This window comes from Arenimonas sp. (genome assembly GCF_041919775.1).
In the GTDB taxonomy this organism is placed as follows: Bacteria; Pseudomonadota; Gammaproteobacteria; order Xanthomonadales; family Xanthomonadaceae; genus Arenimonas.
Genome location: NZ_JAYRTE010000015.1, coordinates 1 through 54267, shown reverse-complemented (window position 1 = coordinate 54267; position 54267 = coordinate 1). Strand labels below are relative to the sequence as shown.

Below are 54267 nucleotides of genomic sequence, written 5' to 3'. Positions count from 1 at the left end.
AGCTTCAGGCCGCGCGCCACCAGCTCCGGCTTGGCCTGCTTGTGCTCGGGGATGATGACGATGGTCGCCGGGCCGGCCGAGGCGCGCGGGTCCTGGTAGGGCGTGCGCTTGGGCCCACGGGTCACCATTAGGCGCAGGTGCACGCCGTCGTGCATGTCGTTCGCGGCCAGGGTCTCGCGGATGGCGGATTCCAGGCCCCGGCGGTCGAGGCCGATGTCGAGCATGATCGCCCGGGCACCTTCGAACAGCCGGTCCAGGTGCTCGTCCAGGAACACCGGCTGGCCCCCGACCACCCGCAGGCCTTCCCAGACCCCGTCGCCCAGCACGAAGCCGCTGTCTAAGACCGACACCGTGGCCTCGGCCCGCGGCAGCAGCCGCCCGTTGATCCAGATCCGGATGTCGGCGTTGCGGGGATCGTCGTGGAATTCGTGCACGCTCTGGGCCATGCCGGGCTCTCCCTGGGACTGCCCCGAGTCTAGCCCGCCGGAACCGGGCCGAGGGCCCGGATTCATTGACTTGGCGGCCTCCCGGGCCTACCTTTGCCCCCCTGACCGATGGAAAAGGTGGCCCCGGGAAACCGGCGCCGAGCGTGCGACATGGACACTACCCCCGCTCCGTAGAAGACAGGCCAGGCTTCGCATCCGCGAGGGCGCCTGGCGCCCTTTTTTATTGCCCGAGATTCATCCCAAGACCCGCCATGATCAACATCACGCTTCCCGACGGCAGCCGTCGTCCGTTTGAAAACCCCGTCACCGTCGCCGACGTCGCCGCCTCCATCGGCCCCGGCCTGGCCAAGGCCGCCCTGGGCGGCAAGGTCGACGGCAGGCTGGTGGACGCCAGCTTCCGCATCGAGAACGACGCCGCGCTCGAGATCGTCACCGACAAGCACCCCGACGCGCTGGAAGTGCTGCGCCACTCCACGGCCCACCTGCTGGCCCAGGCCGTGCAGCGGCTGTTCCCGGGCGCGCAGGTCACCATCGGCCCGACGATCGACAACGGCTTCTACTACGACTTCGCCTACGAGCGCCCGTTCACGCCCGAAGACCTGCCGGCCATCGAGGCCGAAATGCAGAAGATCGTGAAGGAAGCCCTGCCGGTCACCCGCAGCGTCAAGACGCGCGACGAGGCCGTGGCCTTCTTCAAGGGCCTGGGCGAGCACTACAAGGCCGAGATCATCGAATCGATCCCGGCCAACGAAGACCTGTCGCTGTACTCGCAGGGCGAGTTCACCGACCTGTGCCGCGGCCCGCACGTGCCGGGCACCGACAAGCTGCGCGCGTTCAAGCTGATGAAGGTGGCCGGTGCCTACTGGCGCGGCGACCACAACAACCAGATGCTCAGCCGCATCTACGGCACCGCCTGGCTGAACGACAAGGACCTCAAGGCCTACCTGCACCAGCTGGAAGAGGCCGAGAAGCGCGACCACCGCCGCATCGCCAGGCAGCTGGACCTGTTCCACATCCAGGAAGAGGCCCCCGGCCTGGTGTTCTGGCATCCCAAGGGCTGGCAGCTGTGGCAGGTGGTGGAGCAGTACATGCGCCGCGTCTACCGCGAGTCCGGTTATGCCGAGGTGCGCTGCCCGCAGATCCTGGACGTGTCCCTGTGGAAGAAGTCCGGCCACTGGGACAACTACAAGGAAAACATGTTCTTCACCGAGTCGGAGAAGCGCACGTATGCCCTGAAGCCGATGAACTGCCCGGGCCACGTACAGGTCTTCAACCAGGGCCTGCACAGCTACCGCGACCTGCCGATCCGTTACGGCGAATTCGGCGCCTGCCACCGCAACGAGCCCTCGGGCGCGCTGCACGGCATCCTGCGCGTGCGCGGCTTCACCCAGGACGACGGCCACGTCTTCTGCACCGAGGACCAGGTCGAGGCCGAGGTCACGGCCTTCCACCGCCAGGCCCTGAAGGTCTACGAAGACTTCGGCTTCTCCGACGTGCAGATCAAGATCGCGCTGCGTCCGGACAACCGGCTGGGCGACGACGCCACCTGGGACAAGGCCGAGGCCGCCCTGCGCGCCGCGCTGTCGTCCTGCGGCGTCGCCTGGGAGGAGCTGCCGGGCGAGGGCGCCTTCTACGGCCCGAAGATCGAGTACCACCTCAAGGACGCCATCGGCCGGACCTGGCAGCTGGGCACGATGCAGGTCGATTTCATGATGCCGGCCCGCCTGGGCGCCGAATACGTGGACGAGCACAGCCAGCGCCGGCACCCGGTCATGCTGCACCGTGCCATCGTCGGCTCGATGGAGCGCTTCATCGGCATCCTGGTCGAAAACCACGCCGGCGCCTTCCCGGCCTGGCTGGCCCCGGTTCAGGCCGTGGTGCTCAACATCACCGACGCGCAGGCCGACTGGGTCGAGTCAGTGCGGAAAACCCTTTCGAATCAAGGCGTCAGGGTCCAGGCCGATTTGCGGAACGAGAAGATCGGCTATAAAATCCGCGAGCACACGCTTCAGAAGATCCCCTACCTGCTGGTGGTTGGAGACCGCGAGAAGGAAAATGGGATGATCGCGGTGCGCACGCGTTCGGGGGAAGACCTGGGGACCATGACGGTCGAAGGCTTCCTGGCGCGCCTGCATGAAGAGAGTGGCCCGGTCGCCTGAAGGCGAGCGGTACTGGAACCCAATAGGAATCAAGCGAATAAACACCTCAGCCCACGATAAGCGAAACCGCAAGAACCTCGAGATCCGCGTCCCGCGTGTCCGCGTGATCGGATTGGACGGCGAAATGGTCGGCGTGCTCACGCGCGACGAAGCCATTGCGCTGGCCGAGGAATCCGGCGTCGACCTGGTGGAAATCCAGCCGACAGCCGAACCGCCGGTCTGCCGCATCATGGATTTCGGCAAGTACATGTTCGACCTGCAGAAGAAGGCGAACGCGGCGAAGAAGAAGCAGAAGATCGTCGAGATCAAGGAACTCAAGTTCCGCCCGACCACCGACGACGGCGACTACAACATCAAGCTGCGCAACCTTCGCCGGTTCCTGGAGGAAGGCGACAAGGTCAAGGTCAACATCCGCTTCAAGGGCCGCGAAATGGCCCACCAGGAGCTGGGTCTTGAAATGGCCAAGCGCATCGAGGCCGACCTGGGCGACGACGTGGTCGTCGAGCAGCGCCCGCGCCTCGAGGGCCGCCAGATGATCATGATGGTCGCGCCGAAAAAGAAATAGGGGACTGTAGGAGCGCCTTCAGGCGCGAATCCCTTCTTTGCCGCAGGCAAAGCCAAAAGATTCGCGCCTGAAGGCGCTCCTACACAAACCATTGGATTTGTTGCATAATTCGCGGCTCGCCGGGCTCCCGGCGGGTCCCCGGTGCGGCATCCGGGCCCGGTTCATCGGGCGAAGTCGTCATGGACCTGTCACTGGTTCCTTTTGGAATCAAGGACTTACAAGCCGGCACGGGCAGGACGGAAAGTGTGGCGTCAGCCACCGCCCAGGCCAGTAACTAAACATCCCAAAGGGACTTCCCATGGCCAAGACCAAGATCAAGACCAATCGGGCGGCCGCCAAGCGCTTCCGGAAGACCGCTTCCGGCAAGTTCAAGGCTGGCCACGCCAACCGTAGCCACATCCTCACCAAGAAGGCCACCAAGCGTAAGCGCAACCTCCGCCAGACGAACCACGTCCGGGCCGAGGACGCCGGTCGTCTGATGCGCCAGCTGCCCTACCTCTGAGGAGAATGAACCATGGCACGAGTTAAGCGTGGTGTTACGGCGCGCCGCCGTCACAAGAAAATCATCAAGCTCGCGAAGGGCTACTACAACGCCCGTCGCAAGGTCTTCCGCGTCGCCAAGCAGGCCGTCACCAAGGCCCAGCAGTACGCGTACATCGGCCGCAAGCAGAAGAAGCGCCAGTTCCGCAGCCTGTGGATCGTCCGCATCAATGCGGCGGCCCGCCTGCACGGCCTGAGCTACAGCCGCTTCATGAATGGCCTGCTGAAGGCGAACGTCACCCTGGACCGCAAGGCCCTGGCCGACATCGCCATCCACGACCCGGTCGCGTTTGGCGCGATCGCCGAGCAGGCCAAGCGCGCTCTCGCGGCGTAAGGCCAATGCCTGCGGCGGCGTGCCGCGCGCAGGCAGCACCAAGGTGGGGAAGGGCGAGAGTCCTTCCCCATTTTGTTTTCTGGACCCGGAAGAACTTCGCGCATGCCTGACATCCAAGACCTGACCCGATCGGCCCTGGCCGAAGTCGCCGCCGCCGGCAGCCTCGACGCGCTCGACGCGCTGCGGGTGTCGCTGCTGGGCAAGAGCGGCTCGATCACCGGCCAGCTCAAGCAGCTGGGCGCCCTGGCCCCGGAAGAACGCAAGGCCGCCGGCGAAGCCGTCAACCGCGCCAAGGAAGCCGTGGCCGGCGCCATCGCCGAACGCAAGGCCGTGCTCGAGGAAGCCGTGCTGGCGGCGCGCCTGGCCAGCGAGCGCATCGACGTGACGCTGCCGGGCCGCGGCGCCGCGGTCGGCAACCTGCACCCGGTTTCGCGCACGCTCGAGCGCATCACCGACATCTTCGCGCGGCTTGGCTACCAGCTGGCCGACGGCCCGGAGATCGAGGACGACGAGCACAACTTCGAGGCCCTGAATTTCCCGCCGCACCACCCGGCGCGGGCCATGCACGACACCTTCTATTTCCCGCCCGACGACAAGGGCGAAGCCCGGCTGCTGCGCACGCACACCTCCGGCGTGCAGGTGCGTTTCATGAAGCAGGCCGTGGCCGACGGCAGCGGCCCGCCGCTGCGCATGATCGCCGCCGGCAAGGTCTACCGCAGCGATTCGGACCAGACCCACACGCCGATGTTCCACCAGATCGAAGGCCTGCTGGTCGACGAGACCTCCAGCTTCGCCGACCTCAAGGGCACGCTGGCCGAGTTCGTGCGCGCCTTCTTCGAGCGCGACTTCGAGATGCGCTTCCGGCCCAGCTACTTCCCCTTCACCGAGCCTTCGGCGGAAGTTGACATCGCCTGGCAGCAGCCCGACGGCAGCACCCGCTGGCTGGAAGTGCTGGGCTGCGGCATGGTGCATCCGAACGTGCTGCGCGCCTGCGGCATCGACCCGGAAAAATACACCGGCTTCGCCTTCGGCCTGGGCGTCGAACGTTTCGCCATGCTGCGCTACGGCGTGAACGACCTGCGCAGCTTTTTCGAGAACGACGTGCGCTTCCTGAAGCAATTTGCCTGACACCACCACTCCTGTAGGAGCGCCTTCAGGCGCGAAGCGTTTCTTTGCCAAAGGCAAAGTCAAAAGATTCGCGCCTGAAGGCGCTCCTACGACAAGCAAAGCGAGATCCTGAACATGAAATTCCCGGAAAGCTGGCTCAGGGAGCACGTCGCCACCACCGCCTCGCGCGAGGAGCTGTCGGCGCGCCTGACCGCCATCGGCCTCGAGGTCGAAGAGCTGCAGCCGCTGGGCGAAGGCCTGGACGGCGTGGTCGTGGCGCAAATCCTGTCCTGCGAAAAACACCCCGAAGCCGACCGCCTGCAGGTCTGCCAGGTCGCCACCGGCGCCGGCACCGTGCAGATCGTCTGCGGTGCCCCGAATGCCCGCGCCGGCCTGAAGGCCCCGCTGGCCCAGGTCGGCGCCAGCCTGCCGGGCGGCATCGCGATCAAGGCCGCGAAACTGCGCGGCGTCGAGTCGCAGGGCATGCTGTGTTCGGCGAAGGAGCTGGGCGTTGATGCCGATGCCTCGGGCCTGATGGAACTGCCGGCCGACGCGCCCGTCGGCCAGCCGATCGCCGAGTTCCTCGGCCTGCCCGATGCCAGCTTCGAGCTCAAGCTCACGCCCAACCGCGCCGACTGCTTCAGCGTGCGCGGCATCGCCTTCGACGTCGCCGCTGCGATGGGCGCGCAGGTCACGCCGATGCAGATCCCGGAGGCCGCCATCGGCCACCAGGCCGCGCTCGACGTGGTGCTCGATGCTGGCGCCGACTGCCCACGCTACTGCGGCCGCATCATCGACGGCGTCGACACCGGCGCACGTTCGCCGCTGTGGCTGACCGAACGCCTCAAGCGCGCCGGCCTGCGCCCGATCAGCCCGCTGGTGGACATCACCAACTACGTGATGCTCGAACTCGGCCAGCCGATGCACGCCTTCGATGCCGGCACGCTCTCCGGTCCGGTCGGCGTGCGCCGCGCCCGCAAGGGCGAATCGATGAAGCTGCTCGACGAGCGCGAGGTCGCGCTGGACGACGGCTTCCTGGCGATCACCGACAAGGACCGTCCGGTGGCCCTGGCTGGCGTGATGGGCGGCTGGGACACCCGCGTCACCGACGTCACCACCCGCGTCTTCCTGGAAAGTGCCCACTTCGCGCCTTCGGTCATCATCGGCCGCGCGCGCCGACTGGGCATGCACACCGACGCCTCGCACCGCTTCGAGCGCGGCGTCGATCCGGAGCTGCCGCGCCTGGCGCTCGAGCGTGCCACCGCGCTGGTGCTGCAGATCATGGGCGGCCAGGCCGGCCCGGTCAGCGAAGCCGCGCTGCCCGAGCATCTGCCGCAACCCCAGGCCGTGGCCCTGCGCCGCGACCGCCTGCGCCGCGTGCTGGGCATGTCGGTTCCCGACGCCGACGTCGAACGCATCCTGCGCGCCCTGGGCATGCAGGTCGCGGCCACGGCGGAAGGCTGGTCGGTCACGCCGCCGACGCGCCGCTTCGACATCGCGATCGAAGAAGACCTGGTCGAGGAAGTCGCCCGCATCCACGGCTACGAAAACATCCCGACCAGCACGCCCACCGGCGAAGTGCGCCTGGTCTCGCCCAGCGAAACCCGGGTCACCGACGCCGTGCTGCGCCGCCAGTTGACCGGCCGCGACTTCCTGGAAGCGATCAACTACGCCTTCGTCGACGCCGGCCTGCTGGCCACCTGGCAGCAGCAGGACCGCGCCGTGGCCCTGGCCAATCCGCTCTCGGCCGACCTGGGCGTGATGCGCACCGCGCTGCTGCCCGGCCTGGTCTCGGCCCTGGCCCGCAACCAGTCGCGCCAGCAGTCGCGGGTGCGGCTGTTCGAGCTGGGCAAGGTCTTCCACCAGCCGATGGAAGGCGGCGCCCCGGTTGAGACCCCGCGCATCGCCGCGGTGGCCTGCGGGCCGCAGTCGGCCGAGCAGTGGGCCCAGGACGACCGCGAGGTCGATTTCTTCGACCTCAAGGCCGAGGTCGAGGCCCTGCTGGCCCTGGCCGGCGCCGAGGGCGAGTTCCGCCCCGACGACAGTCCCTGGGGCCATCCGGGCCGCAGCGCCTCGGTCTGGCGCGACGGCCGCCGCATCGGCTGGCTGGGCCACCTGCACCCGCGCCTGGCCCGCGAACTGGACCTGGACGGTGAGGTCGTCGGCTTCGAGCTGGACCTGGCGCCGCTGGCGGCCCGTTCGGTGCCGCGGGCCGGGGAGGTTTCACGCTATCCGTCCGTCCGCCGGGACATCGCGCTCGTCGTCCCGGAGACCACCCCGTTCTCGGCCCTGCGGACCAGCCTGGAGGCCGCGCTGGGAGCGCTGCTGCGCGATGTGGTGCTGTTCGACCGCTACGTCGGCCCGGGCCTAGAGTCGGGCTCAAAGAGTCTGGCTATGGGCTTGATTCTGCAGGACGTTTCACGCACCCTAACTGACCGCGACGCCGACCAGGCCGTGGCCACCGCCCTCGAGGCGCTGGGCAGGGACTGCGGCGCGCGGTTGCGGTCATGATGTTCGCCGGCAACGGCGGGTTACAGGGGATGTTATGGCACTGACCAAGGCCGAGATGGCCGAGCGCCTGTTCGAGGAAGTTGGCTTGAACAAGCGCGAGGCCAAGGAATTCGTGGACTCCTTCTTCGATGCGTTGCGGGAGGCGCTGGAGCGTGGGCAGCAGGTCAAGCTGTCGGGCTTCGGCAACTTCGACCTGCGCCAGAAGAACCAGCGTCCCGGCCGGAACCCCAAGACCGGCGAGGAGATCCCCATCTCCGCGCGCACCGTCGTGACCTTCCGTCCGGGCCAGAAGCTGAAGGAGCGCGTGGAAGCCTATGCTGGATCCAGGCAGTAACCGGGAACTCCCGGCGATCCCCGCCAAGCGCTACTTCACCATCGGTGAGGTCAGCGAGCTGTGCGACGTGAAGCCGCACGTGCTGCGCTACTGGGAAACCGAATTCACCAGCCTCAAGCCGGTGAAGCGCCGCGGCAACCGCCGCTATTACCAGCGCCACGACGTGCTGATGATCCGCCAGATCCGCGGCCTGCTGTACGAAGAGGGCTACACGATCTCCGGCGCCCGCCAGCGCCTGGAAGGCGAAACCGGCCGCATGGAGAACTCCATGACCGCGCAGGTGGTCAAGCAGGTGCGGATGGAGCTCGAGGAAGTCCTCAACCTCCTCAAGCGCTGACGAGCCCCTGTAGGAGCGCCTTCAGGCGCGAATCCCTTCTTTGCCGAAGGCAAAGCCAAAAGATTCGCGCCTGAAGGCGCTCCTACAAGAGCCCGGCATCGCGTATAATCGCCAGCCCGGCCCAGGCCGGGACCACACGAATCGGGGCGTAGCGCAGCCTGGTAGCGCACTAGCATGGGGTGCTAGGGGTCGTGAGTTCGAATCTCACCGTCCCGACCAATTCGTGGCAAGGCCGTCCGAATCCCCGCGGACCGCCGGAAGCAGACCCGCCGAGAGGCGGGTTTTTGCTTTCTGCAGCGCAGGAAAGACGGTGATGCCCGGCGCGTTCAGTCCGCCTTCGGGCCGCAGTCGGACTCACCGCCCGGACCGGTTTCGACCAGGCCCAGCAAGGCCGCCGGCGGTGCGATCGCATACAGCGCCGCCACCGCCGCGCCTCGCAGCAGCAGCGGGCCGCCCTGCGGCCGGATGTCGGGATCGGCCAGCGGGCCGCTGAGCTGCAGCGGCGAGCGCAGGCTGAAGGGGCTGAAATCCTTCGGCCGGGGCCGCAGCACGATGTCCAGGCGCTCTTCGCGCAGGTCCACCTGGCCCTCGCCCAGCACCAGGGTGTCGGAGGTGTCGAAGGCCAGCGCACGCGATGTCATCACGCCGCCTTCGACCGCGAAGTCGGCGTAGCCGCAGTGCACCGGCACTTCCTTGTCCTTGCCCAGCTTGAACTTGATCATCTCGGCGATGTCGAGGCCGACCAGCTCCATCAGGTAGTTGCTGATGCGCCCCGGTCCCATCGCGATGCCGGCTTCACCGCTGGCGGTCGCCATCACGCCCGCGACCGAGCTGCCGCGGCCCTGCAGACGCAACTGGCCGCCCAGCGAGCCCTGGCTCTTCGCCGCCTCGGCATCGGGCAGCATGCGCGGCAGCTGCAGGCCCCGCGCCTTCATGTCGATGTCGGCAAGCATCGGGTCCTGGCGCGCGTCCAGGTGCACGGCCCCGTCGATGTGGCCACCGGCGAAACCGAAGTCCAGCGGATCCAGGCGCAGGTCGCCGTTTTCCAGCACCAGCCGCGCGTCCAGCGATTCGAAGGGCAGCGGCGGGGCACTCAGGCTGTGTGCGACCAGGCTGACCTGCGCGTCCATCGAACGCAGCTTCTCGGTGTCGTAGACGCTGTCGGGGAAGAGGCGGCCGTCGCGCGGGTCCGCGGCCTGCGGTTTGCCGCCGATGAAGCCGGCCAGGTCGTCGAGGTCGAGCTTGCGCGAGACCAGGTCGGCGACCAGTCGCGTGCGTTCGCCACCCGTCTCGACGCTGACGTCGCCGGCGAGGTCGGAGCGGCCGACGGTGCCGGTGACCTCGCGATAGTGCCAGGTGCGGTCGGTGCGCCCCAGCCGGCCGGTGAGGTCGTAGGCGGCGGTTTCCGGAATGGCCAGGCGCAGCAGCGGATACAGTTCGGCCATGTCGGCGCCCGCGATGCTGAAGTCGAGCTCGAAGTCCTGCAGCTGCAGCACCGAGCGCAGGCCACCGGAGGCGCGGGCGCGGGTGGCGCCGGCTTCGGCCGACAGGTCGATCCAGTAGCGCTGGTCGGGGTCCGTATCCACCAGGTGCAGCGGTGAGCCGATGCGGCCTTCGATCACGAAGGGGTTGCCGCGGTAGTCGCCGCCGCCTTCGATCAGCAGCGGCGGCAGGCGGCCGGGGGCCGTCGGCTCGCCGCTCTGCACGTCGACGGACAGGTCGGTGCGGCGTTTTTCCTGAGCTTCGAGCAGGTGCAGGCGGCCCTGCCGGACCCACAGGGTTTCGATTTCTGGGAAGCGTTCGGGCAGCGGGTCCTGCACGGGCTCGTCGCTGAAGCGCCAGTTCGCGCGCAGGTCGGCGTCCCGTTCGAGGCTCAGCACCGGCTGGTCCAACTGCACCGCCGTGATCACGACCTGGCCGAGCAGCAGCCGCCAGGGGATCCATTCGATCTGCACGCGTCCGGCTTCGGCCAGCGTCGGCGCCGTGGCCCAGTCGGCATTGCCGAGGCGTACGTCGCGCCCCTCGACCGTGTGCCGGACCAACCCCGGCGACAGCGACAATTCGCCGATACTGAACTCGCGGCCGGTGGCGGCGCGCACCTGGTGTTCAATCAGTGCCTTGGCGATCGGCGTGCCGGCCACCAGCAGGAACAGCAGCACCAGCGCGGCCAGCAGCAGCCCGCGCGCATGGCGGACTTCGCGGGAGGTGCTGTCGGCAGCGGTGGCAGGCTCGGTCATGGCCGAAGCATAGGCCGGCCAAACCCACCGGAACCCGAACGGCGACGGCGCCGTTCAGGTTCGGCTACGCCGCGCGGCTGTCAGCTGTCGAACAGCGCCTCGTCCAGCGCCAGCAGGTTGCCGGCGCCGCTGCGCATCGCCGCGGCGTGCGCCTGCGTGCGCGGCAGGATGCGGGCGAAATAGAAGCGGGCGGTTTCGCGCTTGGCCTTCTTGAAGCCGTCGCCGTGGCCACCGGCCTCGGCCGCCACCACCGCACGCGCCCACCAGTAGGCCAGCGCGACGTAGCCGGAATAGAACAGGTAGTCGACCGACGCCGCGCCCACTTCGTCGGCGTTGGCCATGGCCTTCTTGCCGACCTCCATCGTCAGCTCGCCCCACTGCTTGGCGATCTCGGCCAGCGGCAGCACGAACTCGGTCAGCGACTCGTCGGCCGCGTGTTCGGTGCAGAAGTCCTGGATCATCTTCATGAACATCTGCAGGCCGGCGCCCTGCAGCTGCATGGTCTTGCGGCCCAGCAGGTCCAGCGCCTGGATGCCGGTGGTGCCTTCGTAGATGGTGGTGATGCGGGCATCGCGCGCCAGCTGCTCCATGCCCCACTCGCGCACGTAGCCGTGGCCGCCAAAACACTGCAGCGCGTGGTTGGTGCATTCGATGCCCCACTCGGTCAGCATGCCCTTGACGATCGGCGTCAGGAAACCGAGCAGCGTGTCGGCCTGCTTGCGTTCTTCGGCATCGGTGGATTGTTCGATGACGTCCACCAGGGTCGCCGCGTGCAGCGCCAGCAGGCGGCCGCCTTCGCCCAGCGCCTTGCAGGTGAGCAGCATGCGGCGGATGTCGGCGTGCACGATCAGCGGGTCGGCGGGCTTGTCGGGGTTCTTGGCGCCCGACAGCGAGCGGCCCTGCAGGCGGTCGCGCGAATACGCCAGCGCGTTCTGGTAGCTGCGGTCGATCATGGCCAGGCCCTGCAGGCCGACGGCCAGGCGCGCGGTGTTCATCATGGTGAACATCGCATTGAGGCCCTTGTTCGGCTGGCCGATCAGGTAACCCTGGGCGCCGTCGAAGTTCATCACGCAGGTGGACGAACCATGGATGCCCATCTTGTGTTCGATCGAGCCGCAGCGCACCGCGTTGCGCTCGCCGACGCTGCCGTCGCGCGCGGTGCGTTGCTTGGGCACGATGAACAGCGAGATGCCCTTGGTGCCCGCCGGGGCGTCCGGCAGGCGCGCCAGCACCAGGTGCACGATGTTGTCGGTGAAGTCGTGCTCGCCGCCGGTGATGAAGATCTTGGTACCGGTGATGGCGTGGCTGCCGTCCTCCTGCGGTTCGGCCTTGGTCTTGAGCAAACCCAGGTCGGAGCCGCAGTGCGGTTCGGTCAGGCACATCGTGCCGGTCCACTCGCCCGAGATGATTGGCTTGAGGAAAACCTCCTGCTGCCATTCTTCGCCGTGGTGCTTCAGGGCCTCGGTGGCGCCGTGCGAAAGCAGCGGGTAGTTGCCCCAGCTCAGGCAGGCGGCGTCGATCATTTCCTTGAGCGCGGCGCCGAAGCTTTCCGGCAGCGCCTGGCCACCGAACTTTTCCGGGGCGGTGAGCGCGGTCCAGCCGCCTTCGACGAACTTGGCGTAGGCCTCCTTGTAACCCGGCGGCGTGGTCACTGAGCCGGTGGCCTTGTCGAACGTGCAGCCGTGTTCGTCGCCGACGGCGTTGAGCGGCGCCAGCACGGTTTCATTGAAACGCGCGGCTTCGTCCATCACTGCGTCGAGCAGGTCGCGCTGGCCGTTTTCGATGCCGAGCCTTGCGTAGAGCTTGTCGGCGCCGATGACGTCGTAGAGGGCGAACTTCATGTCGCGGACGGGAGCGGTGTAACGATTCATTCGTGGGTTCCTCGAAGGTCAGCGGAGCACGCCGTCGAGCCCGGGGACCGGGTCGAGGCGGCTGGGATATTCAATGGCGTCGTCGGTGCCCGGGTCGCTGCTGGCCAGCCGGCCGGCCAGCACGTAGGCCACGCTGCGGCGGTTGCCCAGGGCCTGCTGCACGGCGTCGCGCGCGCCCGCGCCGGGCGTGAACACCTGTTCGACCAGTTCGGCCGAACCGGGCCCGACGGTCACGCCGGGATCGAAATCGAAGCGGGTCGCGTCCTGGCCGCCGACGGTGAGGCTGGCCTGCAGGCGCGAGAAACGCATCGGCACGGTGCTGAAGTTGCGGATGCGCAGCGAAAGCCGCCAGCTGCCGTCTTCGAGCACCCGCAGTTCCTGCACGCTGGCCTGGGGCGGGAACACCCGCTTGGGCGGGCCGCCGGCACAGGCGGCGAGGAGGGCCACGATGATCAGGAGGAGGGCGGCGAGACTCGGTTTGCGCATGGCGGGCGGGCTCCAGGAAACAGCCCCCGGAGCATACCAGCCCGTACGTTTACAGGGCGTGGCATTCAGGTCATCAGGCCGCGGCGCACCGCATAGCGGATGACGTCGGCGGTGTTTCGCGCCTCGAGCTTGGCCAGCACCCGCGCCCGGTGGTTCTCGGCTGTCTTGGTGCTGATGTCGAGCCGACGGGCGATTTCCTTGGTGCTCATGCCTTCGATGACCAGGTGGAAGACCTCGCGTTCGCGCGGCGTCAGGCTGCCGTAGGGGTCGTCCATCGCCTGTTTCGGGCGGTGCAGCTGTTCGGCCAGGATGCGCGTCGCTTCCGGGCTGAAATGGCCGCGGCCCTCGCCGACGTTGCGCACGGCGGCCACCAGTTCGGCGGTCGGGCTGTCCTTGAGCATGAAGCCGGTGGCGCCGGCGCGCACGGCGTGCAGCAGGTATTCCTGGTCCTCGTGCATGGTCAGCACCAGCACGCGCGTGCGCGGTGATTCGACCTGCAGGCGGCGCACGACTTCCAGCCCGCCGAGGTGGGGCATCGAGATGTCGATGATGGCGACGTCGGGATCGTGTTCGGCGGCGAGTGCAATCGCCTGCAGGCCGTTGGATGCCTGGGCGACAACCTCGCAGGCGCCGGCGGTTTCAAGCACGGAGACAAGGCTTTCCCGGACCAGCGTGTGGTCGTCGGCGATCAGGACCCGCAGGCGTCGGCCCGGGAGCGTGCTCATGGCGGCAGTATGCCAGTCTCCCCGGGAATCGGGACCACCGCTTCGAGGCGGGTGCCGTCGTCGCCCGATTCAAGCGAAAGGCGGCCGCCATACAGCGCGACGCGATCTTTCATGCCGCCCAGGCCGGTGCTGTCGCCGCGCCGGGATTTTTCCAGCGCTGCGGTGACATCGAAGCCGGGGCCGTCGTCCCAGACGGTGAGCCGGAGCAGGCCCGCCCGCACGCGCACCGAGACGATGGCCTCGCTGGCGCCGGCGTGGCGCAGCACGTTGGCCAGGGCTTCCTGGGCCAGGCGGAAGACCAGGGTCTGCAGGTCGGGTTCGAGCGGCGGCAGTTCGTGGGCACGGATCGCGATCGCGAGCTTGCCGGGCTGGCCGAGCGTGCGCGCCAGCCAGTCGAGCGCGGCTTCCAGGCCGAGGTCGTCGAGCACCTGTGGGCGCAGCAGGCGCGACAGCTCGCGGGTGTCGGCCAGGCCCTGCACGCACAAGGCCAGGCTGGCGTCGATGTCCGGCTGCAGGTCGGGGCGGCTGTCGCCGAGCTGGTGGGCCAGCAGCGCGAGCCGGTGCTTGAGCGCGGTGAGGTTCTGGCCCAGGCCGTCGTGCAGTTCGCGGGCAAGCCGGCGGCGTTCTTCTTCCTCGACGCGGAACACGGCGCGGCCCAGGCGCTGGAATTCGCGCTGGTTGGCTTCCAGGCGTTCGACCAGGGTCCGGTAGTCGCCGCGCAGGGTATCGAGCGTGGTGGCCAGGTCCTCAGTCTTCGCGGGCATCGGTGGACTCCGTGGGGGCGGGCAGGGCGGTCGCCTGCGCCTGCTGGCTGTCGAGGGCACGTGCGGCCTGTTCGCCGGCGCGTGCCGACGCCGCGGTCTCGCCGGCCTGGGCGAGCGCACGGGCGCCGAGGGCGTGCAGGCGATGCGCCCGCAGGTAGCCCTTGCGCCGGTCCAGTTCGGCTGCGGCCGAACGGTAGGCCCGGGCGGCGCCGGCGGCATCGTCGCGGGCAAGGCGCTCCTGCGCCAGTCGCTCGAGCCACAGCAGGCGCAGCGAGAGGTTGCCGAGCGCGCTGATGTCGGCATCAAGCGCGGCTTCGCCTTCGCTTCCGGCGAAGCCCAGCACGTCGGCTTCCAGCACCAGCGCACGCACGCCGGCTTCGCCGGCCAGTGTCCTGGCGCGCACCCGCGCCGAACCGGCGGCGCGGTCATTGCCGGCATCCTGCTGCAGGCGGGCGTCGACGAGTGCGGCGATGGCCCGCTGCTCCAGCGAACTCTCCAGCAGCGCCGGCCGGATGTTTTCGAGCAGTGCCTGCGCCTGGTCCTTGCGTCCGGCGCCGGCCAGCAGGCGGGCCTGCAGCAGGTCGGCGTCCACCAGTCCGCGCTGGTCGCCGCGTTCGCCGAACAGGCGCCGCGCTTCGTCGAGATGCGTTGACGCCGTGCTGAGCTCGCCCTGCAGCAGCGCCAGCTCGGCGAGGTTGCGCAGGCTCACCGCGGCTTCCTCGAGCATGTGCCGTGCGCGCGCTTCGTCGAGCGATCGGTCGAGGCGGCGTTCCGCGTCGGCCCAGTCGCCGCGGGCGAGGTCGAGCAGGCCCAGGTTCTGGTCGGCGCGCACGATGCCGTTGTGGTCGTCCAGCGCCACGAAGGCTTCGCGGGCCTGCTGCCAGAACACGCGGGCATTGTCGTAGTCGCCGAGCTGGTAATGGGCGAACCCGATGTTGTTGAGGCTTTCGGCGGTGCCCTGCGGATCGCCGGCGGCTTCGCGTCCGCGCAGGGCGCGCTTGTAGGCGGCCAGGGCCTGGGCGTAGTTGCCGCGCTCTTCCGCGAGCAGGCCCAGTTCGTTGTCCACGGCGGCGCGGCCGCCGCGGTCGCCGATCTCGTCGAACAGCGTGCCGGCTTCGGACAGGTTGTCCTGGGCCGCGTCGAAATGCCCGCGCACCATCGCCAGCTGGGCGAGGTTGCGCAGGCTGCTGGCCAGGCCGCGGCGATCGCCGAGGCCGCGGCGGAGCTCGGCGGCCTTGCGGTACTGTTCCTCGGCGTCCTCGACCTGGCCAAGGCGGGCGTAGCCCACGCCCATGGCATTGGTGGTCTCGGCCTCGCCGAAGGCGCTGCGGCCGCGCTTGTACAGCACCAGCGCGCGCACCAGGTGTTCCTCGACGGCTTCGCGCGGATCGCCCTGCAGGATGGCGGCCTTGCCCAGCAGGAACCAGGCCCGCGGGTCCTGCGGGTCGCGCGCAAGCAGCTGGCGCAGCGCCTCGCTGGCGGCGTCGAAGCTGCCGGCGTCGATCTCCAGTTCGGCCAGCTGCAGGCGCGCGTCGAGGTCGTCCGGTCGCGCCGCGACCAGCGCGCGCTGCTTGCCCAGGACCGCGTCGAAGCGGCCCTCGTAGAGGTCGACGATGGCCTGCAGGCGCGGCTGCACCGGCGAAGACAGGCCGGCGCCCCGGCGCGCGGCGTCCTCGGCCAGGGCGTGCTGGCCGGCAGCGCCTGCGGTTTCCGCCAGTCCCAGCCAGGCCGGCGCGAAACCGGGTTCGGTGGCGGCCAGGGATTCGAAGGCCGTCGCCGAGGCTTCCCAGCGGCCGGCGTCGCGCAGCGCCAGGGCCTCGCCGTAGGCGCGAAGGGCTTCCGGCGTCGCCGGCAACAGCCCGGGCGGCAGTTCGCCCAGTGAAAACGCCCGGGCCAGCGCCACCGCGGACTGTTCGCTTCCCTGGCCCGCCGGCGCCTGGAAGCTGAGCGGCGTCGCCTCGCCCGTTTGCTTCAGCGTGGCCTGCAGCCCGGTGCCGGCATCCTGTTCCAGCCGCAGCACGCGCGTCGCCGGCAGCACGGCCAGCAGCGCGTCGTCGTCGGCGCGGCGCCCGCCCAGGCCGGCCTGGGCCAGGGCCAGCTGACTGCGGTCGGCATCGACGAAGGGCGGGTTGGGCGGGCCGGCCAGGCCCAGGCGCAGGGCCTCGGCGATGGCCGTGAGTGCGGCCGGGTCCGGGGCGGAAGGGGCCGAGACCAGCACGATGCGATCGGGCACCGGCAGCTCCACCGGAACCGGCTCCGCGGGCGGCCGCGTCTGCCACCAGGCGAACAGCGCGACGGCGGCTATCAACAGCAGCGCGGAGACGACGACGGCGCGCCCGGGGCGCAGGTCGCGCGCGACGTGCCGCGCCTCGATCGCGGCCACCACGGCGCCGGCGTCCTGGAAGCGGCGGGCGGGATTGGGCTGCAGCAGCCGGTCGACCAGGCGCACCACCCAGGGCGGCAGGTCCTTGCGCTGCGTGTCCAGCCGCGGAGGCGCCTGCACGAGGCGCTGGGTCAGCGATTCGGCCGGTGTGCCGCCCGCGAACGGAGGCTGCCCCGCCAGCATTTCGTAGAGGATCAGGCCCAGCGAATACAGGTCGCTGCGCGCATCCACCGGCGCGGCGCGCGCCTGTTCGGGCGACAGGTAGTCGGGCGTGCCAATGATCGCGCCCGACTGGGTCAGACCGCTGGTGCCCAGCGAGCGGGCCACGCCGAAGTCGCTGATCAGCGCATTGCCGGAGCCATCGACCAGCACGTTCGCAGGCTTGAGGTCGCGATGCACGATGCCGCTGGCGTGCGCGGCGGCCAGGCCGGCGGCCAGCTGGCGGGCGATGGCCAGCGCGGGTTCGAGCGGCAGCCGGCCTTCGCGGTCCAGGCGGCGGTCGAGGGCCTCGCCGTCCACCAGGTCCATGCTGATGAACCAGCGGTCCTCGTGCCGGGCGATGTCGTGGATGCGCACCACGTGCGGGCTGGACACCTGGCGGGCCAGCAGCAGCTCCTGGCGGAAACGGTCGAATGCCTCGGGCCGCGACGCCAGCTCGGGGCGCAGCAGCTTGATCGCCACCGGCACGCCGAGGTCGCGGTCCCGGGCCAGGTAGACCACGCCCATGCCGCCGATGCCGAGCATGCGCACGATCTCGAAGCGCCCGGCCAGCACCGTGCCGGGCAGCAGCTCGGCGCCGGCGAACTGGCCGGTCATCGTTTCCGGGAAACGGCTGCGGTCGGTGCCGGTCATGGCCGGCTCAGGCCGCGGCGCCGGTGGCGCCGGGCCAGCGGAACTGGCGGGCGACCTCGGCCAGGGCCAGCTCGCTGCGGCGTGCCGCCAGCCACAGCGCCGCGCGTTCGGCGAAGGCTGCCAGCAGCTCGAGTTCCAGCGTCGTGATCGCGTGGCCGGGCGTGCGGCTGTCGGCATAGGCCAGGCCAAGCACCTCGTCCCCGGCCACCAGCGGCAGGCAGACCAGGGAGCGCAGTCCGCCGGCGATCACGGAAGCGCGGGAAGCGAATGCGGCGTCGTGGCCGGCGTCGTTGATCACCACCGGCCGCCGTTCCCGCAGCGCCCGGTCGACGGCGCCGCGGCTGCCGTCGAAGGAAGGCGCGGCGAGCGCGCGATCGTCCAGGCCCTGCCAGGCGCGCACGACCGGGCCACCGGACTGGTTCACCAGCAGGAAGCCGCGTTCGCAGTCGGCCAGGTCGACGACGGCGGCCAGGGTGGCCTGCAGCAGGTCGGACGGGGCCTGGGAGCGTTCGATCGCGCGCTGGTGCAGCACCGAGGCGGTCTGCCGGGCGGCGCGGCGTTCGCCGGCGCGCGCGAGCGCCTGCTCATCCAGTTGCACCAGTTCGCAGGTGACGTCGCCGAAGCGAAGCCAGGCGTTTGCCGGCAGGCGACGACCTTCGGCAGGGCTGCCGTCGATGAAGCTGCCGTTCTTGCTGTCCAGGTCGAGCAGGCGCCAGCCATCGCCTTCCGGCTCAAGACGGGCGTGGCAGCGCGAGACCGAGGGGTGGTCGATCAGCAGGTCGCTGGGCGGGGCGCGGCCTACCTGCAGGCCACGGCCGGCCGGCAGCACGGTTTCCACCGCGGCTCCCTCGGGCAGGTAGGCTGTGAGGCGGGCAGGCATGCCCCATCTTGGCCCCAGCCAGTGGGGCCTCGCAATGGCGGTGGCGGCGGGACGCGCCCGCGCCGGCGCTCAGGCGCCGTAATCGCGCAGGTAGCCGATGCTGAAGGCCAGGGTGTCGAGGCCCGAAAGCAGCTCGCCGGCGATATTGGCGACGTCGCGCGTGGCGCGCCAGTCATCCGGGATGAACGTGCCCGCGCGCGCCGAAACCCGCGAACGCATCGCGTCCACCAGGGCGTTCGCGGCGGCGAAATCCTGCACGGCCACGGCGTCCTCGATGCCGTCGATCATCGACACCAGCGGGGCCTGCTCGCTGGCCGCAAGCAGGCCGGCCTGGTCGCGCAGGAACTGGATCTTCTGGGCCACCACCGCGTCGGTGGGCCGCAGGTCGAGCGCGACGATGAACTGCGAGAAGCCGCCGGTGGTGCCGCGCGTGCGCACGCTGCCCGGTTCGACCGCATTGGTGATGTCGCGGAAGGCGCCGCCCAGCGGGGCCTTGAACAGGCGCAGGCGCGAGCCGGCCGTGTAGGGCAGGGCGTGGGTGTGGACCTCCACGTGCACGCGGCGTTCGAAGGCGAGGCCGCCGAGCGTCGGCGGCTCGACGGTGATCATCAGCGGCAGGTCGGTCGGCACCGACACCAGGCCGCTGGGCAGGCGCGCGAGCAGCGTCGGTGCACTGACCGTCACCAGCTGGGCATCAAGCCCCAGCGAAGAGGCCGACAGCCCGGAAGCGTCGTCGAAATCAAGCTGCAGGTCGGCCAGCGGCGACAGCGCCGGGCCGATGCGCACCTCGGCGGTGTCGCCGGAAATGGAAACGCCGAGCGGCAGCGACTGCGCGCCGGCGAGCGGCGCCGCCAGCAGGAGTGCGAAAGAGAACGCCTGGATCAGCCTGGTCATGCGGATGTCCCCCTGTGGGATGCCTTTCAAAGTGGCGCGTCCGCTGCGCCGCATGCCGTCCTGGGTGGTCCGTGGCGATCGTGGCCCCGGCTCCATGAATCCTTGTGTAACCGAGCCTAGAACCAAAAACGGGACCTGTCTCTAGGTGATTTCCCCCAGGCCGGCTGGGGGGTCTTCCGGATTTGCGGTCCGCCGGGCGGGGCGGAGGCTGTGCCTACCTTGCCGCGTCCGGCTTGGACGCACCCCTTCCCGGAGAACCGCCATGTCTTCACGCCCGTCCCGCAAGATCCGCAAGATCCGCGTTTCCGCCCTCGCCATCGGCCTGCTGGCCAGCGGCGTGGCCCTGGCCGACGCCCACCTTGACCCGCAGCTGGTCAACAAGCTCGCCGCCGCGCTGCCCACCGACGAACTGCAGGTGGTGGTGACCTACAAGCAGTCCGGCCCGGTGACCCCGACCCAGGTCCAGGCCCTGAAGGCCATCGGCATCGAGAAGGGCGTGACCATGCACACGCTCCCGGTCGCTGGCGCCCTGGCCACCCCGGCCGAGATCGCCGCGCTGCGCCAGCGCGACGACGTGGTGTCGATCTACTACAACGCCCCGCTGCGCTTCTTCAACAAGGAGCAGCGCGAGATTTCCGGCGCCGCCCGCGTCGTGCAGAACCCGAACGACTTCGGCAAGGCCATTCCCTACAGCGGCCGCGGCGTCACCGTCATGGTGAACGACTCGGGCATCGACGCCACGCATGAAGACCTCAAGCTGGGCGAGAACGTCGTCGAGAACGTGCTGGCGCCGCAGAACATCCTGGCCGAGCTGGCCGCGATCGCGGCGCCGGGCATCGTGCCGATGACCTACCTCGAGGGCCAGCCCAACAGCGACCTCGGCTCCGGCCACGGCACCCACTGCGCCGGCACCATCGGCGGCACCGGTGAGCGCTCCAACGGCCTGTACCGAGGCGTCGCCCCGGGCGCCGACATGATCGGCTACGGGTCGGGCGGCGTGCTGCTGATCCTCGACGCCGTGGGCGGCCTCGACTACGCGGCCACCCACCAGTTCAGCTTCGACGCGCCGGTTCGCGTCACCAGCAATTCCTGGGGCAGCTCGGGCAAGTTCGATCCGCTCAACCCGGTCAACATCTCCACCTACGAGCTCTACAAGCGCGGCATCGTCAGCGTGTTCGCGGCCGGCAACGACGGTCCGGGCGAAGACACCCACAACCCGTATGCGCAGGCACCGTGGGTGGTGTCGGTCGGCGCGGGCGAGAAGGACGGCGTGCTGACCTCCTTCTCCTCGCGCGGCAAGCGCGGCGAGTCGGGCACCTTCACCATGCCGGATGGCAAGGAGTGGACCTACTTCAACGAGCCGACGATCGTCGCGACCGGCGTGGACATCATCTCCACCCGCGCCGTGACCGGCGCGCTGGGTCCGCTGGCGGCCGAGCAGGACGCCGCCAACCTGGCGCCCGAACACCTGCCGTTCTACAGCCACATGAGCGGCACCTCGATGGCCACCCCGCACGTGGCCGGCGTGGTTGCACTGATGCTGGAAGCCAATCCCGACCTGACCCCGGCCCAGGTGAAGGCCATCCTCGAGGAAACCGCGACCAACATGACCGGTCGCCTGCCCTGGGAAGCCGGCGCCGGCCACCTCAATGCCTACGCCGCGGTGGCGATGTCGCAGGGCCTGCGCAACGACTACGGCCGCACCGTGAACCTGCTGCGTGAGTTCAACGCCAACGCGCTGCTGGCGCCGGGCGGTGATGCGCTGCCGTTCGACATCTTCTTCTCGCCGGTCGGCGAGGTCGAAAGCCAGTCCTTCGAAGTGGGTGCCGACGTCGCCTGGGTCGCGGCCCGTGCGCAGGTGGACGCGAACACGATCGCGGTGGTGCTGACCGATCCCGACGGCGTGCGTTACGGTTCCTCGATCACGCTGCCGGTGCTCGGCGACACCGCCGTCACCGGTGCGCCGGGCAAGCCGGGCACCTGGACGGTGACCGTGCGCGGCATCGGCTCGCTGTCGGGCGTCGCGCTCGACCCGGCTGGCGTCACGAACGGTTATGCCGCGCCGGGCAACGTCGCCGGCGAGATCAGCTTCCTCAAGAGCGCCGGCTTCACCGGCATGGACGATGTCGCCGGCCATCCGGCCCGCCAGGCGATCGAGTTCGCCGTCGCCAACCGCCTCGTCGACGGCTACTCCGACCGCAAGTTCCGCCCCGACCAGGCGCTGCGCCGCAGTGAACTGGCCCAGTACCTGGGCATGGGCGCGAGCATCCGGCAGTCGCTCCCGCTCGACGGCAGCGCCAGCTTCAGCGACCTGTCGGTGTCCTCGCCGGCCTATGCCTACGCCGAGGCCGCGATCGCCAAGGGTGCGCCCCTGCGTGACCTGGGCTGGACGCAGGACGGCGTGATGCGCCTTGTCAGCGGTGCCTTCAAGCCCAGCGGCACCGTCAGCCGCGCGGACCTGGCCTATTCGCTGGTCCAGGCCCAGGGGCTGCAGGACGAGGCCCGGGCCTTCAGCGGCGAGATGACCGCCTTCTTCAACGGCCAGCGCGTGCCGGTGAAGGACGCTTCGCAGGTGCCGGCCGACCTGCGCGGCCATGCCCAGCTGGCGCTGGACACCGGCGTGCTCAACGCCCGCTTCGCCATCGAGCAGGGGCCGTTCGACCTGCAGCCGAAGGTGGTGGCGTACTTCGATCCGAAGCAGACGGTCACCCGCGCGGCCTACGCGGTGGCGGCCGGCCGCTTCCTGACCCAGTTCCAGACCGCCGAGGACTGATTCTCCCCCTGGACCATCGGCTTTCTGATTCGGGCGGTCCGCTTGCCGGGCCGCCCGATTTTTTTGCGTCAGTCTTCGCTGGCCGGCTTCGGCGGATTCACCACCACCAGCCCGTCCAGCTCGTAACCGAGCCCGCGGGCGCGCGCCTTCAGGCCTTCGAAGGTGTCGGCGTCCAGGCGGGGCTGGCGGGCCAGGATCCACAGGTATTTGCGGTCGGGTTCGCCGACCAGCGCCCACTGGTAGTCGTCGTCGAGCGCGATCACCCAGTAGTCGGCCCAGACGAAGGGCAGGAAGGACAGCCACTTCGGCGCGAAGCGCACCTCGAGCTGCGCGGGGTTGTCACCGGTGCGGCGTGCCTCGCCGTCGGACGACATGATTTCGCCGTCTTCCTTGCGGCAGGCATTGACGACGCGGATGCTGCCGTCCTCGCGCGGGGTGTAGGTGGCGGTGATGTCGCCCACGCAGTCGTCTTCGAAGCGGTTGGGCAGGCGGGCGATTTCGTGCCAGACGCCGGCGTAGCGCTGCAGGTCGAGGTCGCGCACGGGCTGCAGGTCGCGCGCCGAGGCAGGACCGGAAACGAGGCCGGCGGCGCAGGCGAGGGCAGTGAACAGGGCGGCGCGGATCATGGGGGGCTCCTTGCGGGGAAAACGCCCGCATTTGGCCTGCCCGTGCGTACACCCACGGTGAACCGGTGGCGGATCAGTCCGCTTGTGGTTCGGCCTTGTTCATCTGCGCGAGCAGGTGTTGCTGGAAGGCTTCGAACTCCATGCCCTGGTCGGCGGCCTCCTGGTGCGCGGCGGCACGCAACGTCGCCGAGAACACCAGCGACACCTCGCGGCCTTCGCCGCGCGCGATGGCGGCCGCGCGCTTGAGGATGGCCAGCACGTGCGCGGCGCTGGCCGATTCACCGACGATGCGCCCGTCCAGGCCCAGCACCCACTGGCCGTCCTTGAACACGACGCCGCCCAGCAGCTTGCCGCCGGCATCGCGCAACTGCGCGTGCGGCTCGCCGAGGCGGTCGGCAGGGATGGATGTTTTGGGAGTCATCATCGTGGGACCGATGGAGGAAGGATGGTTGCCGGGGAGGGAATCGAGCCCGATACAGGAGGTTCAAGCTGGCCGGAAGTCTAGCATAAACAGATACTTAGCTTTTTCCTATTCATCTAGAAGCATTACTTGCAGAGTCATAAAGTACTTGCAGAGTAACTTTTTACATGCAGAATAGAGCTTGCCTGGCCGTCGTCGGGCGGAGGCCGAGCCCATGCCCAGAGCTATCGAGCGAACCCTTAGCGGTCTACGCAGCAAACGGGACCTGCGCGCCGAGATCCTGGATCTGGCTGCCAAGGCCAGCGAGACGGGAAAGGCTGGCCGGTTGGTCGTCATCCAGCCCTTGGTGGCGAGCTCCACGGTCCAGGCCGAATGGGATCGCCTGATCCCCGTGCTAGCGACCGGGATCGGCCAGGCTTTGACGCTTGAGATCGTCCAACTGCCGCTCTCGCAACGCGTCGATCAGGACCGGCGGGCCGATGAGCGGGTCGAGCTGCAGCGGCCAAACTACAAGCACGAAGTTCTGCGAGTGCTGGTGGGCGCCAGCCTGGAGGGCGAGGGCGAGCAGCCACTGCGGGGCCTGATCCAAAAGGTTGGGGTTTCCCAGACTCCGGTCCGCGCCGCGGTCGCCGAACTCAAGCGGGCCGGCCTGCTGTCCCCGTGGACGCGCTCCCCCGTGCTCGAGGTGGTCCCGGAAGACATGTCGCTCGCCCTCCTGGCCAAGGTCCAGGCGCTGCCCCAGACCCTCCGGCTGCGTTTTGCGCAGGGCGCCCGACTGAAGTCCCCGGCGCAACTTCTTGATCGGGTGATGTCGTTGCTGGGCCACAACGCGCCCGCGTCCTGGAAGGACATGGCCCTGTCCGGCGTGCCGGTGGCTCGGGAGGAGGTGCCCAAACTGGATATCGTTGGCGTGCCTCGCCTGGATCTGGTCGCCCACGTCCCCCGCGACGCAGAGGCTCTTGACATTGGTTTATTCCGTGAACTGGACGATGGCCTCGAACTCGAGCCCAGCGTGCTCGCCCCGGCGCCGGTGGTGGTGACGCTGATCCGCGGATCTGAATCGTTTTTCCGGGGTGGCCCCGGCGGCGCCCGCTGGGCCGCCCAGCCCGATGTGTTCCTGTCCCTGCTGGACCAGGGGCTGCGTGATCAGGCCATCGAGTACGCCAAGGCAGTTCGCCCATGAGCCAACCCTATCTGGCGGTCGATGCCACCGATCTGCTCCACCGCGTGGCGGAGCAGGTGCCCGATGATCTGCGCGCCAACGTCGTGGTCATCGGCAGCATCGCAACGGCGTGGGCTTACCGGAAGCTTTCCGGTACCGCCACCGTCGCAACCAAGGACATCGACCTGATGCTCCGGCCGGCAATCGATGCGGTGACTACCGCGGAGACCATCGGACAGGCGTTGCTGGCGAAGGGATGGCAGCCGCGATTCGCGGCGGATCGTCCGCCCGGTGACGCCCGCACCCCGGCCGCCGACCTGCCGGCATTGCGGCTCACGCCGCCCGGCCAGGAGGACGGCTGGTTCGTGGAGTTGCTCGCATAACCACCCCGGGGTCAGTCGGACAGAAAGTGTTGGCGGCGCTTCCATACCCCGCGGGGGGATTTTGGCCTTCCCAGCTTCCGTTACTTGCCGGTCGCGGTCTTCGATGCCGAGGTCACGCCGTCGGGCCTCAGCGCGGCGCGGCCCGCCGGAATGGCGCTCGCACATCTGCTTGAACACGCAACGCCTGACCGGACACCGATTTCCGGGCTGGCAGGAAACCCGCCGCGGTTCGCCAAGGACGTGGGGCGGGCTGTTGCGCTGTGGTGGCTGGCCAGGGAATTGTCGGGGGAGGCGGAAAGAGAGTGGCGCGATCACTGGAATGCGCTGCTGGCGGCACTGTACCCGGGCGACGAGACGCAGACGATGGAAGCAGCCCGAGGAGGGCTCGATGCGCTGGATGGGTACGTCCGTGATGCCGACCAGATCGCCATGACCAGCGTGTTGGCGCCCTACGGGACGCCACTCCCGGCCTTCGAGCGCGCGCGCTCTGATCTGCGGCGAATGCTGGAGCGCTGATGCTTCCCTGGCGGGTCACCTGACCTGAGGGCCGGACCCATGGCACGATTACGGCACGCAAAGAAAAACCGCACACTGTGCGGTTTGACGTACATGCTTGATTGAAGATGGTGGCCGGGGAGGGAATCGAACCCCCGACACGGGGATTTTCAATCCCCTGCTCTACCAACTGAGCTACCCGGCCATCCGTCGCACCGGCGGGGCCGGGCGAGCGGGAGATTCTAGCCGAGCGGCGGCGGGCGAGGCAAGCCGGATCGTCGCAGGCCGCCGGGGCGGCCCGTAAATGGGGACTGAACGCCGGTTCCGGGCATGCTGTGAGCCTCACGCGCCCGGGAGTAGGGTTTGGGTCGGGTCCAGCACGGCCTGTGCATGAGGAGAAACACCATGAAAGCACGTAACGCCCTGATCGGCTTCACAACCGCCCTGGCTTTTTGTTTCTCGGTGCCGGTCGCTGCAAAGGATGAAATGTCCGCGAAGGACATCAAGCGCCTTGAGCTCCTGCAGGCGCATGCCGGCGAAGAACAGGACACCGTGAGGTTCCTGCGTCCGATGCATGGTTACGAAATCGTCGGGCCCCAGAAGGTGCTCGTCTGGGAGACCCCGCACAAGGGCTGGCTGCTCGACGTACGCGACAGCCCGGCCTGCAAGACCCTCAACCGCGAGTGGTGGGTGGGCGTGGAAGCGCTCTACGACACGATCAACACCCGCAACGGCTACCTGGTCGGCAAGGGTGGCCTGCGCTGCAAGATCACCTCGCTGCGCGAGGTCGACGTGATGGCCTGGAAGCAGGCCGAGCGCGACGCCGGCATCCGCGAGTAAGCGATCGCTTCAGCCCGCCGGTGGAACGTAGCCGGCGGGTTTCTCGGCGCCATCGCCGAACAGGAACTTCTCCATCTCCGTCTCCAGGAAGGCCCGGTGCTTCGGGTCCAGGGGCGACAGCCGGTTTTCATTGATCAGCATGGTCTGGTGCGCCAGCCACTGCTGCCAGGCCTCGCGCCCGATGTTCTCGAAGACGCGCTTGCCCAGCGGACCGGGCCACGGCACGAAGCCAAGGCCTGCGGTTTCGGTTTGCAGCTTCTGGCAGAAGACGGTGCGGCTCATGGCGGGTTTCCCAGCAGTTTCTTGACGGGGGCCGGCAGGCCCAGTTCGTGCAGCTGCTGCAGCGGCTGCCAGCGCAGGTCGCCATTATCGCCGGTATCCGGCCCGCTGTCGGCCAGGTGCCAGCGGCGCGGTTCGATATGCAGCCGGTAGTGGCTGAAGACGTGTTCGAAGACCGGCAGGTCCTCGCCGGCGTCGAAGTCGGCGCCGATGTGCCGGCCCAGCCACTCGCGCGCCTGGTCGTGGCCTTCGGTTTCCGGCAGCGACCACAGCCCGGCCCAGACACCCTTCTGCGGGCGCCGCGCCAGCAGAACGCGGCCCTGCGCATCCTCCACCCACAGCATCAGCGTGCGGCGTTCGGGCAGCGGCTTTCCGGGTTTTGATTCCGGCAGTTGTTCGACGCGGCCTTCGCGCCGGGCGACGCAGTCGTCCTGCAGCGGGCACAGCACGCAGGCCGGGTCATGGCGCGTGCACAGCGTCGCGCCGAAATCCATGATCGCCTGCGTATAGTCGGCCATCCGCGTCTGCGGCAGGTGCGATTCGGCGATCAGCCAGAGTTTCTTTTCCACCGGCGAACTGCCCGGCCAGCCTTCGACGCCGTGGAAACGCGCCAGCGTGCGCTTGACGTTGCCGTCGAGGATCGCGATTCGCTGGCCATGCGCCTGCGCCAGGATCGCGCCGGCGGTGCTGCGGCCGATGCCGGGCAGGGCGGACAGGGCCTCGAAATCCGCGGGCAGTTCGCCGCCGTGTTCCTGCACGCAGACCTGGGCCGCGCGATGCAGGTTGCGGGCGCGGGCGTAGTAGCCAAGGCCAGCCCACAGCGCCATCACCTGGTCGTGCTCCGCGGCGGCGAGGTCGGGCAGGGTCGGCAGGGCATCCAGGAAACGGGTGAAGTAGGGGATCACCGTCTGCACCTGGGTCTGCTGCAGCATGATTTCCGAAAGCCACACGCGGTAGGGCGAACGCGGATGCTGCCAGGGCAGGTCGTGGCGGCCGTCGCGGTCGAACCAGGCCAGCAGGTGCTGCGCGAACTCGCTCATTCTTCGCTGGCCGGGGCCGGCTCCACGATGTCGGCCTGCACGTTTTCCAGAGTGAAGCCTTCGATCTCGAGAGAGGGCGCGGTGAAGCGGCCGAGCATCGGCGGCAGCGGCGTGCGGTCTTCGTTCGCCAGCCAGGCTTGTACTTCGGCGATCACCAGCGTCGCGTCGAGGCGCGTCTCACCGCGCTCGACCTTCACGCTGACCGGGTCGGAAAAGTCGGCGGCACCCTGGTAGTGGATGTCGAAGCGGGTGGGGCGCACGTCGGCGGTTTGTGGCTCAGGCAGCACCGGCCAGTCCGCCGGCCAGTCGCGCATCCATCCCTTGATGCCCAGCAGGGCGCCGTCGGGTCCGTCCAGGGTCATGCTTAACATGTCGGCCCGCAGGCTGGGCAGCGGTGAGTCGCCCTTGAAATCCACGTCGCCGCAATTCACGGTGGTTTCCGGCGCATGCCGGTGGAAGCGACAGGGTGCCTGCAGGCTGTACGCCATCACGCGCTCGTCCTGTTCGATCTCGCCTTCGGCAAACAGTTCGAACCGGGTGGACTCCGACAGCTCCGCCACGTCCAGGGTCCCGGTGGCGTTGGCCTGGAACGAATCGCTGGCCAACCCGCCCGAGAACTCCAGCGAAGCGGACTCCCCGGGGGCCACCGGCCCCAGCGCAAGGTCCATGTCCTGCACACGCCAGCCCTCGCCCTGCACGCTGCCGCCGGTGACCAGGACGCCGCGCGAAAGCGTCGGGATCGTTGATTCGTTCGTCTCCGGGCGGCTGTCGCGCCAGTCCCTGAAGGCCGCGAGATCAAGCGCCGGCTGGTCGAGTTCGATGTAGGTGATCACCATGGGGCCGTCGCCGTGCACCGTATCCCAGGGCAGCGAGATTTCCGCGCGCTCGGCGGTCAGCAGCGGCGAATCGGCGCCCGGCTGCCGTGCCGTCACCTTCGGAAGCACCAGGCGTGGCTCGGGCCACAGGCCGTAGCTCGGCGTTCCACGGAAGCTGATCTCCAGTCCCTGGGAAGGGCCCACCATTTCCAGCACCCGACGGGCGAGCCGGTTGGGCTCGAGCTGGTGGTTCACCCACAGGCCGGCGGCCGCCAGCAGGGCCAGCGTGATTGCAAGGAACCAGGGCCAGCGGCGCTTGCGCGGGGTGTCGGCCATTCCGTCAGGCGGCGGGCGGGGGCGGCAGCAGCGCGTCGACGAAACCTTCGGGGTCGAAGATCCGCAGGTCTTCGGGTTTTTCGCCCAGGCCGATGAAGCGGATCGGCAGGCCGAACTCGCGCGCCAGCGCGAACACCACGCCGCCCTTGGCGGTGCCGTCGAGCTTGGTCACCACCAGGCCGGTCACCTTCACCGCGGCGTGGAACTGGCGCAGCTGGTTGAGCGCGTTCTGGCCGGTGGTGCCGTCGATCACCATCAGCACTTCGTGCGGGGCGCGTTCGTCGAGCTTGGCCAGCACGCGGCGGATCTTGCCCAGTTCGGCCATCAGGCCCTGCTGGGTGTGCAGGCGGCCGGCGGTGTCGGCGATCAGAACGTCGACGCCGCGGGCCCTGGCCTGCTGCAGGCCGTCGTAGGCCACGGAAGCCGGGTCGGCGTCCTGGCCTTGGGCGACCACGTGCACGTTGTTGCGTTCGCCCCAGATCTTCAGCTGCTCCACCGCCGCGGCGCGGAAGGTGTCGCCCGCGGCCAGCATCAGCGAATGGCCGTCGAGCTGGAAACGCCGCGCCAGCTTGCCGATGGTCGTGGTCTTGCCGACGCCGTTGACGCCGACGGTGAGGATGACGAAGGGTTTGGCGGCCGGGTCGATCTCCAGCGGCTTGGCCACCGGGCGCAGCATCGCCAGAAGGTCGTTGCGCAGGGCCCGGAACAGGGCCGGCACGTCGGCGAAGTCGCGGTCCTTCATGCGCTTGCGCAGGCGTTCGACCACTTCGGTGGTGGCCGGCACGCCCATGTCGGCGGTGATCAGCGCGGTTTCGATTTCGTCGAGCAGGTCTTCATCGAGCTTCGGATTCCGCTGGAACAGGCCGCCCAGGCTGCGGGCGAACAGGCTGCCGCCCAATACGCCCTTCATCGCCTCGCGGCCTTCGGCGCGCTCGGCTTCCAGGCGCGCGGCTTTTTCCTCCTGGTGCACCGTGAAGGCGCGGGCCAGGTCCTCGGGGCTGAAACCGCCGCGCGCCGGCTCGGCCGGTTTTGCGGCCGGTTTGGCCGGCTCGGGGGTCTTCTCGGGCTTTTTCTTCAGGAAATCGAACATCGCGCTGCTTTCGCGGACAATGGCCGGAATGTTACCACCCGGCCCCCTGCCTCCCCGATGAACCAGCGAGCAAAAAGCAGTCCCCTAGGCAGCGTCAGGATCATCGCCGGCAGCCTGCGCGGTTCGAAGCTGCCGGTGCCCGACCGCCCCGGCCTGCGTCCCACCTCCGACCGGGTGCGCGAGACCCTGTTCAACTGGCTGCAGCCGGCGCTGCCGGGCGCGCGGGTGCTGGACCTGTTCGCCGGCACCGGTGCCCTGGGCTTCGAGGCGGCCTCCCGCGGGGCGGGCGAGGTGGTCCTGGTCGAGCGGGATCCGGAGCTGGCGCGTTCGCTGCGCGAACAGGCGGCCCGGCTCAAGGCCGACCGGGTCCGGGTCGTTGCCGAGGATGCGCTGGCCTGGCTGGGTCGCAGCCCGGACCTGGCCTTCGACCTGGTTTTCCTGGACCCGCCTTTCGCGGCCTCGCTGTGGCAGCCGGCGGCCGCTGCGCTGGCGCCCTGGCTCGCGCCCGGCGCACTGATCTACGTCGAATGCCCGCGCAACGTGTCGCCTTCGCTGCCTGCGGGCTGGGTCCTGCACCGCGAAGGCCAGACCCGCGACGTGGCCTACGCGCTGTATCGCGCCGGAGACTGATACACTTCGGCCGACTCCAACCCGCAGGGCGACTGATCGGCATGAGCCAGGCCCGAACCCGCGTCGCGGTTTATCCCGGCACGTTCGATCCCATCACCAACGGACACATCGACCTGGTCGCCCGCGCGGCCCCGCTGTTCGACAAGGTGGTGGTGGGCATCGCCGAAAGCCCCGGCAAGAGCCCCGCGCTGCCGCTGGCCCAGCGGGTCGAGCTGGCCCGCATCGCGCTGGCCGGGCACGACAACGTCGAAGTCGTCGGTTTCCACTCCCTGCTGGCCCATTTCGTCCACGAGATCGGCGCCGGCGTGCTGCTGCGCGGCCTGCGCGCGGTGTCGGACTTCGAATACGAATTCCAGATGGCCAGCATGAACCGGCATCTGATACCGGACGTCGAGACCCTGTTCCTGACCCCGGCCGAACAACACAGCTTCATTTCTTCCAGCCTGGTGCGCGAGGTTGCGCGTCTCGGCGGCGATGTCTCGGGGTTCGTGCACCCGGCCGTCGCGACCGCCCTGGCCGCCCGGTGGAAGCAGTCGCAGTAGTACACATTCAACATAAGAGGTATCGCCATGACCCGTGCTCTGATCCCCGTCGCCGTGCTGCTTTCCGCCCTGGTGCTCTCGGGCTGCAAGAAGGAAGAGGAAGTCGTCGCCGCGCCGGTTGAACTCACCGCCCCGGCCAGCACCGACGACGCCGAATGGAAGGCCTACCTGGGCCAGGTGATCGGCCGCAACCAGGAAGGCGTCACCGACCGCGTGTTCTCGTACTACCTGCCGGTGGGCAGCGACACGCCGGCCGAAGGTGACCAGGACGGCAAGACCATGTTCGACCGCCAGCTCGAGAACGTGACGATGGTCGTGCAGCGCACCGTGCTGCCGGGCAACATGCTCGCCTTCGGTTCGCCCGACAGCGCCAAGCTGGCCGACCTGGTGGTGATGTCCTTCACCGACGCCGACCCGAATGCGCTGACCGGTTCGCAGGTGCTGTTCATCGGCAAGACCGAGGACAGCGAGCGCGTGAAGGCCGCCGTCGAGGCCGCCGGCGCGAAGTACGTGTTCGTCGAGGCCAAATAAGCCGCCTCGTACCCAGGGGGCCCGCCGCCAGGCGGCGGGCCCGGTGGTGCGGACGGGACGATCCCCATGTCCCTCCTTATCAGCGACATCTGCATCAACTGCGACGTCTGTGCGCCGGCCTGTCCGAACACGGCGATCTCGCAGGGTGAGGTGATCTACGAGATCAACCCGGACCTGTGCACCGAGTGCGTGGGCCACTTCGACGAACCGCAGTGCGTGGTCGTCTGCCCGGTCGAGTGCATCGACCTCGACCCCGGGCATCCCGAAACCCGGGACCAGCTGCTGGGCAAATACCACGCCCTGACGAAAGGAAAGTCCGCCGCATGATCCGCTTCCTGCTGCCCCTGCTGCTGGCGCTCTCGCCGGCCGTGCTGGCCGACGCGCCTGCGCGCCCGGCCAAACCCGCCGAAGCCGGCATCGCCAGCGCCAATGCCTACGCCACCGACGCCGGCATGGAAGTGCTGGCCAGCGGCGGCAACGCCTTCGACGCGGCGATCGCTGTCAGCGCGACGCTGGGCCTGGTCGAGCCGGAGAGTTCGGGCCTGGGCGGCGGTGGTTTCATGCTGCTGCGTGTCGCCGGCGAAGGCCGCGAGGTTTTCATCGACGCCCGCGAGCGCGCGCCGCTGGCCGCGACCCGCGACATGTACCTGGATGCCGACGGCAAGGCCAACCGCGACAAGTCGGTCAACGGCGCACTGGCGGCGGCCATCCCGGGCCTGCCCGCCGGGCTCGACCACCTGGCGAAGAATTACGGCCGGCTGCCGCTGTCGAAGTCGCTGGCGCCGGCGATCCGTCTTGCCCGCGAAGGCTGGAAGTTCGGCCCGAAGAATGCGTCCTTCCTCGGCTATCGCCGCGAGGTGCTGGCGCGAAGCCCGGCCGCCGCGGAACTTTTCCTGCGCGACGGGAAGGTGCCCGTTGAAGGCACGCTGATGCGCAACGAAGACTACGCGCGCACGCTCGAGCGCCTGGCGAAGCAGGGTGCCGATGGTTTCTACCGTGGCGACTTCGCCCGCCGGCTGGTCCGCGGCGTGCGCGACGCCGGCGGCATCTGGACCGAACGCGACCTGGCCGAATACACCGTGGTCGAACGCGAGCCGCTGCGCATCCGCCACCGCGGCTTCGACATCATCACCGCGCCGCCGCCGTCCTCGGGCGGCGTCGCGCTGGCGACGATGCTCAAGGTGCTGGAAGGTTACGACTACCCGCGCCTTGGCAAGGCCGAACGCAGCCATCTTTTCATCGAGGCCATGCGCCGCGCCTACCGCGACCGCGCGCTGTACCTGGGCGATCCCGACTTCGTGCAGGCGCCGGTGGAGATGCTGGTCTCCGATGCCTATGCGGCCGGGCTGCGCGCGTCGATACATCCTTCCAAGGCGATGCCCAGCGACCTGCTGCCGGGCGTCGATGCCGAGCCGCTGCGGCCGGACACCAGCCACTTCTCGGTCATCGACACCGAAGGCAACCTCGTCGCGGTGACGCAGACGGTCAACCTGCCCTACGGCAACGCGCTGATGGTGCCGGGCACGGGCTTCCTGCTCAACAACGAGATGGACGATTTTTCGGTCAAGCCGGGCGTGCCCAATGCCTTCGGTCTGGTCGGCGACGATGCCAATGCGATCGCGCCGGGCAAGCGGCCGCTGTCGTCGATGACGCCCAGCTTCCTGGTCGGCGCCGACCGCACCGCGGTGCTGGGCACGCCGGGCGGCAGCCGCATCATCACGATGGTGTTGCTGGGCCTGGTCGAGCTGATGCAGGGCGAGGGCGCCCAGGCCACGGCCGCCGCGCCGCGTTTCCACCACCAGTACCTGCCCGACGTGGTGCAGGTGGAGGCGGACGCGTTCAGCGCGGATGACATCGCGGCGCTCGAAGCCATGGGCCACGACGTCGAGGCGGGCGACCGCACCTGGGGCAATATGCAGGTGGTGCTCTGGCACCATTCGACGGGCGAGGTCGAGGCCGGCACCGACCCGCGCTGGAAGGGCGTCGGCAAGGGCTCGTCCACCGAAGCCTCGGTTTATCGCTAGGAGTCAGGCATGAAACTGTGGTCGATCCTTGGGAACTCGCAGCGCCTGGACGGCGGCGCCATGTTCGGCAACGCGCCGCGCGCGATGTGGCAGAAGTGGTCGCCGCCGGACGACGTCAACCGCATCGAGCTGGCCTGCCGGGCGCTGCTGGCGACGCCGGTCAACGGCAAGACGGTGCTGTTTGAAGCCGGCATCGGCGCGTTCTTCGAACCGAAGCTGCGCGAACGCTACGGCGTCGTCGAAGACCGGCACGTGCTGCTGGACTCGCTGGCCGAAGCCGGCTTCTCCCATGAGGACGTCGACGTCGTGGTGCTCAGCCACCTGCACTTCGACCACGCAGGCGGGCTGCTGGCCGCCTGGGAGGAGGGCCAGCCGGCGCGCCTGCTGTTCCCGAACGCCCGCTTCGTCGTCGGCGCCGAACACTGGCGGCGGGCCCGCGATCCGCATCCGCGCGACCGCGCGAGCTTCATCCCGGAGCTGATGGACCTGCTGGAAGCCAGCGGCCGGCTCGAGCTGGTCGGCGGCGACCGCTGCAAGGCGCTCGGCGACGCCGTGCGCTTCCACTTCAGCGAAGGCCACACGCCGGGCCTGATGCTGGCCGAACTTTGCGGACAGGACGGCCCGGACGGACGCCCGCGCGGCGGCCTGGTCTTCTGCGCCGACCTGATCCCGGGCCGGCCCTGGGTGCACGTGCCGATCACGATGGGCTACGACCGCTTCCCGGAAATGCTGATCGACGAGAAGCGCGCCTTCCTGGAAGACAAGCTCTCGCGCAACGTGCATCTTTATTTCACCCACGATCCCGGCTGTGCGCTGGCGCAGGTCACCCGGGACGAGAAGGGCAAGTTCGGCACCACCCACGAAGTGCCGGCGCTGCATGCCCGCCCGCTCGCCGCCTGAGGACATCCCGATGAACCGACTGCTGTTCCCACTGCTGCTGTGCCTGTCCCCCGTCGCGCTGGCCGCCGATTACGGCGAGCCGATGCCCGCCGGCGACGCGATCACCATCACCGAAGCCGCCGCTAACCCCGCGGCCTACGAAGGCAAGCCGGCCAAGTTCTCGGGCCGAATCACCGAGGTCTGCCAGAAGAAGGGCTGCTGGGTGATGCTGGAACAGGACGGCCAGAGCGCCCGCGTGATGGCGAAGGACCACGGCTTCGAAGTACCGAAGGACGCCAGCGGCCCGGCCGTGGCCTACGGCGTGCTGCAGGTCGAGCCAATCAGCGAGGAACACGCGCGCCACCTCGTCGAGGATGACGGCGCGAAGGCCCCCGCGAAGCAGGAGCTGCGCATCGTCGCGACGGCGATCAGCCTGCCTGACGCCTGACTGTCACACTGGGCCCGCAGCATGGCGGGTCGGTCACCAGCCATCCGGCGGAGTTTTCCTTGGATCATCACGACGACAGGGCGCATTTCACGCGCCGGCGGCTGCTGCAGGGCGGCTTCGGGCTCGGGGTCGCGGCCCTGGGCATGGGATCGGTGGGCACGCTGCTCGCAAAGACCGGCAGCGGCCTGGGCCCTTCGCCGGGTTACGGCCCGCTGGCAGCGGTGCGCGACCGCGCCACCGGCCTGCCGCTGCTGCAGCTGCCGGCCGGATTTGAATACACGAGCTTTGGCTGGGCCGGCGAGGAAATCGCGCCCGGCCAGGCCTGCCCGGGCAAACACGACGGCATGGGCGTGGTTGGGGTCGAGGGCGACATCGTCACCCTGGTGCGCAACCACGAGCTGACCCGCGAACCCGGCGGCAGCTTCGCGCCGGCCTCGGCCACCTACGACCCCGACGTCCGCGGCGGCACCGTCACCCTGCGCTTCGACACCGCGCGCGGCGCCTTCGTGGACGCCGTGCCGTCGCTGTCGGGCACGCTGGTGAACTGCGCCGGCGGCGTCACGCCCTGGGGCAGCTGGCTGTCGTGCGAGGAGATCGTCGTCGACGCCGGGCAGAAGGTGCGCATCAGCGGCGACTACGTGCACGAAATGAAGCGCAGCCACGGCTTCATTTTCGAAGTGCCGGGCAGGGGACTCTCCAACGCCGAGCCGCTGCTGGCGATGGGCCAGATGAAGCACGAAGCCGCCGCGGTCGATCCGCGCGAGGGCATCGTCTACCTGACCGAGGACCACAAGCCCTACGCCGGCTTTTATCGCTTCATTCCGCGCGCGCCGGGCGAACTGCACCGTGGCGGCCGCCTGCAGATGCTGCGTGCCGAAGGGGCGCCCGACCTGCGCACCGGTTGCCGCGTCGGCGACGTCATGAAGGTGCGCTGGGTGGACATCGACGAACCCACGAAGGGCACCGACAGCGACGGAGGCGCGGGCGGCCTGGTGCGCCAGGGCATGGCCAATGGCGGCACGGCTTTCATCCGGCTCGAGGGCGTGATCGTCGAACAGGGGCGGGTCTTTTTCATTTCCACCAGCGGCGGCGACGCCGGCTGCGGCCAGATGTGGGCCTATCGTCCGTCCGAAGGCCTGCTGGAGCTGGTGTTTGAATCACCCTCACCGGACGTGCTCGACTACCCCGACAACATCGTCGCCAGCCCGCGCGGCGGCCTGGTGGTCTGCGAGGACTCCGAGCAGCCCGTGCAGCGACTGTATGGCCTGGACAAGGGCGGCGGCCTGTTCGAGTTCTGCCGCAACAACGTGGTGCTGGACGGCCACCGGGGCTTCAGCGGAGACTTCCGGGAAGAGGAATGGGCGGGCGCCTGTTTCTCGCCGGACGGCAAGTGGCTGTTCGCCAACATCTACGAGCCCGGCTTCACGGTCGCCATCACCGGTCCCTGGAAGCCTGGCCTTATCTGAGGACCGGGCATGATCACCCTGCTGTATGCGGCGCTTTGCACCCTTCTGATCCTGGCCCTGGCCGGGCGCGTTATCGCCGCCCGCTGGAAGCACAAGGTCGGGCTCGGCGACGGCGGCAATAGCGAACTGAACCGGCGCGTGCGCGCCCACGCCAATGCGGTGGAATACGTGCCGCTGGCGCTGATCCTGCTCGGCGGCATGGAGCTCAACGGTTATCCCGACTGGCTGGTGCATGCCTTCGGCATCGCGCTGTTCGTGTCGCGCCTGCTGCATGCCTGGGGCCTGGCCACCAGCGCCGGCACCAGCCCCGGCCGCTTCCTCGGAACCGTGCTGACCCTGCTGCTGATGGTCGCGATGTGCGTGATGGCGATTATCGGCTTCGTCGCCGGGCTTTGACCTGTCCTGTAGGAGCGCCTTCAGGCGCGAATCCCTTCTTTGCCAAAGGCAAAGTCAAAAGATTCGCGCCTGAAGGCGCTCCTACAGGTTGCTGCTATCGGCGCGGCGGGGCCAGCAGCTCGGCGCGACTGAGGTAGCCGTCGCCATCGGCATCCTGCCGGCGGAACTGCGCGCCGAATCGCGCCTCATGCTGTTCGATCGTGATGCGCGGCGCGTCGGGCACGTGCTGCTCATGCGGTTCGAGCACGCCGTTGCCGTCAATGTCCATCTGCCGGAAGGCGAAGCCCATGCGTTCCAGGAATTCCTCGAGCGACACCCGGCCATCGCCGTCAAGGTCGACGCGGCTGAAGTAGTCGTCCGTCTGCGCCAGCGCAGGCGAAACCAGCACCAGCAGCGCCAGCAGGCTAGCCCGCATAGACCGTGATTTCCTCGCGGTCGTGGTAGAGCTGCTTGGCGCGGATCGTCAGCGGCCGGCCGGCGTGGTCGACGAAGTGCTGCAGGCAGTCGCGGGTTTCGTCCCAGCGCTTTTTCATCGGCAGCTTGAGGTTGAAGATCGAGCGCTTGCACCAGCCTTCGCGGAACCAGGTGGCCATGCGGTCGGCCACCTTCGACGGCGACTCGACCATGTCGCAGACCATCCACTCCAGCGGCTTGGGCGGCTGCCAGCGGAAGCCGTCGGCGCGGATGTGTTCGATCACGCCGGTGTCCATCGCAGTGGCCGCCATCGGACCGTTGTCGATCGCGGCCACGCGGATGTGCCGACGCGCCAGCACCCAGCTCCAGCCGCCGGGCGCGGCGCCCAGGTCGGCGGCGCCCATGCCGGGCTGCAGGAAGGCCTCGCGCTCCTTTTCGGTGAGCAGGCACATCAGCGCCTCCTCGAGCTTGAGCGAGGAACGGCTGGGCGCGTCGGCATGCGCGCGCAGGCGCGGCACGCCCAGCGGCCAGGGCGAGGCGTCCTTCGGGTCGGCGCTGGCCAGCAGAGCGTGGTTGCCGGCCAGCATCAGCACGTGCAGGCGCGGCAGGCGCGGGTCTTCCCTCTCGGTGATCAGGCCGCGCTGGCGCAGCGCCGGGCGCAGGGCATTGCCCAGCGCGCGCGCCAGGCCCGAAAGCTGCCGGCCTTCGTCGGAATCGGTGTGCTCGACCCAGACATCGCCGTGGCGGCCGCGGCCGCCCAGGGCTTCCATGATCGGGCCGACGCGGTCCTTGGGATCCAGGCCGGGCAGGTCGGCCAGCAGCCGCAGCTTCTGGCGCGCGAAGATCAGCGTCGACCAGGGCAGGGCCGAGGCCAGCGCGGCGCCGTCCTCGACGCCCAGGAACTGCACGAAGCCGGTGTTGCGTTCGGCCTTGGCGTAGCCCGGGAAACCGGCGATCGCCGCGCGTTCGCCGAGTTCGGCGGCCAGCTCCGGTTCGAAACCGGGGCGGCAATAGGCCAGCAGGCCATCAGTAGACAAGTCCGGACTCCCCGTAATCGCGCAGCACGTCGCGGGCATGGTCGCGCAGCAGGTCGGTGCTGACGCGGATGCCGCGTTTTTCCAGTTCGCCGCGCCAGTCGGCGGGCAGCGGGCCTTCGTCGAAGCCGGCCAGCTCCTGCACGTCGTCGGCGCGGGCGCCGATCAGCAGTTCATCGATGCCGGCCCAGACCACCGCGCCGTAGCACATCGAACACGGCTGGGCCGAGGTGGCCAGCGTGATCGGGCCGCCGGACTGGTTGAGCCGGAAGCTCTGCATGCGCTGCTGGCTGGTGGCCAGCGCCATGATTTCGGCGTGCGCCGCCGAGCAGTTGTGCGGGACCACGCGATTGACGCCGATGCCGACCAGGCGGTCGCCGCTGAACACGGCCGCGCCGAACGGGCCGCCGCTGCGGTGGTCGACGTTGCGGCGCGAAAGCTGCACCGCCAGCGCCACCTTGTCCTGCGCCGACGGATAGGTTCGCTGGGCATCCACTTCCTCGTGGACCCAGGCCGGCAGGGTGAGGTGGAGCTGGGCGTAGATCATTTCTTCGCCCAGGTATCGCGCAGGGTGACCGTGCGGTTGAACACCGGCCGGCCCGGCGCGTGGTCGCGGCGGTCGGCGGTGAAGAAGCCCAGGCGCTCGAACTGCACGCCGGCTTCCGCCGGCAGCTGCGCCGCCGAAGGTTCGACGTACGCCTGCACCACCCGCACCGATTCCGGGTTGAGGTGGTCGCGGTAGGTCTTGCCGTCCTCGTCGCGGTCCGGGTCGGGCACGTTGAACAGGCGGTCGTACAGGCGCACTTCGGCCGGCACCGCGTGCGCGGCGCTGACCCAGTGGATGGTGCCCTTGACCTTGCGGTCGGCGCCTTCCATGCCGGTGCGCGTCAGCGGGTCGAGCGTGCAGCGCAGTTCGGTGACTTCATCGCCGGACTTGATGACCTCTTCGCAGCGCACGATGCCGACGCCGCGCAGGCGCACTTCGCCGCCGGGCACCAGGCGGTGGAAACCCTTGGGCGGCACTTCCGCGAAGTCCTCGCGCTCGATCCACAGCTCGCGCGAGAACGGCACCTCGCGGTCGCCGAAGGCGGCATCCTTCGGGTGGTTCGGGAAACGCAGGGTTTCGGCGTGGCCTTCGGGCAGGTTGCTCAGCACCAGCTTCACCGGGTTGATGACGGCCAGGCGACGCGGCGCGGCGGCGTCCATCACTTCGCGGATGCAGCCTTCGAGCACCGAAAAATCGATCAGCGAGTTCTGCTTGCTGATGCCGACGCGGTCGGAGAACAGGCGCAGCGCGGCGGGCGGCGTGCCGCGGCGGCGCAGGCCCTGCAGGGTCGGCATGCGCGGGTCGTCCCAGCCGGCGACCAGGCCTTCCTGCACCAGCGCCAGCAGCTTGCGCTTGCTCATCACGGTGAAGTTGATGTTCAGGCGCGAGAACTCGATCTGGCGCGGCTTGGCGGCGGGCACGGAAAAACCGGCGTCCACCAGCGGCTGGAACAGCGCCGGGTCGCCGGCCAGGTCGACCTGGTCCACGAACCAGTCGTACAGCGGCCGGTGGTCCTCGAACTCCAGCGTGCACAGCGAGTGCGTGATGCCCTCGAGTGCGTCCGACAGGCAGTGCGCGTAGTCGTACATCGGATAGATCGGCCAGGCGTCGCCGGTGTTCTGGTGCGCGACCTTCTTGATGCGGTAGATCGCCGGGTCGCGCAGGTTGATGTTGCCGCTGGCCATGTCGATCTTCGCGCGCAGGGTGCGGCTGCCATCGGCGAACTCGCCGGCGCGCATGCGCCGGAACAGGTCGAGGTTTTCCTCGACGCTGCGGTCGCGGAATGGCGAATTGCGGCCCGGTTCGGTCAGGGTGCCGCGGTATTCGCGCACCTGGTCGGCGTTGAGGTCGCAGACGTAGGCCTTGCCCTGTTCGACCAGCTTGATTGCGCCGCGGTAGAACACCTCGAAGTAATCCGAGGCGTGGCGCAGTTCGGCCCATTCGAAGCCCAGCCAGCGCACGTCCTCCTTGATCGCCTCGACGTACTCGGGGTCTTCCTTGGCCGGGTTGGTGTCGTCGAAGCGCAGGTTCACCGGGCCACCGAACTCGCGGCCGATGCCGAAGTTCAGGCAGATCGACTTGGCGTGGCCGATGTGCAGGTAGCCATTGGGCTCGGGCGGGAAGCGAGTGCGCACGGCCGAATGCTTGCCGCTGGCCAGGTCCTCGCGGACGATCTGGCGGATGAAGTCGTTCTTTTCCGGCGCCGCGGCGGCGTCGGTGGGGGTGGGGGTCAGGGTCATGCGTCCGGAAACAGCGTGGAAAGGCGTCTAGTCTAACGGCTTGGCCGCATCCCGCGGCCTTTGCTGCGCCCGGCGCCGGGCCCGGGCTAGAATCGCCGGGCAGGGGGCTGCAACCATGGCTAAGGGAGAAGGCGCTTGCGACACGCATGGGCCCTGATCAGCGTGACTGCCGCCGCCTTGCTGGCCACCGCCCTCGCGCTGGCTCCCGGCGCGCGCGCCCAGGGGCCGCAGCCGGTGCTGGACCTGGCGGTCATGGAAACCCCGGCCGGCACCACCCTCGACGACATCCTCACCGGCCGCGCCCAGCCGGGCTTCACGCCGGTGCTGACCCCCGGGTTTCCCTTCACGGCCCGCGAAGGGCAGGTGCTGTGGGTGCGCATCCGCACCGACCTGCCGGCCGGCGACCAGGCCTGGCGACTGGGCGTGGTGCGGGTTCCGCTGGAACACCTGCGACTGCGCCTGCATCCGCCGGGCGAGGTGGTCGTCACGGACAGCTTCTTCAGCCGCGGCGACGGCCAGCGGCCCTGGCCCAGCCACTTCGACCTGCCGCTGCCGGCCGGGACGGCTGGCCCGACCGAGATGTACCTCGAGCTCGAAGGCCGGGTGATGGGCGGCCTGCATGTCAGCCTGCGCGACGCTGCCGCCGCGGCGGCGCGTGAGTCCGAGGCGCGGTTCTGGTTCCGGATCGTCTACGCCCTGTTCCTGCTGGTGGCGGTGCTTTCGCTGGTGCGCCACGCCGAAGACTCCCGGGCCGGGGCGCTGTCGGTGGGCGCCGCGGCCTTCTGTTCCTGGCTGGCCTGCCTGGGCATCAACGGCCACCTGTATTCGCTGCCCGAAGTCGCGCTGCTGTCGGGCCTGGGCGCCGTGGTGCCGCAGGCGCTGTTCCTGCTCGGCGCCGGGCCGGTGGTGCTGGCGACGCGCCACTACAGCGGCCTGGCGAAGTCGGCCCCGCCGCTGGTGGGCTGGATGCGCGGGCTGGGCTGGGTCCTGGTGGCCGGCGCCCTGTTCGCGCTGAGCCTGCCGGCCGATGCCAGCATCACCCTGCAGTGGGTGGCCTGGTTCAGCTATCCGGTGGCGCTGGTGGCCTGCATCGTGATGCTGGTGCTCGATTCGCGCAGCTACCGCTGGGCGCCGCTGCTGACCTGGCTGGCGATGGGCGCGGCGGTGCTGCTGCGCGTGCTGGCCGACCACCAGGTGGTGGTCGCGAACTGGTGGACGCTCTATGGCTGGCAGCTGCTGCTGGCGCTGGCGATGGCCCAGTACCTGGGCCTGCCCTGGGCCCGCGCCCGGCTGCAGCGCTGGGCGATGCGCAAGCGGGCCGAGCCGCCGCCGCCCAGCGCCGAGGAAAAGATCGGTGCCGCCCGCGAGAAGCTGCTGGCCAGCCTGCAGCACGGGCTGGCGCATGCCGACGACGACGACGTCTCCTGGATCGCCTACCGGCGCCTGCTCGACGGTCTCAAATCCGTGCTGGTGCAGGACAGTTCGGCCGTGGTCGGTGAGCACGCCGACGGCGAAGAGCTGCTGCAGGTCGAACCCAAGTCGGCCGAACCGCGTTACCGCAACCTGCTGCGCGAACGCGCCACGCTGCTGCGAAACCTCAGCAAGCTCAAGGCGGCGCAGCAGGTCGGCTTCGATTTCGACGGGCCGGAAGGGCCGCTGGAAAAGGTCCAGCTGGCGGTGATCCCGCTGCCGATCCCCAAGCCCGGCTGGGGCGCGCTGCTGGTCGAACGCCCCGCGGACGTCACCTATTCGGAGGCGGAGCTGGCGCTTTGCGCCGAGTTCGCCGCGATGGCGGTGGTGGCCGGCGAAGAGGCCTCGGGCACGGTCAGCGCCCAGCGCCAGGCCGAAACCGACCCGGCGACCGGCGTCTTCCGCGACGAGGCCATCCGTGAACGCCTGCAGCAGATGCTCGAAGCGGCCCGCCTGAAGCAGACGCCCTTCAGCCTGCTGTGGATCGAAATCGACCAGGTGCCGGCGCTGCGCGAGGCCGGCGGCGAAGTCGCCGTCGTGGCGGCGCTGCGGCCGGTGGCCAACCTGCTTCGCGACGAAATCCACCATGGCGACCTGGTCGGCCGGAATTCCGGCGGCGGCTTCCTGGTGCTGGCGCCCGGCAAGAAGCTGCTGCAGGCCCGCGAATACGCCGAACGCCTGCGCTCGGCGGTGTCGCACCTGGTGGTGGACCCGCGCATCGCGCCGTCGCTGAGCATCAGCGTCGGCATCGCACAGGCGGCGTCCGACGAACGCAAATCCGCCGAGCTTGCCGAACGCGCGGCCAATGCCGCGCGAGTGGCGACCCGCAACGGCGGCGACCAGATCTTCAGCTGAGGACCCATGTCCACGACCCTCGTCATCGGCAACAAGAACTACTCGTCCTGGTCGCTGCGGCCCTGGCTGCTGCTGCGGCATTTCAACGTGCCTTTCGACGAGATCCGGCTGCCGCTGGACACGCCGGAATTCCACGCGCGCATCGGCGAATTCTCGCCCAGCAGGCGGGTGCCGGCGCTGCACGACGGCGACGTGGTGGTGTGGGATTCGCTGGCCATCTGCGAGTACGCCAACGAGCGCTGGCTGGACGGGCGCGGCTGGCCCCGCGATCTTGAGCTGCGCGCGCTCGCGCGCAGCGCTGCGGCCGAGATGCACTCGGGTTTCCCGGCGCTTCGCGGCCAGCTGCCGATGAACTGCCGGCGCAAGCCGCGCGAGCGGCACTGGGATGAGGCCGCCGAGTCAGACATCCATCGGGTCGCGGAGCTGTGGCTCAAGCTCCGGCAGTTCAGCCGCGGCGGAGAGTTCCTTCTCGGGGACTTCGGCATCGTCGATGCGATGTTCGCGCCGGTGTGCGTGCGCTTCACCGGCTACGGCGTGAAGCTCCCTTCCATCGCCCGCTACTACGCCAGCGCCGTCATGGCGCTGCCCGCGATGCAGGAATGGGTGGCGTCGGCGCTGGCCGAAACCGAGATCGTCGGCGCGGAAGAAGCCTGAGCGCGGTCGGGCGCTTCACCAGGATTCAAACTCGCAGACGTAGATCAGCTCGCAGGCGCCGTCGCCGCTGTCTTCGCGGGTGAGCGAACTGCGCCACTGCCAGCCGTCGTCGCCGTGGATCTCGACCAGCCAGCCCTTCAGGCGCACGGTCTGGTCTTCGCGCACGCGGTCTATCGCGCGGGCGACGGCGTCGTTGGCCGGCACCAGGTGCATGTTCGCGCTCGAGCGGATGATTTCCTGCAGCGGCAGCGGCGGGCCGTCCGTGCCCCAGCGGTAGCGGTACCAGCGGCCGCCCTGGGAAATGTCGAGCTGCTTGTAAATCGCCGGGTCGGCCATGCGCTGCCAGCCCAGCGCGAGGTCGGTGGGCGAGAGGCCGGCATTGCGGTCGAAACGATAGTCCTCGCGGCCCAGCACCCGCGCCTGGATCGCGAAACCCGCCAGCGGGCGCAGGGTGTGGCCCTCGAGCGCCAGCACCGGCGCATCCTCGACCGGCACCTGCAGGGGTTCCGCCAAGCCCGAAGGCGAGGCCATCGGCGGGCAGCCCAGCGTGGCGCCCTGCACCGGCACCGCGACGCCGCCCGGGCTGCGGCCGGCCACCCAGAACAGCGCAAGCGTGGCGACTGCGAGCGTGATCCAGAGCCAGCGGGGCATGGCGGTCGGCCGGCCGGGTCAGCGCGTGAAGTCGCCCGCGGCTTCGGGCTGGTAGGCGATGGCGGTGACGCGCAGGCGCAGCGAGCGCCCGCCCGGGGCGTTCCAGTCGATGCTCTGGCCCACCGACAGGCCCAGCAGCGCGGTGCCCACCGGCGCCAGCACCGAGACCTTGTGCTGGTCGACGTCGGCATCGGGCGGGTAGACCAGGGTCAGGCGGTGGGTTTCGCCGCTGACTTCGTCCTCGCAGGTGACTTCGGAGTTCATCGTGACCACGTCGGCGGGCATGTCCGCCGGTTCGACGACGTTCGCGCGCTCGAGTTCGCGGCCGAGCGCGGCGGCGGCAGGCATCGAGGCGACGGCCGGGGATTCGAGCAGGCGCTCGAGGCGGTCCAGGTCGCGGCTGGAAACGGTGATCGGTGGCGAGGTGGCCATGGGGGCTCCAGAAAGCGAAAAGGGCGCCGCGTTGCACGCGCCGCCCGGGTCATCAAGGTTTATGGGGCCAAGATAGCCCCTGGCCCGCCGGGCTTCAAGACTTCGCCGGCCGCCGGCTTCCCGTTTCGTTCACCGGCAGGTCCAGCAGGCCCGCGGGCAGGTCGCGCAGGACCGCGGCGAGGTCGTGCAGGAACCCGCCCATCGCCGAACTGCGCCGCCAGACCAGGGCCAGGCGACGGCTGGGCGGCGGGTCGCGGAAGGACAGCAGGCGGATGTCTTCCGAGGCCGGCACCGGCGGCTTCACCGCCAGCACGGGCAGCAGGGTCACGCCGACGCCGGCGGCGACCATCTGGCGCAGGGTTTCCAGGCTGGTGGCGCGGAAGCCTTCCTTTTCCCCGGCGCCGGCCAGGCCGCAGACCTCGAGCGCATGGTCGCGCAGGCAGTGGCCCTCTTCGAGCAGCAGCAGGTGCTGGTCGCCCAGTTCGCCCAAGCGCAGGTTGCGGCGGCCTGCCAGCGGATGGCCGTCGGGCACCGCCAGCATGAAGGGCTCCTCGAACAGGAACTCGGTTTCGGCCCATTCCTCGTGCAGCGGCAGGGCCAGCACGGCGGCGTCGAGCTTGCCGTCGCGCAGCATGTGCAGGATGACTTCGGTTTTTTCCTCGACCAGCAGCAGTTCCAGGCGCGGGAAGCGCTTGCGGATGCGCGGCACCACGTGCGGCAGCAGGTAAGGGCCCAGCGTCGGGAACAGGCCCAGGCGCACGCTGCCAGCCTCGGGGTCGGCAGTGCGGCGCGCGGTCTCGCGCATCTGGTCGACTTCGGCCAGCACGCGGCGGGCGCGCATCGCGATGTCCTGCCCGGCGGCGGTCAGCATGACGTGGCGCGGCGCTCGCTCGACCAGGGAAACCCCGAGTTCTTCTTCGAGTTTCCTGACCTGGGTCGAGAGCGTGGGCTGGCTGACATGGCAGGCTTCCGCGGCCCGCCCGAAGTGCCGCAGGTCGGCCAGGGCAACGAGGTAACGCAGATCGCGGAGGTTCATGGCGATTGCTATAGCCTATGGAATGGCCGATGACAATCGGCGACGTGTGAAGGTGCGGTGTCGACGCGATAGTCAGAAGCTATCGCAGCGATAGAAATAATCACTTTCACATATCAATAGGCTTTGCCTACCATGGCCGCAAGTTTCGATTCACCCTTCCTCAAACCCACAGGAGCTGACATGTCCCTGATCAACACCGAAATCCAGCCGTTCAAGGCCCAGGCCTTCCACGACGGCAAGTTCGTCGAAATCACCCAGGAGTCCCTGAAGGGCAAGTGGTCGGTCATCGTCTTCATGCCGGCCGCCTTCACCTTCAACTGCCCGACCGAAGTCGAGGACGCGGCCGACAACTACGCCGAGTTCCAGAAGATGGGCGCCGAGGTCTACATCGTGACCACCGACACCCATTTCTCGCACAAGGTCTGGCATGAAACCTCGCCGGCCGTGGGCAAGGCGAAGTTCCCGCTGGTCGGCGACCCGACCCACCAGCTGACCCGCGCCTTCGGCGTTCACATCGACGAAGAGGGCCTGGCCCTGCGCGGCACCTTCATCGTCAACCCGAAGGGCGTCATCAAGACCCTGGAAATCCATGACAACGCCATCGCGCGTGACATGAAGGAAACCGTGCGCAAGCTCAAGGCCGCCCAGTACGTCGCCGCCCACCCGGGCCAGGTGTGCCCGGCCAAGTGGAAGGAAGGCGAGAAGACCCTCGCCCCGTCGCTGGACCTGGTCGGCAAGATCTGAGTCCCGCTCCACGGAAACATCGCCCGGGCGGTCTGCCCGCCCGGGCATTTCCCCTCGCGCTGCATCTCGCCCGGTGGTTTTCGCCTGCGGCCCCGACCGGCCCCAGGCGCAAACCCCTGCCCAAGGAGTCAGGAAATGCTTGACCAGAATCTCAAGACCCAGCTCGCCGCCTACCTCGAGAAGCTGCGCATGCCGATCGAGCTGGTCGCGTCCCTGGACGCCAGCGACAAGTCGCGTGAGCTCGAGGCCCTGCTGGGCGAAATCGCCTCGCTGTCGGACAAGATCGCGCTGCGACTGGACGGCGACGACGCCCGCAAGCCCTCGTTCGCGATCGTGCGCAGCGGCAGCGACATCGCCGTGCGTTTCGCCGGCATCCCGCTGGGCCATGAATTCACTTCGCTGGTGCTGGCCCTGCTGCAGGTCGGCGGCCATCCGTCCAAGGAATCGCAGGAGCTGCTGGAACAGGCGGCCGCGCTCGACGGCGACTTCAGCTTCGAGACCTACTACTCGCTGTCCTGCCAGAACTGCCCGGACGTCGTGCAGGCGCTGAACCTGATGGCGGTGCTCAACCCGCGCATCAAGCACGTGGCGATCGACGGCGCGCTGTTCCAGGACGAAGTCGAGCGCCGCGAAGTGATGGCCGTGCCGACCGTGTTCCTCAACGGCGAGGTCTTCGACCAGGGCCGCATGGACCTGGCGCAGATCGTCGCGAAGCTCGACAGCAACGCCGGCAGCCGCGACGCCGACCGCATCCGCGCCAAGGCGCCCTACGACGTGCTGGTGGTGGGCGGCGGCCCGGCCGGCGCGGCCGCGGCGATCTACGCCGCGCGCAAGGGCATCCGCACGGGCGTGGCGGCCGAACGTTTCGGTGGCCAGGTGCTCGACACCATGGGCATCGAGAACCTGATCGCCGTCGACCACACCGAAGGCCCGAAGCTGGCCGCGGCGCTGGACGCCAACGTGCGCGCCAACGACGTCGACGTGATGAACCTGCAGCGCGCCACGCGCCTGGTGCCGGCCGACGAGGTCGGCGGCCTGGCCGAGGTGCAGCTGGCCAACGGCGCCAGCCTGTTCGCCCGCACCGTCATCCTTTCCACCGGCGCGCGCTGGCGGCAGATGGGCGTGCCCGGCGAAGAGCAGTACCGAAACAAGGGCGTGGCCTACTGCCCGCACTGCGACGGCCCGCTGTTCAAGGGCAAGCGCGTGGCGGTGATCGGCGGCGGCAACTCCGGCATCGAGGCGGCCATCGACCTGGCCGGCATCGTCGCCCACGTCACGGTGATCGAGTTCGCCGACAAGCTGCGCGCCGACGAAGTGCTGCAGCGCAAGCTGCGCAGCCTGCCGAACGTCGACGTCGTGCTCAACGGCCAGAGCACCGAAGTGCTGGGCGACGGCCGCAAGGTGACCGGCCTGAGCTATCGCGACCGCGTCAGCGGCGAGGATCGCCAGCTCGAGCTGGACGGCATCTTCGTGCAGATCGGACTGCTGCCGAACACGGAGTGGCTGGCCGACACGATCGAGCTGAGCCCGCGCGGCGAAATCGTCGTCGATGCCCACGGCCGGACTTCGGCGCATGGCATCTTCGCGGCGGGCGACGCCACCACGGTGCCTTACAAGCAGATCGTGGTCGCGCTCGGCGCCGGCGCTACCGCCAGCCTGGCGGCCTTCGACCACCTGATCCGGCATCCGCTGCCGGCCGGTGCCGAAGCGCCCGGAAATACGGCCGAGACGGCCTGAGCAAACCCTGCCCCTGTGGGAGGGACTGAAGTCCCTCCCACAGGGGCGTTATCATGGCGCCGCCCCTGGAGGAGCGCGCCATGTCCCCTGCACAGCCCGGCGCCGCCGGCGACATCGATCGCCTGTATGCGGCCATTCCCGAACGCAACACCGGCGACTGCCTGCTGCGCACGATGCAGCAGCACCACGTCCAGCTCTCGACGATGGCCGACACCAAGGCCAACATCATCATCACGATGTCCTCGATCGTGCTCACCCTGGTGCTCGGGCGGCTCAGCGACCCGCTGCTGCGCAGCGCCTCGATCACCCTCGCCGTTTTCACGATGCTGGCGCTGCTGCTTGCCGTGCTGGCGGTGCTGCCCAAGTACCGGCCGCTGAAGCTCGAGGGCGACAGCATCCCGCCGCAGTTCAACCTGATGTTCTTCGGCCATTTCGCCGAACTGCCGCGCGAGCGTTTCCTCACCGAGATCGCCGGCGCGCTCAAGTCCGATGGTTCGGTCTACGAAACCATGGCGCGCGACACCTACGCGCTGGGTTATTACCTGGCGCACCACAAGTACCGCTACCTGCGCCTTTCCTACCTGTTTTTCCTGGGCGGCTTCCTGCTGGCGTGTTTCGTCCAGGGCTGGCAGCTGCTGCTTGGCTGAGCCGGGCACGATCGCCGACGCGCTGCGCGAAGCCGCGGCGCGCCTGCCCGGCGACGAGGCCCGGCTCGAGGCCGAGCTGCTGCTGGCCCACGCCCTGCAGCGACCGCGCAGCTGGTTCTACGCCCATGCGGGCGACCCGCTGCCGCCGGCGCAGGCCCGCGCCTTCGCGGCCCTGCTGGGCCGCCGCGAGGCAGGCGAACCGGTGGCGCAGATCACCGGCCGGCGCGGGTTCTGGTCCCTGGACCTGGCGGTGTCGCCGGACACGCTGATCCCCCGGCCGGAAACCGAGCTGCTGGTGGAACTCGCGCTCGAGCGTTTGCCGCGGACCGACGCCGCGCAGGTGCTCGACCTGGGCACCGGCACCGGCGCGATCGCCCTGGCGATCGCCAGCGAACGGCCGCTGGCGCGGGTGACTGCGGTTGATGCCAGCGAAGGCGCGCTGGTCGTGGCGCGCGCCAACGCCAGCGAAGCCGGCCTGCCGCTGCGACTGCTGCACGGCGACTGGTTCGCGCCGGTGGCGGGCGAACGCTTCCACGTCGTTGTTTCCAACCCGCCCTATATCCCGGAAGGCGACCCGCACCTGGTCCGGGGCGACCTGCGCTTCGAACCGTTTTCAGCCCTGGCCTCCGGGCCGGACGGGCTGGACGCACTGCGGCAGATCACCGCAGGCGCGCCCTCCCACCTGCTGCCCGGCGGCTGGCTGCTGGTCGAGCACGGGTACGACCAGGGCGAGGCCGTGCGTTCGCTGTTCGAGGGCCGGGGTTTTGAAAGCGTGGCCACCGACCGCGACCTCGAGGGCCGCGAACGGGTGACGCTGGGGCAGTGGCCGGGCTGAGCCGGCCTCAGCCGCCGACCGCGCTGCGGCGCGACTTGGCCAGCTCCGGCCAGCGGTCGAGCAGGGCGGCGCGGATGCCTTCGTGGTCAAGGCCGGCCTCGGCCAGCAGCTGTTCGCGGCTGGCGTGTTCCTGCCAGTCGTCGGGCAGGCCCAGGTGCAGCAGCGGCAGGCTGACGCCCTCGGCGGCAAGCAGTTCGGCGACGCCGCTGCCGGCACCGCCCGCGACCACGTTGTCCTCGAGCGTCACGAAGCCCTCGTGGCTTTCGGCCAGGTCCAGCAGCAGCGCCCGGTCGAGCGGCTTCACGAAGCGCATGTTCACCACCGTCAGCCCGAACTCCGCGCCGATAGCCTCGGCCGCCGGCACCATGGCACCGAAGGCCAGCAGGGCCACGCCGGCGCCACGCTGGCGCAGTTCGGCCTTGCCGATCGGCAGCGTATCCAGCGAAGGCTGCACGCTCGTGCCCGGGCCGGTGCCGCGCGGATAACGCACGGCGGCGGGGCCTTCATGGCGGAAGCCGGTGCTGAGCATCTGCCGGCATTCGTTTTCGTCCGCCGGCGCCATCACCACCATGTCGGGCACGCAGCGCAGGAAGCTCAGGTCGAAGCTGCCGGCATGGGTGGCGCCGTCGGGCCCGACCACGCCGCCGCGGTCGATCGCGAACAGCACGTCGAGCTTCTGCAGCGCCACGTCGTGGATCAGCTGGTCGTAGCCACGCTGCAGGAAGGTCGAGTAGATCGCGACCACCGGCTTCACGCCCTCGCAGGCCATGCCCGCGGCCAGCGTCACCGCATGCTGTTCGGCGATGGCGACGTCGAAATAACGCTCCGGGTATTCCTTGCTGAAACGCACCAGGCCCGAGCCTTCGCGCATCGCGGGAGTGATGCCCATCAGCAGCGGGTCGGCGGCGGCCATGTCGCACAGCCAGTCGGAAAAGACCTGGGTGTAGGTGGGCTTGGCCGGGCCGGCTTTTTTCACCACGCCCACGTCCGGGTCGAAGGGGCCGACGGCGTGGTATTCGATCTGGTCGCCTTCGGCGCGCTCGTAGCCCTTGCCCTTGGTGGTGATCACGTGCAGCAGCTGCGGGCCCTTCAGGCCGCGCAGCGTGCGCAGGGTGGACACCAGCGCGGGCACGTCGTGGCCGTCGATGGGACCGGTGTAATGGAAGCCCATTTCCTCGAACAGCGTGGAGGGCACGAACATGCCCTTCCAGTGCTCCTCCCAGCGGCGAACGAACTTCGCCGCGGGCTTGTTCTTGTCGCCCAGCAGCTTCTTGCCGCCCTCGCGCAGCGCGTTGAGCGTGCGGCTGCCGGTCATGCGGCCGAGCATCTTGGTAACGCCGCCGACGTTCTCGGAAATGGACATCCGGTTGTCGTTGAGGATGACCAGGATGTCGGGCTCCGGCTCCATGCCGCCGGCGTGGTTCAGCGCCTCGTAGGCCATGCCGGCGGTCATCGCGCCGTCGCCGATCACGGCCACCACGCGGCGGTCCTCGCCGCGGGCGCGGGCGCCGATGGCCATGCCCAGCGCGGCCGAGATGGAGGTGGAGCTGTGGCCCACGCCGAAGGTGTCGTACTCGCTTTCCTCGCGCTTCGGGAACGGCGCGACGCCGTCCTTCTGCTTGACGGTGTGGATGCTGTCGCGGCGGCCGGTGAGGATCTTGTGCGGGTAACACTGGTGGCCGACGTCCCAGACCAGGCGGTCGGACGGGGTCTCGTACAGGTAGTGCAGGGCGACCGTAAGCTCGATGACGCCAAGACCGGCGCCGAAATGACCGCCCGACTGGCTGACCTTTTCGATCAGGTAGGCGCGCAGTTCATCGGCGATCGCCGGCAGGTCGGTTTCCGGGAACTGGCGAAGGTCGGCGGGAACGGCAATGCGCGAAAGGCGCGGGTAGCGCTGGGGATCCATCGGGAATCTTGCGTGGGGGCAGGACTGAATTGTCCGGCACCCCGTCGGTGGGGGCAAGGCGAACACGGGCCGCGGTTCAGGCGGCCCGAAGGGGCGGCGCGCCGGTTTAGCGGCGGAACCGTCCCAGCAGGCCGCCCTTGGCCGGCTCGGGCTCGCTGGGCGCGACGATGTCGGGCTGCGCGACGCCGACCGCGAGGCTGGCGTTCACGTAGTCGGTGACCTCGGCCAGGCTGGCGCCGCTGAGCTCGGCGATCTCGGTCAGCAGGGCCGGGCCCTTCATCATCACCGTGGCGATGCGGAAGTGGCGCGGGAACTCGCGTTCGGTCTGTGGCCACTTGAGCAGCTTGTAGCGGTCGTTCGGGCTGTAGCCCGGGGCGAGCACGCCGTCTTGGCCACCCAGGCCCAGGATCCAGGCCAGCCGGCTGAAGGGATGGCTGCCGCCCAGTTCGGTGGCCAGGGCCGGCAGCTGCGCCGGGTCCACGGGCTCGAAGTCGGACTCGCGCACGATTGCGGTGGCGTAGGGCAGCAGCGGCTTGAGCGTCGCGCCGCCGAGGTAAACGCCCTGGGCCGGGTCGAGCACGATCGCCGGGGCGTCGCCCATCTGCAGCCGGACCGGACCGGCCAGCGCGCCGGGAATGAGGTAATCGGCCAGGCGGGCGTCCGCCGGCGGTTCCGGGGCGGGTTCGGGCTCCGGCTCGGGGGCCGGGGCCGGTTCGGGCGCGGATGCTTCCGCGGCCGGGGTGACGGCCACAGGCTCCGGCGCGACGGGCGTTTCCGGGGCCACGGGTTCGGGTTCGGCCGCGACCGGCGGCGCCTGGGACTCGAGCTCGGCAAGCAGGGTGGCGACGCCCTCGGCGGTGACCGGGCGGGAGAGCTGGAAGTCGGTCCCGGCGCGCGCCCCGGCGGTCAGCGCGACCACCACCTTGCCGCCGCTCATCGCCTTCATCAGGCTCATCTGGCCGTACATGGAGTCCATGTCGACGACCACGACTCCGGCCTCGTTCTCATTGGCCAGTTCCCAGCGCTGGGCGGCATTGGCCTGCCTGAACGCAGCTTCCACCGTCGCCTGTTCGTCGCGCGGCAGTCCGGCAAAACAGATGCTTCGTGTCGTCATTTGCTGGTAGTCCCCTGACCGCGCCGGCAAGGTACGGCGCGAAGGCCGGAAGTGTCGGCGCTGGGGCGGACCGCGTCAAATCGGCTCAGGTGGGCCGGGCGCTCCGGCGCGGCAGGTGGCTTTTGAGGAAGGCCATCTGGTCGGCGAGGATGTGCCGGTTGGACAGGATCAGGTGTTCAACCCAGCTCGGCCGGTACGGCACGGCCAGCAGCGGCATGCCGGCCTGCTGCGGGGTGCGGCCGCCCTTGCGCGAATTGCAGTGGAAGCAGGCGCAGACCACGTTCTCCCAGACGTCGCGGCCGCCGCGGGACACCGGCACGACGTGGTCGCGGGTCAGCGAATGGCGCCCGTACTCCTTGCCGCAGTACAGGCACAGGTTGCGGTCGCGGGCGAACAGGGCGGTGTTGCTCAAGGCCGGCGAGGGGTCGAGCGCTTTGGCCTGGGCATGGCTGCGGCCGGCGACGATCGGGTGCAGTTCGACCAGGCTCTGCAGGCCGGTGGCGCGGCTGGTGCCGCCGCGCACGACCAGGCAGGGTTCACCCAGGGTCCAGGCGACGGCGCCGCGAACGTAGAGGCAGACCGCGTCCTGCCAGTGCATCCAGTCCAGGATCCGGCCGTGGGCGTCGAGGGAGAGCACGCGCGGCAGCGCGGTTTCCGCGAAAGACGGGGCTCCACCCGGGTGGGGGCTGCTCCCGGTACCCACCAGACTCAATCGGGTCGGCGGTGTTCCCATTTGCGCCGAGCATACGCCCCTCGTGTTGCAGTTCAAGCGCTGGGGGTGCCGGCGTGGCCGGGCTAGAATCCCGGCTCCCCTCCAGCAGCGAGAACGGCATGCGCGGCCTGTATCCGGACATCGAACCCTACGACAGCGGCTTCCTGCAGGTGGACGCCCGGCACCGGCTGTTCTACGAACAGTGCGGGAACCCGGACGGCAAGCCGGTGGTGCTGCTGCACGGCGGGCCCGGGGCGGGCTGCGGCGCGAAGATGCGGCGTTTCCACGACCCCGCCGCCTACCGGATCATCCTGTTCGACCAGCGCGGGGCAGGGCGCTCCACGCCGCACGCCGACCTGGTGGACAACACCACCTGGGACCTGGTGGCCGATATCGAGAAGCTGCGCCGCCACCTGGGCATCGACCAGTGGCAGGTGTTCGGCGGCAGCTGGGGCTCGACCCTGGCCCTGGCCTACGCCGAGGCGCACCCGGACCAGGTCAGCGAACTGGTGCTGCGTGGCATCTTCATGCTGCGGCGCTGGGAGCTGGAGTGGTTCTACCAGCAGGGCGCGTCGCGGCTGTTCCCCGAGGCCTGGCAGCGCTACCTGGAGCCGATCCCGGTGGTCGAGCGCCACGACCTGATGAGCGCCTACCACCGCCGGCTGACCTCGGACGACGAGGCGACCCGTCTGGCGGCGGCGCGCACCTGGTCGGTCTGGGAGGCCAGCACCAGTTTCCTGCAGGCGGACGAGGCCTTCGTGCACAGCCACGAGGACGCGCACTTCGCGCTGAGCTTCGCGCGCATCGAGTGCCACTATTTCGTCAACGGCGGCTTCTTCGATGCCGACGACCAGCTGCTGCGCGACGCGCATCGCCTCAAGGACATCCCGGGCGTGATCGCGCACGGCCGCTACGACGTGGTCTGCCCGGTGCAGAACGCCTGGGACCTCAAGCAGGCCTGGCCGGGCGCGAAGCTGGAGATCGCACCGACCTCCGGGCATTCGGCCTTCGAACCCGAACTCGTCGACATCCTGGTTCGCGCCACCGACGGCTTCCGCTGAAGCAGTCGCCGAAAGCCGTAGGAGCGCCTTCAGGCGCGAATCTCTTGATGGGGCAAATGCCCGGCAAAGGAGTAT

The 54267-nt window shown here is 69.4% G+C and carries 54 protein-coding genes and 2 tRNA genes (1 of these 56 only partly in view); 30 read left to right on the top strand and 26 right to left on the bottom strand.

The annotated features are described in order from the left end of the window. Positions 1-446: the 5' portion of an aminotransferase class IV gene (locus ACE3TE_RS09695; protein WP_374604441.1), read on the bottom strand. It extends 490 nt beyond the left edge of the window; 446 of the gene's 936 nt are visible here — the first part of the coding sequence; its start codon is at positions 444-446; its stop codon lies beyond the left edge, outside the window. Positions 447-697: 251 nt separating this feature from the next. Here ACE3TE_RS09695 and thrS point away from each other — a divergent pair, with 251 nt between their 5' ends. From thrS to ACE3TE_RS09650, 9 genes are all read left to right on the top strand, one after another. Continuing rightward, entirely contained in the window at positions 698-2605 is a 1908-nt protein-coding gene (gene thrS, locus ACE3TE_RS09690) for a threonine--tRNA ligase (protein WP_374604440.1), read from the top strand. Then, entirely contained in the window at positions 2580-3170 is a 591-nt protein-coding gene (gene infC / locus ACE3TE_RS09685) for a translation initiation factor IF-3 (RefSeq protein WP_374604438.1), read from the top strand. The genes thrS and infC overlap by 26 nt, the downstream gene beginning before the upstream one ends. Positions 3171-3468: 298 nt before the next feature. Beyond that, entirely contained in the window at positions 3469-3672 is a 204-nt protein-coding gene (gene rpmI, locus ACE3TE_RS09680) for a 50S ribosomal protein L35 (protein ID WP_374604436.1), read from the top strand. Between the two features lie 12 nt (positions 3673-3684). Continuing rightward, positions 3685-4044 carry a 50S ribosomal protein L20 gene (gene rplT, locus ACE3TE_RS09675; protein ID WP_374604434.1) on the top strand — a complete coding sequence of 120 codons (360 nt, stop codon included), beginning with the start codon at positions 3685-3687 and terminating at the stop codon, positions 4042-4044. A 102-nt stretch (positions 4045-4146) separates the two neighbouring features. Continuing rightward, entirely contained in the window at positions 4147-5172 is a 1026-nt protein-coding gene (gene pheS / locus ACE3TE_RS09670; protein WP_374604432.1) for a phenylalanine--tRNA ligase subunit alpha, read from the top strand. Between the two features lie 114 nt (positions 5173-5286). Then, complete coding sequence (pheT, locus tag ACE3TE_RS09665; RefSeq protein WP_374604430.1) at positions 5287-7662, top strand: phenylalanine--tRNA ligase subunit beta; 2376 nt, start codon at positions 5287-5289, stop codon at positions 7660-7662. A 34-nt stretch (positions 7663-7696) separates the two neighbouring features. Continuing rightward, entirely contained in the window at positions 7697-7996 is a 300-nt protein-coding gene (locus tag ACE3TE_RS09660; protein ID WP_034222882.1) for an integration host factor subunit alpha, read from the top strand. After that, positions 7977-8333, top strand: coding sequence for a MerR family transcriptional regulator (locus ACE3TE_RS09655; RefSeq protein ID WP_374604428.1), 357 nt, complete (start codon positions 7977-7979; stop codon positions 8331-8333). The genes ACE3TE_RS09660 and ACE3TE_RS09655 overlap by 20 nt, the downstream gene beginning before the upstream one ends. A 142-nt stretch (positions 8334-8475) precedes the next feature. Then, a tRNA-Pro gene (locus ACE3TE_RS09650) sits at positions 8476-8552 on the top strand. 107 nt (positions 8553-8659) lie between these two features. Here the strand turns inward: ACE3TE_RS09650 and ACE3TE_RS09645 are convergent. From ACE3TE_RS09645 to ACE3TE_RS09610, 8 genes are all read right to left on the bottom strand, one after another. Next, complete coding sequence (locus tag ACE3TE_RS09645; RefSeq protein ID WP_374604426.1) at positions 8660-10570, bottom strand: AsmA family protein; 1911 nt, start codon at positions 10568-10570, stop codon at positions 8660-8662. An 80-nt stretch (positions 10571-10650) separates the two neighbouring features. Next, the gene (locus ACE3TE_RS09640) at positions 10651-12441 is read right to left on the bottom strand and encodes an acyl-CoA dehydrogenase C-terminal domain-containing protein (protein WP_374604424.1); all 1791 of its coding nucleotides are present in this window, start codon (positions 12439-12441) and stop codon (positions 10651-10653) included. An 18-nt stretch (positions 12442-12459) separates the two neighbouring features. Next, the gene (locus tag ACE3TE_RS09635; RefSeq protein WP_374604422.1) at positions 12460-12927 is read right to left on the bottom strand and encodes a hypothetical protein; all 468 of its coding nucleotides are present in this window, start codon (positions 12925-12927) and stop codon (positions 12460-12462) included. 65 nt (positions 12928-12992) lie between these two features. Next, positions 12993-13652: a response regulator gene (locus ACE3TE_RS09630; RefSeq protein WP_374604420.1), complete on the bottom strand. Its 660-nt coding sequence runs from the start codon at positions 13650-13652 to the stop codon at positions 12993-12995. After that, positions 13649-14416, bottom strand: a complete 768-nt coding sequence (locus tag ACE3TE_RS09625) for a sensor histidine kinase (RefSeq protein ID WP_374604418.1) — start codon at positions 14414-14416, stop codon at positions 13649-13651. The genes ACE3TE_RS09630 and ACE3TE_RS09625 overlap by 4 nt, the downstream gene beginning before the upstream one ends. Further along, positions 14400-17651 carry a protein kinase gene (locus ACE3TE_RS09620; RefSeq protein ID WP_374604416.1) on the bottom strand — a complete coding sequence of 1084 codons (3252 nt, stop codon included), beginning with the start codon at positions 17649-17651 and terminating at the stop codon, positions 14400-14402. The genes ACE3TE_RS09625 and ACE3TE_RS09620 overlap by 17 nt, the downstream gene beginning before the upstream one ends. A 7-nt stretch (positions 17652-17658) precedes the next feature. Next, on the bottom strand, positions 17659-18531 hold the full coding sequence (locus ACE3TE_RS09615; protein WP_374604414.1) for a GAF domain-containing protein: 873 nt from the start codon (positions 18529-18531) through the stop codon (positions 17659-17661). 69 nt (positions 18532-18600) lie between these two features. Then, complete coding sequence (locus ACE3TE_RS09610; RefSeq protein ID WP_374604413.1) at positions 18601-19425, bottom strand: DUF6689 family protein; 825 nt, start codon at positions 19423-19425, stop codon at positions 18601-18603. Positions 19426-19687: 262 nt separating this feature from the next. Here ACE3TE_RS09610 and ACE3TE_RS09605 point away from each other — a divergent pair, with 262 nt between their 5' ends. Beyond that, positions 19688-22198, top strand: coding sequence for a S8 family serine peptidase (locus tag ACE3TE_RS09605; RefSeq protein WP_374604411.1), 2511 nt, complete (start codon positions 19688-19690; stop codon positions 22196-22198). 68 nt (positions 22199-22266) lie between these two features. Here the strand turns inward: ACE3TE_RS09605 and ACE3TE_RS09600 are convergent, their stop codons facing one another. Beyond that, positions 22267-22824: a lipocalin family protein gene (locus ACE3TE_RS09600; protein WP_374604409.1), complete on the bottom strand. Its 558-nt coding sequence runs from the start codon at positions 22822-22824 to the stop codon at positions 22267-22269. Between the two features lie 73 nt (positions 22825-22897). Beyond that, positions 22898-23245: a hypothetical protein gene (locus tag ACE3TE_RS09595; RefSeq protein ID WP_374604407.1), complete on the bottom strand. Its 348-nt coding sequence runs from the start codon at positions 23243-23245 to the stop codon at positions 22898-22900. A gap of 214 nt (positions 23246-23459) precedes the next feature. Here ACE3TE_RS09595 and ACE3TE_RS09590 point away from each other — a divergent pair, with 214 nt between their 5' ends. From ACE3TE_RS09590 to ACE3TE_RS09580, 3 genes are all read left to right on the top strand, one after another. Further along, on the top strand, positions 23460-24428 hold the full coding sequence (locus ACE3TE_RS09590; protein WP_374604406.1) for a hypothetical protein: 969 nt from the start codon (positions 23460-23462) through the stop codon (positions 24426-24428). After that, positions 24425-24790: a hypothetical protein gene (locus ACE3TE_RS09585; protein ID WP_374604404.1), complete on the top strand. Its 366-nt coding sequence runs from the start codon at positions 24425-24427 to the stop codon at positions 24788-24790. The genes ACE3TE_RS09590 and ACE3TE_RS09585 overlap by 4 nt, the downstream gene beginning before the upstream one ends. 84 nt (positions 24791-24874) lie before the next feature. Next, positions 24875-25306, top strand: a complete 432-nt coding sequence (locus ACE3TE_RS09580) for a hypothetical protein (protein WP_374604402.1) — start codon at positions 24875-24877, stop codon at positions 25304-25306. Positions 25307-25414: 108 nt separating this feature from the next. Here the strand turns inward: ACE3TE_RS09580 and ACE3TE_RS09575 are convergent. Then, a tRNA-Phe gene (locus tag ACE3TE_RS09575) sits at positions 25415-25490 on the bottom strand. Positions 25491-25690: 200 nt separating this feature from the next. Here ACE3TE_RS09575 and ACE3TE_RS09570 point away from each other — a divergent pair. Then, a complete protein-coding gene (locus tag ACE3TE_RS09570) occupies positions 25691-26125 on the top strand; it encodes a DUF6491 family protein (protein WP_374604400.1) in 435 nt (144 codons plus the stop codon). Between the two features lie 9 nt (positions 26126-26134). Here ACE3TE_RS09570 and ACE3TE_RS09565 read toward each other — a convergent pair whose 3' ends face one another. Genes ACE3TE_RS09565 through ftsY form a run of 4 tightly spaced genes read right to left on the bottom strand, consistent with a single transcriptional unit; the run spans position 26135 to position 29685 of the window. Next, positions 26135-26407, bottom strand: coding sequence for an oxidative damage protection protein (locus tag ACE3TE_RS09565; protein ID WP_374604399.1), 273 nt, complete (start codon positions 26405-26407; stop codon positions 26135-26137). After that, positions 26404-27444 carry an A/G-specific adenine glycosylase gene (gene mutY / locus ACE3TE_RS09560; protein WP_374604397.1) on the bottom strand — a complete coding sequence of 347 codons (1041 nt, stop codon included), beginning with the start codon at positions 27442-27444 and terminating at the stop codon, positions 26404-26406. The genes ACE3TE_RS09565 and mutY overlap by 4 nt, the downstream gene beginning before the upstream one ends. After that, complete coding sequence (locus ACE3TE_RS09555; RefSeq protein ID WP_374604396.1) at positions 27441-28595, bottom strand: hypothetical protein; 1155 nt, start codon at positions 28593-28595, stop codon at positions 27441-27443. Before ACE3TE_RS09555 ends, mutY begins: the two co-directional genes overlap by 4 nt. A 4-nt stretch (positions 28596-28599) precedes the next feature. After that, entirely contained in the window at positions 28600-29685 is a 1086-nt protein-coding gene (gene ftsY / locus ACE3TE_RS09550; RefSeq protein WP_374604394.1) for a signal recognition particle-docking protein FtsY, read from the bottom strand. A 57-nt stretch (positions 29686-29742) separates the two neighbouring features. On the opposite strand from ftsY, the gene rsmD reads away from it, so the two are divergent. The 9 genes from rsmD (at position 29743) to ACE3TE_RS09505 (ending at position 36601) form a co-directional block, all read left to right on the top strand. Beyond that, complete coding sequence (rsmD, locus tag ACE3TE_RS09545) at positions 29743-30315, top strand: 16S rRNA (guanine(966)-N(2))-methyltransferase RsmD (protein WP_374604393.1); 573 nt, start codon at positions 29743-29745, stop codon at positions 30313-30315. Positions 30316-30356: 41 nt separating this feature from the next. Beyond that, entirely contained in the window at positions 30357-30857 is a 501-nt protein-coding gene (coaD, locus tag ACE3TE_RS09540; RefSeq protein WP_374604391.1) for a pantetheine-phosphate adenylyltransferase, read from the top strand. Positions 30858-30884: 27 nt separating this feature from the next. Beyond that, complete coding sequence (locus tag ACE3TE_RS09535) at positions 30885-31388, top strand: hypothetical protein (RefSeq protein WP_374604389.1); 504 nt, start codon at positions 30885-30887, stop codon at positions 31386-31388. Positions 31389-31454: 66 nt separating this feature from the next. Next, complete coding sequence (locus ACE3TE_RS09530; RefSeq protein WP_374604388.1) at positions 31455-31715, top strand: YfhL family 4Fe-4S dicluster ferredoxin; 261 nt, start codon at positions 31455-31457, stop codon at positions 31713-31715. Further along, positions 31712-33412 (top strand): gamma-glutamyltransferase, encoded by a 1701-nt coding sequence (gene ggt, locus ACE3TE_RS09525; protein ID WP_374604386.1) that lies wholly within the window; start codon positions 31712-31714, stop codon positions 33410-33412. The genes ACE3TE_RS09530 and ggt overlap by 4 nt, the downstream gene beginning before the upstream one ends. Before the next feature lie 9 nt (positions 33413-33421). Continuing rightward, positions 33422-34312: an MBL fold metallo-hydrolase gene (locus ACE3TE_RS09520; RefSeq protein WP_374604384.1), complete on the top strand. Its 891-nt coding sequence runs from the start codon at positions 33422-33424 to the stop codon at positions 34310-34312. Between the two features lie 10 nt (positions 34313-34322). After that, positions 34323-34739: a DUF4920 domain-containing protein gene (locus ACE3TE_RS09515; protein ID WP_374604382.1), complete on the top strand. Its 417-nt coding sequence runs from the start codon at positions 34323-34325 to the stop codon at positions 34737-34739. Between the two features lie 59 nt (positions 34740-34798). Then, positions 34799-36205 (top strand): alkaline phosphatase PhoX, encoded by a 1407-nt coding sequence (locus ACE3TE_RS09510; RefSeq protein ID WP_374604380.1) that lies wholly within the window; start codon positions 34799-34801, stop codon positions 36203-36205. Positions 36206-36214: 9 nt separating this feature from the next. Further along, the gene (locus ACE3TE_RS09505; RefSeq protein ID WP_374604378.1) at positions 36215-36601 is read left to right on the top strand and encodes an MAPEG family protein; all 387 of its coding nucleotides are present in this window, start codon (positions 36215-36217) and stop codon (positions 36599-36601) included. A gap of 94 nt (positions 36602-36695) precedes the next feature. On the opposite strand, the gene ACE3TE_RS09500 is transcribed toward ACE3TE_RS09505, so the two are convergent. From ACE3TE_RS09500 to ACE3TE_RS09485, 4 genes are read right to left on the bottom strand one after another with little or no spacing between them, the layout of a single operon-like run. After that, positions 36696-37016 carry an EF-hand domain-containing protein gene (locus ACE3TE_RS09500; protein WP_374604376.1) on the bottom strand — a complete coding sequence of 107 codons (321 nt, stop codon included), beginning with the start codon at positions 37014-37016 and terminating at the stop codon, positions 36696-36698. Further along, complete coding sequence (gene rlmM, locus ACE3TE_RS09495; protein WP_374604374.1) at positions 37006-38052, bottom strand: 23S rRNA (cytidine(2498)-2'-O)-methyltransferase RlmM; 1047 nt, start codon at positions 38050-38052, stop codon at positions 37006-37008. The genes ACE3TE_RS09500 and rlmM overlap by 11 nt, the downstream gene beginning before the upstream one ends. Further along, positions 38042-38596, bottom strand: a complete 555-nt coding sequence (locus ACE3TE_RS09490) for a nucleoside deaminase (protein WP_374604372.1) — start codon at positions 38594-38596, stop codon at positions 38042-38044. Before ACE3TE_RS09490 ends, rlmM begins: the two co-directional genes overlap by 11 nt. Beyond that, a complete protein-coding gene (locus ACE3TE_RS09485; protein WP_374604370.1) occupies positions 38593-40335 on the bottom strand; it encodes a glutamine--tRNA ligase/YqeY domain fusion protein in 1743 nt (580 codons plus the stop codon). Before ACE3TE_RS09485 ends, ACE3TE_RS09490 begins: the two co-directional genes overlap by 4 nt. A gap of 135 nt (positions 40336-40470) precedes the next feature. On the opposite strand from ACE3TE_RS09485, the gene ACE3TE_RS09480 reads away from it, so the two are divergent. Next, positions 40471-42660 carry a diguanylate cyclase gene (locus tag ACE3TE_RS09480; protein WP_374604369.1) on the top strand — a complete coding sequence of 730 codons (2190 nt, stop codon included), beginning with the start codon at positions 40471-40473 and terminating at the stop codon, positions 42658-42660. 6 nt (positions 42661-42666) lie between these two features. Further along, positions 42667-43314 carry a glutathione S-transferase family protein gene (locus ACE3TE_RS09475; protein WP_374604367.1) on the top strand — a complete coding sequence of 216 codons (648 nt, stop codon included), beginning with the start codon at positions 42667-42669 and terminating at the stop codon, positions 43312-43314. A 15-nt stretch (positions 43315-43329) separates the two neighbouring features. Here the strand turns inward: ACE3TE_RS09475 and ACE3TE_RS09470 are convergent, their stop codons facing one another. From ACE3TE_RS09470 to ACE3TE_RS09460, 3 genes are all read right to left on the bottom strand, one after another. Further along, positions 43330-43965, bottom strand: coding sequence for a hypothetical protein (locus tag ACE3TE_RS09470; RefSeq protein WP_374604365.1), 636 nt, complete (start codon positions 43963-43965; stop codon positions 43330-43332). Between the two features lie 18 nt (positions 43966-43983). Further along, complete coding sequence (gene rnk, locus ACE3TE_RS09465; protein ID WP_374604363.1) at positions 43984-44397, bottom strand: nucleoside diphosphate kinase regulator; 414 nt, start codon at positions 44395-44397, stop codon at positions 43984-43986. Positions 44398-44491: 94 nt separating this feature from the next. Next, entirely contained in the window at positions 44492-45433 is a 942-nt protein-coding gene (locus ACE3TE_RS09460) for a LysR substrate-binding domain-containing protein (protein ID WP_374604361.1), read from the bottom strand. A 180-nt stretch (positions 45434-45613) separates the two neighbouring features. Between ACE3TE_RS09460 and ahpC the strand changes: the two genes are divergently transcribed. From ahpC to prmC, 4 genes are all read left to right on the top strand, one after another. Next, positions 45614-46177 (top strand): alkyl hydroperoxide reductase subunit C, encoded by a 564-nt coding sequence (gene ahpC / locus ACE3TE_RS09455; RefSeq protein ID WP_374604359.1) that lies wholly within the window; start codon positions 45614-45616, stop codon positions 46175-46177. 135 nt (positions 46178-46312) lie between these two features. Beyond that, a complete protein-coding gene (ahpF, locus tag ACE3TE_RS09450; RefSeq protein ID WP_374604358.1) occupies positions 46313-47914 on the top strand; it encodes an alkyl hydroperoxide reductase subunit F in 1602 nt (533 codons plus the stop codon). Positions 47915-47994: 80 nt separating this feature from the next. Beyond that, positions 47995-48561 (top strand): Pycsar system effector family protein, encoded by a 567-nt coding sequence (locus ACE3TE_RS09445; RefSeq protein ID WP_374604356.1) that lies wholly within the window; start codon positions 47995-47997, stop codon positions 48559-48561. Next, positions 48554-49396, top strand: a complete 843-nt coding sequence (gene prmC / locus ACE3TE_RS09440; protein WP_374604354.1) for a peptide chain release factor N(5)-glutamine methyltransferase — start codon at positions 48554-48556, stop codon at positions 49394-49396. Before ACE3TE_RS09445 ends, prmC begins: the two co-directional genes overlap by 8 nt. 7 nt (positions 49397-49403) lie before the next feature. On the opposite strand, the gene dxs is transcribed toward prmC, so the two are convergent. The 3 genes from dxs to ACE3TE_RS09425 all read right to left on the bottom strand — a co-directional run bounded on the left by dxs (position 49404) and on the right by ACE3TE_RS09425 (position 53152). Beyond that, positions 49404-51305: a 1-deoxy-D-xylulose-5-phosphate synthase gene (dxs, locus tag ACE3TE_RS09435; protein WP_374604352.1), complete on the bottom strand. Its 1902-nt coding sequence runs from the start codon at positions 51303-51305 to the stop codon at positions 49404-49406. A 106-nt stretch (positions 51306-51411) separates the two neighbouring features. Then, positions 51412-52419: a hypothetical protein gene (locus ACE3TE_RS09430; RefSeq protein ID WP_374604350.1), complete on the bottom strand. Its 1008-nt coding sequence runs from the start codon at positions 52417-52419 to the stop codon at positions 51412-51414. Between the two features lie 85 nt (positions 52420-52504). Then, positions 52505-53152, bottom strand: a complete 648-nt coding sequence (locus ACE3TE_RS09425) for an HNH endonuclease (protein ID WP_374604348.1) — start codon at positions 53150-53152, stop codon at positions 52505-52507. 98 nt (positions 53153-53250) lie between these two features. On the opposite strand from ACE3TE_RS09425, the gene pip reads away from it, so the two are divergent. Continuing rightward, complete coding sequence (pip, locus tag ACE3TE_RS09420; RefSeq protein WP_374604346.1) at positions 53251-54192, top strand: prolyl aminopeptidase; 942 nt, start codon at positions 53251-53253, stop codon at positions 54190-54192. The last annotated feature ends 75 nt before the right edge of the window (positions 54193-54267 follow it).

Excerpts from the sequence above, each read along its gene's own strand:
- thrS (WP_374604440.1), top strand. The coding sequence starts at position 698 with ATGATCAACATCACGCTTCCCGACGGCAGCCGTCGTCCGTTTGAAAAC.
- infC (WP_374604438.1), top strand. The coding sequence starts at position 2,580 with ATGAAGAGAGTGGCCCGGTCGCCTGAAGGCGAGCGGTACTGGAACCCA.
- rpmI (WP_374604436.1), top strand. The coding sequence starts at position 3,469 with ATGGCCAAGACCAAGATCAAGACCAATCGGGCGGCCGCCAAGCGCTTC.
- rplT (WP_374604434.1), top strand. The coding sequence starts at position 3,685 with ATGGCACGAGTTAAGCGTGGTGTTACGGCGCGCCGCCGTCACAAGAAA.
- pheS (WP_374604432.1), top strand. The coding sequence starts at position 4,147 with ATGCCTGACATCCAAGACCTGACCCGATCGGCCCTGGCCGAAGTCGCC.
- pheT (WP_374604430.1), top strand. The coding sequence starts at position 5,287 with ATGAAATTCCCGGAAAGCTGGCTCAGGGAGCACGTCGCCACCACCGCC.
- ACE3TE_RS09660 (WP_034222882.1), top strand. The coding sequence starts at position 7,697 with ATGGCACTGACCAAGGCCGAGATGGCCGAGCGCCTGTTCGAGGAAGTT.
- ACE3TE_RS09655 (WP_374604428.1), top strand. The coding sequence starts at position 7,977 with ATGCTGGATCCAGGCAGTAACCGGGAACTCCCGGCGATCCCCGCCAAG.
- ACE3TE_RS09645 (WP_374604426.1), bottom strand. The coding sequence starts at position 10,570 with ATGACCGAGCCTGCCACCGCTGCCGACAGCACCTCCCGCGAAGTCCGC.
- ACE3TE_RS09640 (WP_374604424.1), bottom strand. The coding sequence starts at position 12,441 with ATGAATCGTTACACCGCTCCCGTCCGCGACATGAAGTTCGCCCTCTAC.
- ACE3TE_RS09635 (WP_374604422.1), bottom strand. The coding sequence starts at position 12,927 with ATGCGCAAACCGAGTCTCGCCGCCCTCCTCCTGATCATCGTGGCCCTC.
- ACE3TE_RS09630 (WP_374604420.1), bottom strand. The coding sequence starts at position 13,652 with ATGAGCACGCTCCCGGGCCGACGCCTGCGGGTCCTGATCGCCGACGAC.
- ACE3TE_RS09625 (WP_374604418.1), bottom strand. The coding sequence starts at position 14,416 with ATGCCCGCGAAGACTGAGGACCTGGCCACCACGCTCGATACCCTGCGC.
- ACE3TE_RS09620 (WP_374604416.1), bottom strand. The coding sequence starts at position 17,651 with ATGACCGGCACCGACCGCAGCCGTTTCCCGGAAACGATGACCGGCCAG.
- ACE3TE_RS09615 (WP_374604414.1), bottom strand. The coding sequence starts at position 18,531 with ATGCCTGCCCGCCTCACAGCCTACCTGCCCGAGGGAGCCGCGGTGGAA.
- ACE3TE_RS09610 (WP_374604413.1), bottom strand. The coding sequence starts at position 19,425 with ATGACCAGGCTGATCCAGGCGTTCTCTTTCGCACTCCTGCTGGCGGCG.
- ACE3TE_RS09605 (WP_374604411.1), top strand. The coding sequence starts at position 19,688 with ATGTCTTCACGCCCGTCCCGCAAGATCCGCAAGATCCGCGTTTCCGCC.
- ACE3TE_RS09600 (WP_374604409.1), bottom strand. The coding sequence starts at position 22,824 with ATGATCCGCGCCGCCCTGTTCACTGCCCTCGCCTGCGCCGCCGGCCTC.
- ACE3TE_RS09595 (WP_374604407.1), bottom strand. The coding sequence starts at position 23,245 with ATGACTCCCAAAACATCCATCCCTGCCGACCGCCTCGGCGAGCCGCAC.
- ACE3TE_RS09590 (WP_374604406.1), top strand. The coding sequence starts at position 23,460 with ATGCCCAGAGCTATCGAGCGAACCCTTAGCGGTCTACGCAGCAAACGG.
- ACE3TE_RS09585 (WP_374604404.1), top strand. The coding sequence starts at position 24,425 with ATGAGCCAACCCTATCTGGCGGTCGATGCCACCGATCTGCTCCACCGC.
- ACE3TE_RS09570 (WP_374604400.1), top strand. The coding sequence starts at position 25,691 with ATGAAAGCACGTAACGCCCTGATCGGCTTCACAACCGCCCTGGCTTTT.
- ACE3TE_RS09565 (WP_374604399.1), bottom strand. The coding sequence starts at position 26,407 with ATGAGCCGCACCGTCTTCTGCCAGAAGCTGCAAACCGAAACCGCAGGC.
- mutY (WP_374604397.1), bottom strand. The coding sequence starts at position 27,444 with ATGAGCGAGTTCGCGCAGCACCTGCTGGCCTGGTTCGACCGCGACGGC.
- ACE3TE_RS09555 (WP_374604396.1), bottom strand. The coding sequence starts at position 28,595 with ATGGCCGACACCCCGCGCAAGCGCCGCTGGCCCTGGTTCCTTGCAATC.
- ftsY (WP_374604394.1), bottom strand. The coding sequence starts at position 29,685 with ATGTTCGATTTCCTGAAGAAAAAGCCCGAGAAGACCCCCGAGCCGGCC.
- rsmD (WP_374604393.1), top strand. The coding sequence starts at position 29,743 with ATGAACCAGCGAGCAAAAAGCAGTCCCCTAGGCAGCGTCAGGATCATC.
- coaD (WP_374604391.1), top strand. The coding sequence starts at position 30,357 with ATGAGCCAGGCCCGAACCCGCGTCGCGGTTTATCCCGGCACGTTCGAT.
- ACE3TE_RS09535 (WP_374604389.1), top strand. The coding sequence starts at position 30,885 with ATGACCCGTGCTCTGATCCCCGTCGCCGTGCTGCTTTCCGCCCTGGTG.
- ACE3TE_RS09530 (WP_374604388.1), top strand. The coding sequence starts at position 31,455 with ATGTCCCTCCTTATCAGCGACATCTGCATCAACTGCGACGTCTGTGCG.
- ggt (WP_374604386.1), top strand. The coding sequence starts at position 31,712 with ATGATCCGCTTCCTGCTGCCCCTGCTGCTGGCGCTCTCGCCGGCCGTG.
- ACE3TE_RS09520 (WP_374604384.1), top strand. The coding sequence starts at position 33,422 with ATGAAACTGTGGTCGATCCTTGGGAACTCGCAGCGCCTGGACGGCGGC.
- ACE3TE_RS09515 (WP_374604382.1), top strand. The coding sequence starts at position 34,323 with ATGAACCGACTGCTGTTCCCACTGCTGCTGTGCCTGTCCCCCGTCGCG.
- ACE3TE_RS09505 (WP_374604378.1), top strand. The coding sequence starts at position 36,215 with ATGATCACCCTGCTGTATGCGGCGCTTTGCACCCTTCTGATCCTGGCC.
- ACE3TE_RS09500 (WP_374604376.1), bottom strand. The coding sequence starts at position 37,016 with ATGCGGGCTAGCCTGCTGGCGCTGCTGGTGCTGGTTTCGCCTGCGCTG.
- ACE3TE_RS09490 (WP_374604372.1), bottom strand. The coding sequence starts at position 38,596 with ATGATCTACGCCCAGCTCCACCTCACCCTGCCGGCCTGGGTCCACGAG.
- ACE3TE_RS09485 (WP_374604370.1), bottom strand. The coding sequence starts at position 40,335 with ATGACCCTGACCCCCACCCCCACCGACGCCGCCGCGGCGCCGGAAAAG.
- ACE3TE_RS09475 (WP_374604367.1), top strand. The coding sequence starts at position 42,667 with ATGTCCACGACCCTCGTCATCGGCAACAAGAACTACTCGTCCTGGTCG.
- ACE3TE_RS09470 (WP_374604365.1), bottom strand. The coding sequence starts at position 43,965 with ATGCCCCGCTGGCTCTGGATCACGCTCGCAGTCGCCACGCTTGCGCTG.
- rnk (WP_374604363.1), bottom strand. The coding sequence starts at position 44,397 with ATGGCCACCTCGCCACCGATCACCGTTTCCAGCCGCGACCTGGACCGC.
- ACE3TE_RS09460 (WP_374604361.1), bottom strand. The coding sequence starts at position 45,433 with ATGAACCTCCGCGATCTGCGTTACCTCGTTGCCCTGGCCGACCTGCGG.
- ahpC (WP_374604359.1), top strand. The coding sequence starts at position 45,614 with ATGTCCCTGATCAACACCGAAATCCAGCCGTTCAAGGCCCAGGCCTTC.
- ahpF (WP_374604358.1), top strand. The coding sequence starts at position 46,313 with ATGCTTGACCAGAATCTCAAGACCCAGCTCGCCGCCTACCTCGAGAAG.
- ACE3TE_RS09445 (WP_374604356.1), top strand. The coding sequence starts at position 47,995 with ATGTCCCCTGCACAGCCCGGCGCCGCCGGCGACATCGATCGCCTGTAT.
- dxs (WP_374604352.1), bottom strand. The coding sequence starts at position 51,305 with ATGGATCCCCAGCGCTACCCGCGCCTTTCGCGCATTGCCGTTCCCGCC.
- ACE3TE_RS09430 (WP_374604350.1), bottom strand. The coding sequence starts at position 52,419 with ATGACGACACGAAGCATCTGTTTTGCCGGACTGCCGCGCGACGAACAG.
- ACE3TE_RS09425 (WP_374604348.1), bottom strand. The coding sequence starts at position 53,152 with ATGGGAACACCGCCGACCCGATTGAGTCTGGTGGGTACCGGGAGCAGC.
- pip (WP_374604346.1), top strand. The coding sequence starts at position 53,251 with ATGCGCGGCCTGTATCCGGACATCGAACCCTACGACAGCGGCTTCCTG.